Raw genomic sequence first — 57,017 nt, 5'->3', positions numbered from 1 at the left:
TCCGAAGCGGTCCGCGAGCCAGCCGGAGACCGGGACCATGGCCGCGAAGAGAAGCACCGCGAGCAGCTGCAGGATCAGGAACGTGCGGTACTGCACGCCCAGCCCCCCGGCGGCGGGCTTGCCGATGCCGTAGGAGAGGATCCACGCGGTCATCAGGTAGAAGAGCACGTAGGTGGCCAGCATGATGAACGTGCCCTGGACGATCTGCACCCACGAGGTCTTGAAGACGTCGATGACCGGGGCCTTCACCTTCTCACCCTGCTGCTCCGCCCGCTGGAACACGGGGGTCTCCTCGAGCTTGACGCGCACCCACAGACCCAGAAGGACCATGACCACGGAGGCCAGGAACGGGATGCGCCAGCCCCACACCAGGAACGGGTGGTTCGCGCCGAGCTCGTGACCGGCGGTGCCGAACTGCATGGCCACGGTCAGCAGCAGGAAGAAGCCGTTGGCCAGGATGAACCCGAACGGGGCCCCGAGCTGCGGCCACATGGCGGCCCGCGCGCGCTTGCCCTCCTCCGCGTACTCGGTGGCCAGCAGGGATGCGCCGGACCACTCGCCACCCAGGCCCAGACCCTGGCAGAAGCGCAGGATCGTGAGGATCAGAGGCGCCCAGATGCCGATCTGGTAGAAGGTGGGCAGCATGCCGATCAGGAACGTGGCCACACCCATGGTCAGCAGCGCGCCGATCAGGGTGGCCTTGCGTCCGATGCGATCACCGTAGTGCCCGAAGATCACAGAACCGATGGGGCGGCCGAAGAACGCGGCGGCGAACGTGGCCATGGAGGCCAGCAGCTTGGCGGTGTCGTTCTCGCCCGTGAAGAACAGGGCGGGGAAGACGGCCACGGCGGCGGTGGCGTAGACGTAGAAGTCGTAGAACTCGATCGTGGTCCCCACGAGGGAGGCCAGGATCACGCGGCTGCGCGGAACGGCGGGGCGTTGCGCTGCAGAACCGGGGTCCACGGTGGACACGGGCGAAGACATGGTGAACCTCACAGGACAGGTGGTCTGAATGTCTTCAAGATAGAGCGCCGGATACCACATCGTGAACTGGGGAGTTCACATTCTGAGACGCCGTCTTGACCGCGGCGGCGTCGTCGCGCTGCCCCTATCCGCTCAGCCCGTGATGGAGGCGAGCACGGTCCCGGCGGAGACGGTGTCCCCCTGCGAGACGTCCAGGTCCTTGACGACCCCGGACTTGTGCGCCGTGAGGGGCTGCTCCATCTTCATGGCCTCGAGCACCACGATCAGATCGCCCTCGGAGACCTCATCCCCGTTGGACACGGCGATCTTCACGATGGTGCCCTGCATGGGTGAGGTCAGTGAGTCCCCGGATGCACCGCGGGCCGCGGCCGAACCACGCGTGGCCCGCTGCTTGCGCTGCTTGCTCTGCGCGGTGGGGGCGGCCGAGCGGGGGCCCGCGAGCTGCTGCGGGACGGTCACCTCCAGGCGCTTGCCGCCCACCTCCACCACGATGCTCTGCCGCTCCGGCTCCTCCTCCGAGGGCTCGGGGGCAGCGCTGAAGGGTTCGATCTGGTTGTCGAACTCGGTCTCGATCCAGCGGGTGTGCACGGTGAACGGGGTGCCTTCAGGGGTGGCGAAGGCCGGATCGGAGACGACGGCACGGTGGAACGGGACCACCGTGGGCATGCCCTCGATGCTCAGCTCCTGCAGGGCACGGCGGGAGCGCTCCAGGGCCTGGGTGCGGTTCGCGCCCGTGACGATGAGCTTGGCGAGCATGGAGTCGAAGCTGCCGCCCACCGTCTCTCCGGCCTCCACACCAGAGTCCACGCGCACCCCGGGCCCGGAGGGCATGGTGAACGTGGTGAGCGTGCCGGGGGAGGGCATGAAGTTGCGCCCGGCGTCCTCGCCGTTGATGCGGAACTCGAAGCTGTGGCCGCGGATCTCGGGGTCCTCGTAGCCGAGCGCCTCGCCGCGGGCGATGCGGAACTGCTCGCGCACCAAGTCCAGTCCGGAGACCTCCTCCGAGACGGGGTGCTCCACCTGCAGGCGCGTGTTGACCTCCAGGAAGGAGATGGTGCCGTCCTGGCCCACGAGGAACTCGCACGTGCCCGCGCCCTGGTACCCGGCCTCGCGCAGGATGGCCTTGGAGGACTCGTAGAGACGCTGGTTCTGCTCGTCCGTGAGGAACGGTGCCGGAGCCTCTTCCACGAGCTTCTGATTGCGGCGCTGCAGCGAGCAGTCGCGGGTTGAGACGACGACGACGTTGCCGAACTGGTCCGCGAGGCACTGGGTCTCCACGTGGCGGGGTGCGTCCAGGAAGCGTTCGACGAAGCACTCACCGCGGCCGAACGCCGCGGTCGCTTCGCGCACGGCGGACTCGTACAGCTCCGGGATGGCCTCGCGTTCGCGCACGACCTTGATGCCGCGTCCGCCGCCGCCGAAGGCCGCCTTGATGGCGATGGGCAGGCCGTGCTCGTCCGCGAAGTCCAGGACCTCCTGGGCGCTCGTCACGGGGTCCGCGGTGCCGGGCACCTGCGGGGCGTTGACCTTCTCCGCGATGTGGCGGGCGGCCACCTTGTCCCCCAGCTGGCGGATGGCCGCCGGGGGAGGGCCGATCCACGTGAGACCGGCGTTGAGCACGGCCGCCGCGAAGTCCGCGTTCTCGGAGAGGAACCCGTAGCCGGGATGGACGGCGTCCGCGCCGGAGCGGGCGGCGGCGTCGAGGATCTTGTCGATCTGCAGGTAGGAGTCCGCGGCGGTGGTGCCACCGAGGGCGTAGGCCTCGTCCGCCATGCGCACATGCAGGGCGTCCCGGTCCGGGTCCGCGTACACGGCCACCGAGGCGATGCCCTCGTCACGCGCGGCGCGGATGACACGGACCGCGATCTCCCCACGGTTGGCCACCAGGACCTTGGTGAGCGGACGGGGTGCGGTGGCGGCCTCTTCGTGCTGCCGCGAGGTGGTGGTCACGTGATAACTCCTTGTCGACATCTCTCCGAAAGATTAGTGCCCCGCCGGGGGGAACGCCTAAGTGTCGGCGCCGAGAACCGCGTGAACTGTAGAAGTTCTACAAATCATTGCGCGCTGTGCTGTGCGCCCTCCGGCTGGGCGTCCCACCACGTGGTGACGCACACGCCCGCGTCGCGCAGCAGTGCCCGCAGCGTGGACAGGCTCAGTCCGACCACCGCGTTCGGGTCCCCCTCCACGCGTTCCACGAACACGGATCCGCGCCCGTCCAGCGTGAAGGAGCCGGCCACCTGCAGTGGTTCTCCGGTGCCCACGTAGTCCCGGATCTCCTCGGGGGACATCTGCGCGAAGTGAACGGTCGCCGAGCTCAGGGCCCCGTGTCCGGCCGGGTGGGCCGCGTCGTCGTGGGCGTCCACCAGCCAGTGGCCGGTGTGCAGCGTGCCCGCCCGCCCGCTCATGGCGGTGATGCGCTTGAGCGCGACGTCCGGTTCGTACGGCTTCCCGTACGACTCCCCGTCCAGCTCGAACACGGAGTCGCAGCCGAGCACCAGGCGGCCCTGCGCCTGCGGCAGCTGGGCGACGGCCTCCGCCTTGGCGCGGGCCAGGCGCAGCGCGGTCTCCGCCGGCGTGAACGGCCCCTCGGCGCGAACCAGGGCGTCCTCGTCCACGTGGGAGACGACTGCGTCGAACGGGATGGCGGCCCTGCGCAACAGGCCCGCGCGGGCCGGGGACTGGGAGGCGAGGATCAGGGAAGGTTCCACGCTGCAACTGTACGGCGGCAGGATCGGTTGCGCCCGCGCATGTTCCATCCACTCCGGTCAGCGCCATCCGTTGCCCGCTCGCATCGGTTCGGTCCGTCCCTGATTGCGCCGCGCGGTCCTCGTCCGAGCGCAGGACACCCAGCTGCACCAGGCTGCGGATGCTGCGACGTGTGAACTCCTCCGCCCGGGGGTCCTCGCCGTGCTCCTCCCTCAGTGCAGCGGCCAGTTCGTGGACGGAGCGGGGGCAGCTGGTCCGGCAGGGTGCGGATCAGGGTTCCGTGTCTGTGGACTGCAAGCACGGAGGACTCCTGATTCTCAGTCCGGGAGGGCGCGTCCTCGACCGAGGGGCCGGGGAGCGGGCGGGGCGGCAGCGGTGCGGTGGCGGGGCCCGTGAGGAGGGCGGCAACGTCGTCGACCTACCGGTAGCGTGCGGCCCGCACCCCGCGCACCCGGCGACCGTCCGCACGAGGGTGCTCAGCGGTGCGGGCACCGAGGGCAGCGCGGAGATGCTGGGCGCGAGGCTCGACAGCGCGACCACCAGGGGCAGGGTTTCGCTGAGTCCGGCGGGGGGCAGGATCTGCGGCATCCGTCGTCTGCCGCTCCACCAGGACGAACGAGCCCAGCCGCACCTGCCTGGTGACCGGCCGCAGGCCGAGGTCCCCGGGGGCGACCTGCCGTTGGGAGCCGCCCTTGCGCGTGACGACCGACAGCGGCTTCGGACAGGGGCGCGCAGGTCACTCGGGTCCACGCGCACCGTGTCGTTGGCCAGGTACTCCAGAGCGCGCCCGAGGGTCGCGGCGACGGTGGTCTTTCCCGTGCCTGCGCTCGGCCCAGAAGGGTCCGAGGGCCCCGGCCAGCGTCACGTCCATGCCCGTGCCCCTGACGCTCAGTCGCACGGCCTGTGACGCGTCGCACATGGATGCATCGGTCGCCTTTCCATGGAGCCGCTCAGCCGGATCGCGGCCGGTCGGGGGTGGGATCTGCCCGCGCGAGTCAGTCCGCGACGAGTCCCGCATGCGCCTCTGACTTGGGGACGAATCCACGCAGACGCATGCATCTTGCTACGATGACGCGAGAAATTCCGGGGCAGGAGGTGATCGCTGGTGCACGTACGCGGTGGAACGCATCAGGCGTCTCCCCAGGCATCAGTGTCGCCCGAGACGGAGGCGCGTTCGGCTCCCGAGGCGCTTGCCCGGGCGGCATCCGGGGCGTCTTCTCAGCTGGCACCCGGTGCCGCGCACACGCTGGTCCCGGGAACGGCGCGCCAGGAGCCTGCCGGGGCAGGGCCGCCCGCGGGCGACGTCGCCCCCGCCCACCGCCCCGGGCTGGTGCGCGACATCGCAGAACCGGCACCCGTACACGGTCCGCTCGGCACCCCGTGGTGGGTGCCCTACCGGGCCGCGGCGCTGCTGTGCGACCTGCTCGCGGTGGGCGCGGCGATGGGCGTGGCCACCGGGCTGCGCTTCGGGCGCGCGAACACCGCCACGGTGGTGGGTGCGCCGTGGCTGAGCTGCCCCGCGATCTCCGCGTTCATTGGGCTCGCGTGGATCGCGGCGCTCGCCGTGCGCAGAGCGTACTCGCGCCACCACCTGGGCTTCGGCGACGTCGAGTACCGGGTGGTGGCGAATGCCACATTCGTGCTGTTGGGCGGGCTGTCCCTGGCCGCCGTGGTCTTCCAGCTGGATGTGGCCCGCGGCTTCCTGGCGCTCGCGCTGCCGCTGGGGTTCGGGCTGCTCATCCTGGGGCGCTGGCTGCTGCGGCAGGTGCTCGTGAGCCGGAGGGCCGCCGGAACCATGATGGAGCACGCGCTGCTGATCGGCTCCACACCGACGGTCACGTGGACGGCCGGGCACATCGCCCGGATCCCCGCGGCGGGCTACCGGGTGGCCGCCGTGCTCTGCGCGGAGCCGGACGCTCCCGATCAGATCCAGCTGATGGACGGCACGGTGCTGCGCAACCTGGGCTCGTGGGAAGGCACCCAGGAGGTGCTCGACGAGACCGGGTTGCGCACCGTGATCGTGGCCGACGACGCCGACACCGACCGCCAGTTCCTGCGCTCCCTCTCCTTGCAGCTCGAGGGCTCGGACGTGCGCCTCGTGCTGACCAGCCGCCTGACCGACGTGGTGGGTCCCCGCATCCACTGGCGCCCCGTGGCGGGCCTGCCGCTGACAACCGTGGACGCCCCTCGGCTCACGGGTGCCAAGTACGTGCTCAAACGCGGCTTCGACCTGGTGGTCGCGGTGCTCGGGGGGCTGCTCTGCTCCCCTCTGCTCGTGCTCGCGGCGCTCGCGGTCAAGCTGCAGGACGGCGGGCCCGTGCTCTACCGGCAGCAGCGCGTGGGGATCGACGGCGCGGCGTTCACGATGTACAAGTTCCGCTCCATGCGCGTGGGCGCGGAGGTCGAGGTCACGGGGCTGCGTGCGGACAACCAGGGCCACGGGTCTCTCCTCACGCTGCACAACGACCCGCGCGTGACGCCCGTGGGCCGTGTGCTGCGCAGCTGGTCCGTGGACGAGCTGCCCCAGCTGCTCAACGTGCTGCGCGGGGACATGGCCGTGGTGGGTCCGCGCCCCCAGCTCGCGAGCGGGGTGGCGCAACTGCCGGAGAACCACCAGCCCCGGCTGACTGTGAAGCCGGGGATCACCGGGCCGTGGCAGGTGAGTGAACGCTCCTCCTTCTCCGCGGACGAGAGCGTGTGCCCAGACCTGGCCTACGTGGAGAACTGGTCCCTTGCGGGGGACGCCATCATCGTGCTGAAGACCGTCAGGGCCGTGCTCACCCGTGACGCGGCGTACTGAGCCGTGAGACCACCGAACCAGGCGGCCGCCTCGTCGGGCCGCGCCGTGGCGCATCTTCTTCCCCGGCTTCACGGGGGCGGTCTTCGGGCTACTCACGGTGCCAGCAGCGGGAGGATGGTGGCGACGTCGCGCTCCAGGCGCTGCACCGTGGCCCGTGCGGCGTGGATGCCGCGCAGGTGGGGGTCTCGGACGCCCTCGTCCGGCACGGCGGGGGAGCGGGCCACGGTGCCGTGGCAGTCGAAGAGCAGGTGGGGCATGGCTGAGAGTGCAGGGCGCAGGATGTGGGGGAGCCCTCCGGGATCTCCGCCCCGCATCGACCCAGGCACCCCGGCCCATGAAAACCCGCATCGTTGTGATGCTTCTCGTGGCCGGGGGCGACATCCCTTCTGGACCTGCTGGCCGTGGCCTCTCGCCTGCTGCTCACACAGTTGCTCACGTCGGGGGCCGAGGTTCCAGGGGCCGTGCAGCGCATCGTGGTTCCTCTGGCCCGTACGGAGGACCGTCAGCCGCGCCACGAGCCGGGGACCCACGAGAACGTCAACGTCTGTGCTGTGCCCGCATGGGTGGAGCAGTCGGGGGTCCGTGGCGTAGCCCTTGACCCGCAGGGCGTCCGCGTGCGTGTTACGCGCAAGGAACTGAACCTCGGCGTGTGCCAGCTCCACGCGTGCCGAGAAAGGGATCTCCGAACGCCGGATGGTCCCAGGTCACCGCCATGTGTGTCCTAGACGGAGCACAGTTCGCTGCGCGTGAGGAAGCGCTTGCCCGTGGGGGTCTCCAGGGAAAATCCGGAGCCCCGGCCCGGGACCGCGTCAATCACCAGACGGGTGCGGCGCCACGCCTCGAACTGCTCGGCGGAGATCCAGAACTCCACCGGGCCCAGCGCGGATCCGTCCTGTGCCGTGAGATCGGCAACGCCGAGCAGGACGTCCGAATCCCCGGTGCGGAACTCGCCCGCCGGGAAGCACATGGGAGCGGACCCGTCGCAACACCCACCGGACTGGTGGAACATGAGCGCCCCGTGGCTCTCCCACAGCTGTCGCATCAGCTCCACGGCGGCCGGGGTGAACCCCACCCGCGACTCCGTCTCCCCGGCCACGGTGGCGGTGGCGGTGAGGGCCACGTCGATCCCGGGCGGGAACTCGACCGCGGACTCCTGCTCGCCATGGGGCCCGTTTTCGGGTCCGGCGGGAACCGACGCGGTGGTCTGTGCTCCGATGCTCATGTGCGGCCTCTGTTCGTGGTCGGGGACGCCCCATGGGGCGCATCGCGTGTGCCCCCAGCATGGTCGTGGAGGTGCGGCCGGGGGAAGAGATGGCTGGCAATTGTTCCGCCTGCGGCGGACGGGCTCGCCGCTACGTGGCGCTGGTCGGCAATCTCCTCGTCGCCTCGGGCCTCATGCTGGCGTTGCTGACCTTCTCGCCCTGACCCGGACCGTCCAGGGACGCCGGGACGACGACCCGGGGCGGGCACTGTGTGGACACCGCCCCGGGTCTAACCGCTGTCTCAGTGGGGTTTAGAAGAAGCCCTGCGGCGACTCGGTGTAGCTCACGAGCATGTTCTTCGTCTGCTGGTAGTGGTCCAGCATCATCAGGTGGTTCTCGCGGCCGATGCCGGATGACTTGTACCCGCCGAATGCCGAGTGCGCCGGGTAGCTGTGGTACTGGTTCACCCACACGCGGCCGGACTGGATGGCCCTGCCTGCGCGGTAGGCGGTGTTGCCGCTACGAGCCCACACACCGGCGCCCAGACCGTAGAGGGTGTCGTTGGCGATCGAGATGGCGTCGTCGTACGAGCCGAACTTCGCCACCGAGAGCACCGGCCCGAAGATCTCCTCCTGGAAGATGCGCATGTTGTTGGTGCCCTCGAACACGGTGGGCTGCACGTAGTAGCCGCCGGCGAGGTCGCCCTCGAGCTCCGCGCGCTCGCCGCCGATGAGCACCTTCGCCCCCTCCTTCTTGCCGATGTCGAGGTAGGACAGGATCTTCTCCAGCTGGTCGGTGGAGGCCTGCGCGCCGATCATGGTGTCGGTGTCCAGGGGGTTGCCCGCCACGATCTTGGACACGCGGTCGATGCCGTCCGCGAGGAACTGGTCGTAGATGGACTCCTGAATCAGGGCGCGGGACGGGCACGTGCAGACCTCGCCGGAGTTCAGAGCGAAGAACGCGAAGCCTTCCAGCGCCTTGTCGTAGAAGCCGTCCTTCTGCTGGGCGACGTCCTCGAAGAAGATGTTGGGCGACTTGCCGCCGAGTTCCAGGGTGACCGGGATGATGTTCTCGGACGCGTACTGCATGATGAGTCGGCCCGTGGTGGTCTCACCGGTGAACGCGATCTTGCGGATGCGCTTGTTGGACGCGAGCGGCTTGCCGCACTCGACGCCGAAGCCGTTGACGATGTTGACCACGCCGTCCGGGACGAGGTCCTGGATCAGCTCCATCAGCACGAGGATCGAGGCGGGAGTCTGCTCGGCGGGCTTGAGCACCACGCAGTTGCCGGCGGCCAGCGCCGGGGCGAGCTTCCACACGGCCATGAGGATGGGGAAGTTCCAGGGGATGATCTGGCCGACGACACCGAGGGGCTCATGGAAGTGGTACGCCACGGTGTCCTCGTCCAGCTGCGAGAGATGGCCCTCCTGCGCGCGGATCGCACCGGCGAAGTACCGGAAGTGGTCGATGGCCAGGGGGATGTCCGCGTTGAGGGTCTCGCGGACCGGCTTGCCGTTGTCCCAGGTCTCGGCGACGGCGATCAGCTCGAGGTTCTCCTCCATGCGGTCCGCGATCTTGTTGAGCATGAGCGCGCGCTGCGTGGGCGTGGAGGCGTTCCACGACGGTGCGGCGGCCCAGGCCGCGTCCAGCGCGGCCTCGATGTCCTCCGCGGTTCCGCGCCCGACCTCTGTGAACGCCTGGCCCGTGACCGGGGTGACGTCCTCGAAGTACTGACCCTTGACCGGCGCCACCCACTGGCCTCCGATGAAGTGCTCGTAGCGGGGCTTGAAGGTGACGACCGAGCCGTCCTTGCCGGGCTGTGTGTACACGCTCATGAAACCGACCGTCCTGTCTGCGGAAGTGATGTGCACCACATCCTAACGGTCATCGGTGCCCGCGTACACGCCCCCCTTTGTGGGACGCGGAAGGGCGGCCCAGGAGACTCCGGACCGCCCTTCCGCACCGTCGCCGTACCGACAGTCGCGGGTTGGGGAACCTACTCGGTGCGCTGGCCGTCGGACGGGCCCGCGGGGGCGTAGGCCGAGGCTCCGGACGCCGAGGCGGTGGCGAGCTCGGGATCCGACGACGCGGCGTCGTCGTCGTTGCCGAAGTCGCCGTGGCGCGGGGCGTTGTAGAGGTCCATGTCGAGGATGCCCTCGCGCTTGGAGACGATGGCCGCCACGAGCGCCTGGCCGGTCACGTTGAGGGCGGTGCGGCCCATGTCGATGATCGGGTCCACGGCGAGCAGCAGGCCCACGCCGTCCAGGGGCAGGCCCAGGGTGGACAGCGTCAGGGTCAGCATCACGGTGGCGCCGGTGGTCCCGGCCGTGGCGGCGGAGCCGAGCACGGAGACCAGGGCGATCAGCACGAAGTGCATGGGCGTGAGGTCAACTCCGTAGAACTGCGCCACGAAGATGGCCGCGACCGCGGGGTAGACGGCCGCGCAACCGTCCATCTTGGTGGTGGCGCCCAGCGGGATGGCGAAGGACGCGTAGTGCGTGGGCACGCCCAGGTTGCGCTCGCTGACGTGCTGGGTCACGGGCATGGTGCCCAGCGAGGAGCGGGAGACGAAGCCCATCTGCATGGCCGGCCACACACCGGTGAAGAACTGCTTCACGGACAGGCCGTTGAGCTTCACGAGCACCGGGTAGACGACGAACGCCACGAGCAGCAGGCCCACGTAGATGGTCAGCACGAACTTCACGAGCGAGCCCATGGAGGTCCAGCCGTACTCGAACACGGCGGTGCCGATCAGGCCGAGCGTGCCGAGGGGAGCGAGGCGGATGATCCACCACACGACCTTCTGCATGATCGCGAGGCCGGACTGCATGAAGGTGAGGAACGGGGCGGCGGCCTTGCCGGTCTTCAGCGCGGCGATGCCGACCACCAGGGAGACCACCAGGATCTGCAGGATGTTGAAGTTCACGGAGGTCTTCACGGTCTCCGGGTCCAGGACCTTGGAGGTGGTCTCCAGGCCCAGGACGTTCACGGGGATCAGGCCCTTGAGGAACGCGAGCCAGGAGCCCTCGGTGCCGGAGTAGGCACCGGGCTGCGCCTGGCCCGTGCCCACGCCGGGCTGGGCGAGGACGCCGAGCACCATGCCGATCACCACGGCGATCAGGGACGTGATGGCGAACCACATGAGGGTCTTCCACGCGAGGCGGGCCGCGTTGGAGACGTCACGCAGGTTGGCGATCGATGAGATGACGGCGGTCACGACCAGCGGCACCACGGCGGCCTTGAGGATCGTGACGTAGCTGGAACCGATGGTGTCCAGGGTGGTCATCAGCCAGTTGGGGCTCTCCTCGGCGTCCCCGCCCATGGCTGCTGCCACGGACCCGAGGAGGACACCCAGCACGAGGGCGATGAGGATCTGCCACCCGAAGGACGTCATCCAGCGCGGGAGACGGCGGGTACTTTCTGCGGAATTCATACCGGAAACAATAGGGTGACGAATCATAAACTGCACGCGGCCCGTGACGAAATATTACGCAGAGACCCGGGAATAAACCCCGTGTTCCCGGGGGAATCCCCGGGAACACGGGGCCTCACAGGGCGAGGGCGTAGGTGAGTGTGTCCAAGCCCACGGAGCCCATCCGCAGAGCGCGGCTGTGGAAGCGCTTGAGGTCGAAGTCCTCGCCCTCCCGCGACATGGCCGCCTCGCGGGCGTCCAGCCACATCTGCAGCCCGATCCTGTAGGAGGGGGCCTGCCCGGGCCAGCCCATGTAGCGCAGCCACTCGAAGCGCAGCGTGCCCTCGGCCATGGCGACGTTGTGGCGCAGGAACTTCCAGCCGTCCCCGGGGGTCCAGGTCTCACCCGCGCGCGCCCCGCCGAGCAGGTCCCCGAGGTCCGAGGGGATCTCGAAGCCGCAGTGGAATCCCACGTCGAAGATCACCCGCACGGTGCGCAGCCGCTGCGAGTCGAGCATGCCCATGCGGTCCCCGGGGTCGTCGAGGAAGCCGAGCTCGTCCATGAGACGCTCTGCGTACAGGGCCCAGCCCTCGCCGTGACCGGACACCCAGATGCCCATGCGGCGCCACTCGTTGAGCTCGCCCGCGTTGGCCAGGGCGGTGGCGCACTGCAGATGGTGGCCCGGAATGCCCTCGTGGTAGACGGTGGTGGTCTCCTCCCACGTGTTGTGCTGGGACACGCCCTCCGGCACGGACCACCACATGCGTCCGGGGCGGGAGAAGTCGGCACTCGGCGGGGTGTAGTAGATGATGCCGTCGTGTGTGGGGGCAATGCGGCACTCCAGCGTGCGCATGGGTTCGGTGATCTCGAAGTGCGTTCCGGACATTTCCGCCAGGGCGGTGTCCGAGAGCTGCTGCATCCACGCCTGAAGCTCCTCGGGGGAGTGCAGCTGGCGCGCGGGGTCCTCGTTCAGCGCGGCCATGGCCTGCTGCACGGTGGCCCCGGACAAGATCTGGTCCGCGACGGCGCGCTGCTCGGCGTCCAGCTCCAGCAACTTCTGCACGGCCCAGTCGTAGACCTCACGGGGGTCCCGGCGGGCGCCGAGGAAGGAGGCGAGGTGCAGTCGGTAGTCCTCGAGTCCGCACGCGCTGCTCTCCCGGGCGCCAGGGGCGAACTCTTCGCGCAGGGACCGGGCGATCTCCCGGTAGGCCGCGCGGGCGGCGTCGGCGGCACGGGCGAGGTCCTCCCGCACGTGCTCAGGTGCGGAGGGATCGTAGGCGAGCGTGGCGAAGGAGCCCTCGTCGGAGGCGTACTGCTCCGCCTGCGTGGCGGCCTCCACGATCTGCGGCGCGGCCGGTGGCCGGTTCAGTGAGACGGCCTCGCGCAGGCCCTCGCGGTACTGCTCCAGCGCGGCGGGGATGTTGGCCATGCGCCCCGCGAGGTGGCGCCAGTCCTGCTCGGTCTCGCGTGGCATTGCGTCCAGGATCTGGCGGATGCCCTGCACGGGGGACTCGATGTTATTGACCACGGCGACATCCAGGTTGGCCGCGTGGCGGTCCCGTTCCAGCTCGAGCTCGTTGCGCATGGCGTGCAGGGTCACCCGGTCCACGTCGTCCTCGGGGGTCACGTCGTCCAGGCGTGCGAGGGTGGAGCGGACGAGCTCGGCACGGGCCGCACGGCCGGCGGGACCGAAGTCAGGGTACTCGGTCTCGTGCCCCGGGAGGCCCAGGAAGGTGGCGCCGCTCGGATCCAGGGCGAGGGTCTCGTGGAAGTAGGCCTCGGCGAGCCGGTCGGCGGCCGTGGCCGTGCGCTGCGTGGAACCCAGGGGTGCGAGGGATTCGTGGGAATGGGGTGCGGTGTCGGAGTGAGTCACGGAATGTCACCCTAGTCACACTGCCGACACGGACAAGCATCGCCGCGCTGGTCGGCACCACCGGCCAGCGGCGGATCACCGTGCCGGCAGGACCGGTCCGAGCTCACGCGTGGCGTCGATAAGTGGGGGAACGTGCTCCTCGAGCTGGGTCGCCGTGCTGCGGAACAGGGGAGCCGCAAGTGCCACGGCACCCAGCAGCCGCCCGGACGGGGCCAGGACGGGGGCCGTGATCGCCACCATGCCGAGGTCGTTCTCCTCGCTCTGGGACGTCCAGACTCCCTCGCGGGCGGTGACGACCTGGCGGGCGAGCTCGTCCCGGTCCGTGAGCGAGTGCGCCGTGCGCGGTTCGAACTCGATGTCCCGCAGCAGCTGCTCGCGAGCGGCGGGCTCGGAGAGGGCGAGCAGGATCTTGCCTGATGCCGTGCTGTGCAGTGCCGCGCGGTCACCCGGATCCGTGGTGGCGCGGAACTGCGGACCGTCCTCCGTGCGCACGGTGAGGGCCCTGTCGCCGTCCGGCACATGGAGCACGGAGCTTTCCCGGGTGCGTTCGGTGAGCCGCTGCAGCACGGGGACGGCGGAGCTCTCGAAACCCTGGGGGGCCGCCACGGTGTGCGCCAGCTGGAACACGCGCAGTCCCAGGTGGTAGCGCTTGTCCTGCGCGTCGTATCGGGCGAAGCCGGTGGACACGAGCGTGTTCAGCAGCCGGTAGCACGTGCTGAAGGGGTGGGACGTCTTGCGCGCCATCTGGGCCGCAGTAACGCCGTCCGGGTGCTCTCCGAGCAGGGCGAGGGCGTCGAGGGCCTTGACCACGGTGCCGGCCTGGTGGCCGGTTCCGCCCCTGCCCCTGGTGGTTGTGGGTCCGCCCGACGTCGCCGCGTTCCTGGGCGGGGTGCTCGAGTACCACGACTTCTTCGGCTGCGCGACGGCTGCCTCCGTGGTCTTCAGCCAAATCTTCTTCCTGGCCTGCGATGCCACGATCGCGCTGATCCCAGTCCTTCGCGATCTTCGGCGTGGGCGACCTTTTCCGTCCCCCGGGCGCATTCGTCTTCGGACACCTGGGCGAGAAGATCGGGCGCAAGAACATCTGGTCATCACGCTCGTGCTGATGGGCGCGGCCATCTTCCTGATCGGCATGCTCCCGGACTTCCACAGCCTGGCCACTGGGCGCCCGCGCTCTTCGTGCGGCTGCGCGTGATTCCGGGTCTCTCCGCCGGGGGTGAGACAGCCGGAGCGTCGTCGTTGGCCATGGAGGAGTCCCCGGTGGGGCACCGTGCGTTCTTCCCGAGCTTCGCGAGGAGCGGCATCTCCGACGGCCTCGTGATGTTCCGGACCCACTTCGCGCCGTTCGCGCAGGTCGCCCTGATGTCCTTCCAGACAGTCACCAACACTTTCATGCAGGCGTTCGGCCTGGCATGCGCCACGCAGGTCGTGGGGATCCCCACCGCGGCCATGCTGTGGGTCAGCAGCGTGGGCAACGTGTGCGCGATCGCCACGCAGCCGCTGTTCGCCAGGTTTTCCGACAGGTTCGATCGCAAACCCGTGTTCCTTGCGGGTGTCACCGGCTCCGCCGTGCTGATCTTCGGGTCCTTCACCGTGCTCTCTCCAGGCAACATCCCCGTGGTGTTCCTGGCAAGCACGCTGATCACGGCGGGCAACTACGTGCTGTCCAACTCCGTGTACCCCGGCTAATTTCCAGAGCTTTTTAGCGTGCGCGTGCGGTATTCGGGCATGGCGATCGGCCTGCAGATCGGCATTCTGTGTGCGGGCTTCACGCCCTCCCCTGGCACGGCTCTGGTGGGCGGGGATCCCGCCAACTGGGTCCCTGCGGCATGGATCGTGGCGGGCTCTTCGACCATCGCGATCGTGGGCGCGCTGTGGGCGCGGGAGACCTACCGCACGCCCCTGGACCGGCTGGGCCGCGGCGTCCACCACCCGCAGGCCGGGGAGGCGCTCACCCGGTAGTCCGCGTCCGCTGACTCAAGCGGTGAACCGGTCCTGCAGCTCCTGCAGCAGCTCCAGGACAACGCCTCCACCCACCACGGGCCCGCCCGCGAGCAGGCCGTCCGCGCCGAGCACCACGGCCCATATGGTTGCGGTCTGCTCGAAGACGACGGCGGCGGAGGAATCCGCGTCCACGAGCCCCGCCGCCCGCAGTGGGGCGGGGAGCAGGTCGAGGCTCTCCTCGCGGGAGACCACCGTGTGCAGGGCCACAGGGCCCAGATGGTCGCCGAGGGTTGCCAGTCGCTCGATCACGGGCACGCATTCGCCGCACGTGGGGTTCACGAAGAACAGGGCACGCGCCTCGATGGCCGCCAGTGCGCGCAGGGTCACGGAGCCACTTTCGCGGTTTCGCAGCACTGTGTGGGGGATTGGGGCGCGCTCGTAGTCCGCTTCGAGATCTGCTTCGTTGTCCGTGCTGTCCGTGCTGTCCGTGCCGACGACGCCGTTGCCCGCCGCCGCGGCCTCCTCCGGCCCCGCACCGTGGCCCGTCGCCGTGAGCGGCGCCGTACGCAGGGAGGTTGTTTCGGCGTCGTCGTACCCGCGTCGAGGCGGCAGCGGAGGCAGCTGTGAGACGTCGGGCGCGGAGCGGTCGCGGCCGTCGCGCTCGGCCCAGAGGCAGAGCAGGAGCAGCAGGACCGGGACGAGCAGGGCGAGTCGGGTCCCCCACGGCAGCGGGACCACCGGGCCGCGGGGCTCGGTCACCGTCACGGCGAGCAGGGCGAGTGCGGCGACCATCGTGAAGGCCGTGTTGCGCACGACCGTGCGTGCGGAGACCGGCGCCCGGGACAGCGCGCCGAAGCAGCCGCACGGGGCGGGATCGGGCCGGCGGGACTCGGGCACCACCGCCGCAGTGAACAGGACAAACAGTGTCAGAGCCGCGGCGCTCGCGAGCCACAGTAGAGCGCCAGCGGTGAGCACCAGTGCGAGGGCCACGAAGATCTCCACCCACGGCAGCACTTCACGGAGCCATCGGCCACGCAGGAACCGGGGGAGGGGAAGTCCCGCCACGAGCTGCAGGCTCGCACCGGGGGACACGAGTTTGGCTGTCCCGCTCACGAGCAGGACTGCGGCGAGGGAGACGAGGAGGGAGAGGGGGAGGGCGGTCACGCGCCCATTGTCCCAGGCAGGTGTCCCGGGCGGGTCCGGCACCGCCACCAACGCTGTGTGTTCCATGACATGTCATGCAGCGTGGCGCGCAGCAGAAACGGAGTCCCCGAGAAGGTGCCCCTCGACGCGTCCGATCCGTCGGGGGTTCGGGCGCCGGACCCTCGCCAAGGACGCGGTGTGGGCGGTGCCAACGATAGCCCTGGCGGTAGCGGCGCCCGCCGACGCCGCCTCGCGGGCGTCTGTGGCGGCTACGAGCGTAGCCTCGAACAGGGGTCAGGAACGGTCAACTACCAGATGCTGGTGGTCTCGCTCGGCATCCGGGCATCCAGTCCCAGTTCCCCGAGATCCTGGACAGCGTGCTGAGCGCGATGGAGGTTGCCCGTTGTGGAGACAACAACGGCAACGACTCCTCCACCATCTCTGTGGACAAGTCGAGTGCGTACCAGCTTCCTGCGGGCCAGAACCCGGTCGCCGTGGTTGTTCCTGCCCACGCGTGAACGGCTTCCACGGTCACCGCTCCGGCTGTGCCCTCCGCCACGCACCCCGGCCGGGGCGCAGCCGCAGACCCAGCCGCAGCCGGCGGGACTGCGCCTTGGGGGTTTTGCGGGGCGTGGCCCCGCCGCTCTTCTCCTCCGCGGCCGGCTGGGCGCTGAACAGTGCCACGAGCACTGCGAGCTCCTCTGGCGTGGGGTTGCCGCGGGTGACAGTGAACAGCGGCTCCTGCTGGCTCGTGGCCTCGGGCAGTGAGGCCACGGCCGCGGTGCGGGGATCGACGCCCGGGAGCGCCGGCGCGTTGGGGACGCTCACAGCGGGATGTTCCCGTGCTTCTTGGCTGGCTGGGACGCACGCTTGTCCGCGAGGCCGCGCAGCGCCTTGATGATCTGCTCGCGGGTCTCCGACGGGCAGATGACGGCGTCCACGTAGCCGAGCTCAGCGGCCTGGTAGGGGTTGAGGAGGTCCTCCTCGAACTTCTGGGCCAGCTCCGAGCGCAGAGCGTCGTCGTCCTCGCCGTTCTCCTTCGCGGCCTTGAGATCCCGGCGGTAGAGGATCTCCACCGCCCCCTGCGAGCCCATCACGCCGATCTGCGCGGTGGGCCATGCGAGGTTGATGTCCGCACCGAGCTTCTTGGAGCCCATCACGATGTACGCACCGCCGTAGGCCTTGCGGGTGATCACGGTGACCAGCGGCACCGTGGCCTCCGCGTAGGCGTACAGCAGCTTGGCGCCGCGTCGGATGATGCCGTTGAACTCCTGGTCCGTGCCGGGGAGGAACCCGGGGACGTCCACGAACGTGAGGATGGGAATGTTGAACGCGTCGCAGTGGCGCACGAAACGGGCAGCCTTCTCGGAGGCGGCGATGTCCAGGGTGCCGGCGAACTGCATGGGCTGGTTCGCCACGATCCCCACGGTGTGGCCTTCCACCCGGGCGTAGCCGACCATCACGTTGGGCGCGTAGAGCTCCTGGACCTGCATGAAGTGGCCGTCGTCCACGACCGTCTCGATCACGGTGCGCATGTCGTAGGGCTGGTTCGCGGAGTCCGGGATGAGCTCGTCCAGGGCGAGGTCCTCGTCCGTGGTCTCCTCCACCTGGTCGTGCTCCAGCACGGGGCTGTCCTGCAGGTTGTTGCCGGGCAGGAACTCGAGCAGCTCGTGCACGAAGTCGAAGGCGTCCTGCTCGTCCGAGGCCAGGTACGCCGCCGTGCCCGTGCGCTCGTTGTGCGAGCGGGCGCCGCCCAGGGTCTCCATGTCCACGGTCTCGCCCGTGACGGTCTTGATGACGTCCGGGCCGGTGATGAACATGTGGGAGGTCTTGTCCACCATCACCACGAAATCGGTCAGGGCGGGGGAGTAGGCGGCACCGCCGGCGCACGGGCCCATGATGAGCGAGATCTGCGGGACCACGCCGGAGGATCGCACGTTCATGCGGAAGATGTCCGCGAACATCGCCAGGGAGGCCACACCCTCCTGGATGCGTGCGCCGCCGCCGTCGTTGATCCCGATCACGGGGCAGCCGTTGCGCAGCGCGAACTTCTGGACCTTGACGATCTTCTCTCCGTTGACCTGGGAGAGGGAGCCGCCGAACACGCCGAAGTCCTGCGAGTAGACCGCCACGAGGCGCCCGTCCACGGTGCCGTAGCCGCTGACCACACCGTCCCCGAGCAGCTTCTTCTTCTCCATGCCGAACATCGTGCTGTGGTGCACGGCCAGCGCGTCGAACTCCACGAAGGACTCGGGGTCCAGCAGCATCTCGATGCGCTCGCGCGCGGTGTTCTTCCCGCGCGAGTGCTGCTTCTCCACCGCGCTCTGTCCTGCAGGCACGGCGGCCTCCTCGCGGCGCTGCCGGAAATCGGCGATCTTGCCTGCGGTGGTGGACAGGTCGTGGCTCATGGGACCTCGCGTTGTCGAGACGGATGACGGGGCGGGCAGCCGCGCGGGTGCCCAGGATCGGGTTCCAGTGTAGTTGCAGCACTCCCGGGCATGTTTGTAGAGGTCCCACAATCTGTGCGGCTTTTCTTGCCCGTGGGCACGCTGTTCCCGTCCGGGCCTCCGGTGGATTCCTCCGGACGACGACGCCGCAGCGCCGGCCTCCGCGCGCACCACTCCACCCCTGCGCGTCTCAGGAGCCCTGCGGCGCCCCGCCCACGGAGCCGATGGTCACGTTCCACGGCTGGATCTCGTGCTCGGTGACGGCGCCGTGCACCACCAGGGGGTCCTTCGCCACGATCTCCTCGACCTCCCGCTGGGAATCCGCTGAGAAGATGATCAGGGCCGCGTCGTCCCCCAACGGCCCCGAGGCGAGATTGCGTCCCTGCTCGTTCAGCTCACGGAGGTAGGCGCGGTGCGCGGGGCGGTGCTCGGCGAGGACCTCCTGTGGGCCGCCGTAGATGTAGGTGAGGGCAAAGATGCTCATGGGGTTCCTCTCGTGGACTCTCGTGGTGCGCCCTAGCATAGGTGGGTCCCTCGTGCGCGGACCGGGGACGCGAACAGGGAGCCGAACCGGGGCTCGGGCCGGGACCGGTTCGGTTCGCCCGCGGTGCCGGGCGAACTCGCAGGTGGTGGCCGCTGTGGAGGTCGGGGACCCCACCTAAAATGTCACGGGTGCGGGCATGCCCCCGTGCCCAGGACCGCAGCAGAAGAGCAGAAATAGAGGACCCATGGACGCCACCACCGACCAGCCCGCCGCGGACTACCGTGCCGAGGACGCGGCGCGCGCTCTGCGGGGTGCCGGGTGGGGCGAGGTCGAGGTGCTGGACACGGTGGCCTCCACGAACGCGTGGCTCGCGGAGCGGATCGCGGCGGCGGCCTGGGACCAGACTGGTGGGGGAGCGTCCCACGGGGCCACCCTCGCAGAGTCCTCGCCCCGACGGGCAGCGCCCCGAGATTCCGCGCCCTGCGCGCCAGCGCCCGGAGACGCCGCGCCCGCAGGGTCCGCGCCCCGTGCGGTGGTGGCCGGGTTCCAGGCCGGCGGGAGGGGCAGGCTGAACCGCCAGTGGGTGACACCGCCCGGCACCGCGGTGACCTTCTCCGTGGCGTGCGTGCCGGTGGACCACGCCGGACGCGCCTGGAGTCCTGAACTCGTCCCGTGGCTCACCCTGCTCATGGCGCACGCCGTCACCGGTGCGGTGCGGGACCTCACCGGCGCACCTGCCACCATCAAGTGGCCCAACGACGTCCTGGTCCACGACCGCAAGCTCTGCGGCATCCTGGCCACCATGGTCCCAGCCGCGGCAACCGGCGGTGCAGGAGCAAGCAGCGCCCCCACGGTGGTTGTGGGCGCGGGCATAAATGTCGCGCAGACCGAGCTGCCGGTGCCCACCGCCACGTCCCTGCGCCTGGAAACCGCCGCCGACACCTCCAGCGGCGACGCCGCCGTCCCCAACCGGCCCGCCGTTCTCACCGCCGTGCTGGAGCGCCTCGCGGACCTCGTGTCGCGCGTGGGCGAGGACCCCGCCCGCGAGCTCGGCCCCCACGGAAGCGTGCGGACGGAGATCGAGGCGCGGCTGGACACCATCGGCCGCCGCGTCGCGGTGCAGCTGCCGGGCACGGACCAGCCCGCCGTGGGAACCGCCGTGGGCCTCGGCGCCGCCGGTCAGCTGGTGGTGCGGGGACAGGACGGCGCCCTGCGAGAGTTCTCCGCCGGCGACGTCGTCCACGTACGTCCCGCGGTCGGGCAGGCGGCCCGCGCGTGAGCCGTGCCGGCGCGCTGGCCCTGGCGCCCGGGGAGGAGACGGTGGTGTACACCCGCGCGCACCCCCTGAAACTCCTAGGCCCTGCGCTCGCCGCGTGGTTGATCGTGCTGTGCTACTCCGCGCTGAGCCGCGTCCTGGACCTGACCTGGCGGCCCACGGACACCCCCTGGACCACCGTGCACACCGTCGTGGGATGGGTGCTCGCGCTCGCCGCGCTGCTGGCCGCGTGGCACTTCGTGGTGGCGCCGGTCTGGCGGTGGCTGCGAACGCGCTTCGTGCTGACCACCCGGCGGCTCGCACTCGTTGGCCCGCCCGTGCGCAACGGTGAGGTCGCCCTGCCCCTGGAGGCCCTGCGCTCCGTGCGGGTGACCCGCGGAGCCGCGACGCCGGGCGAGGCACGGGAGAGCCTGGACCGGGGCACGGTGCTCGCGGACTTCGGCCACCTGGGAGGTCTCAAGCTCTCGGGCTGCCCCCAGCCGGCCCGGTTCGCGCAGCTGGTGCGCGAGTCCGCGGCGGGCGCGTCCAACTCGTGGGCCTAGAGTGGTGCAGACAACACCGTCGTGCCGGTACCGCCGGTAGTACAACAGCCAGCAAGGAGGACCGGGTGGCCGATGCCCCCTCTGACGACCCGCAACGGTACGCGACGGGTCCCCAGACAGAGCAGCTGAACCTGAACCTGAACAACCCTGTGCAGTCCAACCTGTACGGCTCGGATGAGTCCCAGGCGGCCGTGCGCCACCTCGATTCCCTGCTGCTGGGCTCCCAGCGCAACCTGCGCCGTCGTGAAGCCGCGCGCGAAGCCGGTCTGTCCACGGCGTCGGCCCAGAAGATCTGGCGCGCCCTGGGCTTCCCCAACCTCAGCGACGACGACGTCTACTTCACGGGCGAGGACGTCCGCGCCCTGCGCGTGGTTTCCAACCTCGTCCAGGAGGAAAAGCTCAGCGAGGAGGCGGCCCTGTCCCTGGCCCGCTCCGTGGCCCAGCTGACGGACCGCATGGTCGTGTGGCAGATCGAGGCACTCGTGGAGGACATGGTCGCCCACCGGGACATGACGGACGCCGCTGCCCGCCGCGAGCTGCTGCGGCTGCTGCCCGAGCTGCTGGAGCCCCTCGAGCAACTGCTTGGCTACGCGTGGCGCCGTCAGCTCTCGGCGGCCGTGCAGCGGCTGGCCATGAGGGGCGAGCGCGCAGACGGCTCCACCGTGAGCCTCAACGACGTCGATCCCGGCGGCGGCGCGCTGCCCCTGGCCCGCGGTGTCGGCTTCGCGGACCTCGTCTCCTACACCTCCCTGTCCCGGCAGATGAACGAGCGCACGCTCGCGAACCTCGTCCAGCGCTTCGAGAAGCGCTGCGCGGAGGTCATCTCGATCGGAGGCGGGCGCGTGATCAAGACCATCGGGGACGAGGTCATGTTCCTCGCGGAGACCCCGGATGGTGGCGCGCAGATCTCCCTGGCGCTCGCGCGGATCATTCGTGAAGACCCCCTGCTCCCGCAGGCGCGCGTGGCCTTCGTGTGGGGGCGCGTACTGCCGCGCCTCGGTGACCTCTACGGGCCCACGGTGAACCTGGCCTCCCGGCTGGTGGCCCTCACCGAACCGGGCGGCGTGATGGTGGACGCCTCCACCGCCAAGGTCCTGGAGGGGGACGAGCGCTTCGTCCTCACCCCCCAACCCACTCGTAACGTGCGCGGTTTCGGGGACGTGCGCCCGGTGTCGATCAGCCAGGGCCGTGGGCCCCTCCTCGAGGAAGAGGTCGAATGAGCGAAGCACTCACGATCCGGTCGGGCGGAGTCACGGACCGTGGCCTGCGCCGCGAGACGAACGAGGACGCCCTGATCGTGACCGACACGATGTGCGCCGTCGCGGACGGCATGGGCGGCCACGAGGCCGGCGAGGTGGCCAGTGCACTGTGCGTCGCGACCCTCGGCGCCTCGGACCTGTTCTCCCTGGACGACTTCCGCGACTACCGGATCACGGAGCCCGAGCCGGGTTCCGACGTCGCCCGCTTCCGCGCGACCATCGACCGCCAGCTCAAGCTGGACCCGGACGTCCCCAACGGGGCGCTGGACGCCGTGCACCGCGTGCGTTCGGTGCTGTGGGAGGCGGACCAGGCCATCCAGGCGCAGTGCGGCACCCGGGCCGGGACCACGGTCACCGGTGCGTGGCTCGTGGAGATCGAGGGCGCGTGGCTGTGGATCATCTTCAACGTGGGGGACTCCCGCACCTACCAGCTCACGGGTCCGCTCGTGGGCGAGGAGGTCACGGAGGCCTCCGGCCCGGTGGGGGTCACCCAGCTGACTGTGGACCACTCGGAGGTGCAGTACCTGGTCTCGATCGGGCAGCTGACTCCCGCGCAGGCGCTCGTGCACCCGCGCCGCAACGTGATCACCCGGGCACTGGGCACGGGACAGATCTGGGAACCGGACGTGGTCGTGGTGCCCGCGGTGCCGGGCCAGCGGCTGCTGATGTGCTCGGACGGTCTCACCGGCGAGCTCTCCCCGGCGCACATCGCGCGCGTCCTGCACTCGGTGCGCCACCCCAAGGAGGCGGCGGACGTGCTCGTCCAGGCGGCCCTGCGCACCGGCGGCCGGGACAACGTGACGCTGGTGGTCGCGGACGCCCTCGACGCCGAGGATCCAGCGGCCCACACCAGCACCATCCCGCGCGTCCGCTGAGACCCGCGCGCTGAAGCGGCCCCGCGGCGTCGTCGTCCGACGATGCCCCGGGGCCGCGTGCGTCAAGCGCGCCGGTCAGGCGTGGTGGCCGCGCGTCTGGGCTCCCGGGTCCTTGGCGGGCTTGGGCTCCTTGACGGGGGCGTCACCGCTGGCACGCAGCCGGCGGTAGTAGTCCTCCGCCTCCTGCTGACGCTCGGCCTCCACCGTGCCACCGATCTCCGCGCGCAGCAGCTCGGGGGAGAGCCCAAAGGCGTCCACGAGCTCCAGCGAGTACGGCCGCAGCCGCGCGATCAGGCGGTTGATGTAGGACTCCAGTGCACGGCCGCGGCGCATGGACAGGCGGCCGTAGGAGAGGTACCAGGCGAGGTCCTGCTCGATCAGGTGCAGGCCGAAGAGGTCCCGCAGCCACGTGAGCACGCGCTTGGTGTCCGGGTCCTCGATCTTCTCCAGACCGGAGGTGAACGCCTCCCACTGCAGCAGCTGCGCGTGGGAACGCGCTGCCTCCAGCAGCCGGTTCTGGTTGCGGTTGAAAGCCTCGGCCTGCTCGGTGCGGGACTTGCGGGCCACGGCGCGAAGCTCCTCCGCGACGTCCCCGACCATCGTCTGCACGCGGTCCGTGAGCAGCGCGCGCTGGGCGGCGGGATCGCGCAGGGCGTTGACGGACTTGCGGGAGTCCCCGGTGTCCGAGAACGCCTGGGTGAGCTTGCGCAGCCCCGAGCGGTTGAACCCCGCCTCGGTCGCACGGTCCGCCACGTAGCGGGCCATGACTCCCACGTCCGCGTTCTTGAACTCGGCCGAGTAGTCGTTGAGCAGGCGCTTGGCCACGAGCTGCAGCAGGATGGTGTTGTCGCCTTCGAAGGTCACATACACGTCCAGGTCCGCACGCAGCTCCACGAAGCGGTTCTTGGCCATGAAGCCTGCGCCGCCGCACGCCTCGCGGCACTCCTGCAGGGTGTCCAGGGCGCTCCAGGTGGACATGGGCTTGAACGCCGCCGCGAGGGTCTCGAGCTCCTGGCGGTTGCCGTCGGACTCGTCCTGCCCGGAGAAGACCTCGTGGAACTTGTCCAGCAGCTGCTGGTGGGCGAACGCCATCGCGTACGTCTCCGCGATGCGGGGAATCAGCCGGCGCTGGTGGCGCTGGTAGTCCAGCAGTGTCTGCTCGCGGATGTCCGAGTCCGAGGTGAACTGGCGGCGCTGCTCCGCGTAGCGCACGGCGATGCTCAGTGCGGCCTGGTTGGCGATCGTCGCCGCGCCGTCCAGGGACACGCGGCCCTGCACCAGGGTGCCGATCATCGTGAAGAAGCGGCGGCCCGGGGACGGGATGGGGGAGGAGTAGACGCCGTTCTCGTCCACGTCCCCGTACTTGTTGAGCAGGTTGGTGCGGGGCACGCGCACGTGGTCGAAGTGAAGGCGGCCATTGTCGATGCCGTTGAGCCCGCCTTTGCGGCCGTCGTCCTCGCCGCCCACACCGGGCAGGAACTCGCCGTTCTCGTCGCGCAGCGGCACGTAGAGGCAGTGCACGCCGTGGTTCATGCCGTCCACGATCAGCTGCGCGAACACGGTGGCGGCTCGGCCGTGCAGGGCGGCATTGCCCAGGTAGTCCTTCCACGCCGCCTTGAAGGGGGTGTGGATCTCGAACTCGTCCGTCTCGGGGATGTACGTGGCGGTGGTGCCGATCGAGGCGACGTCCGAGCCGTGGCCGATCTCCGTCATGGCGAACGCGCCGGGCATGCTGAGGTCCAGGATGGCAGGCAGCCACTTCTTGTGGTGCTCCTCGGTGCCCAGGTTCAGCACCGCGGAGCCGAACAGACCCCACTGCACGCCGGACTTGATCTGCAGAGAGGGGTCCGCCAGCACGAGCTCCTCGAACGCGGAGAGGTTCGCCCCGGGGCTCATGGCGCCGCCCACGCTCTCGGGCATGCCCAGGTACTGCGGCCCGGCCTCGGTGAGCAGCTTGAGCTGCTCCAGCGTGGTGGCGCGCTGGTCCGCGACCGTCTGGTCGTACTTGGACTGGAAGCGGGGATCCTCGGCGCGCTTGCGGGCAGCCAGGCGGGCCTCGGGCCAGCGCCCGAGCAGGATGGCGCCGAGCTCGGCGGTGTCGATGCCCGACGGCGCGGTGGCACCCTCCTCGGGCAGGTCCTCGATGCGATCGGTGTCCGGAATGGTTCCGCTGACCGAAGTGGTGGACATGGTGACTCCTGAATTTTCTCGTGGACGGTTGGTCCGTCCGGGGTGAGGGTCATGGTTGCGGGAAGAGGAAAAGGGTGAGGGGATGCAGAACTAGGGGTGGGTCGACGAGAGGGGCGATGCGACGTCGGGCCTTCCCGGCGGGCCGCCGCTGCCCAGGGGGCGCAGACCCTCCACGGCCCATGCGGTGATGGTGCTGCTCATGTCGTGACGGTCCGGAAGTCCCGGGGCGTCGCCCTGCGCGAGCCACGCCTCCCCGGCGCCGCGAACCATGCCCACGGTCGAGGCGGCCCAGCACCGCAGCACCGCGGTGTTCATGGCCTCGTCGCCGTGGAGCCGCAGGTGCTGCTCCACGAGCAGGTCCCGCACTGAGTCGACGAAACGCTCGATGGTGGAATCTTGCTCATCCGGGGCGGTCACGACGAAGCGGTAGACCTCGGCCGAGCCCGCAACGGAGCGAAGGTACTCCGAGACCAGCGCGTGGATCATGGCGGCGAAGGTGTCCGCCTCGCTCGCCGCGGCCACCATGCGGCGGCGCATCCGTGTCACGAAGTACTCGCCCACGGCCGCCTGCACGCCGGCCTTGTCCTTGAAGTACCGGTAGAACACGGACTTCGAGGTGCCGCACGCGGTGGCGATCTCCTCCATGGAGATGGCGGCGCCGTGCGCGGCCACGGCGTCGCGCGCGGCCGTGATCAGCTCTATGCGCCGCCTGGCGCGGTGTCGCTGCCAGCGGCTGTTTCTGCCATCGACGGGGTTCGTGACCTGTTTCACGATACCGAGAGTATCAGCTACTGTGGGCTTCAAGTGATCCACATCGCACAAACCCTCAGGAGCAACCCCCATGTCCGAGAACACACAGAAGCCGAACTCCACGTCCACGCACGCCGCGGGCAAGCACGCCTCGAACGCCGCCGGTCCCCGCCCCGTGGTGGTCGCTGGCAACCGCATTCCCTTCTCCCGGGCCGGCGGTGCGTACGCGAACGCGTCCAACCAGGACATGCTGACCGCCGCGCTCGACGGCCTCGTGGCACGCACCGGGATCGCCGGTGAGCGCCTGGGTGCCGTGGCCGCCGGCGCCGTCATCAAGCACTCGCGGGACTTCAACCTGACCCGCGAGTCCGTGCTGGGCTCCGCCCTGGACGCGGCCACCCCGGCCTACGATGTTCAGATGGCGTGCGCCACGGGCATGGAGACCGTCAGCTCGATCTCCAACAAGATCCGCCTGGGTCAGATCGAGGCCGGCATCGCCGGTGGTGTCGACTCCTCCTCGGACGCGCCCATCGCCGTGAGCGAGCGGCTGCGCCACGCGCTGCTGCGCCTGCAGCGCGCCAAGACCACCGCCGAGAAGATCAAGGCGTTCAAGGGCCTGCGCCCCGGTGACCTGGCCCCCTCGGTCCCCACCTCGGGAGAGCCCCGCACGGGTCTGAGCATGGGTGAGCACCAGGCGATCACCGCACTGAAGTGGGAGATCACCCGCCTCGCGCAGGACGAGCTGGCCGCCGCGTCCCACAACAACCTCGCCGCAGCGTACGACCGCGGGTTCTTCGACGACCTCGTCACCCCGTTCAAGGGCCTGTCCAAGGACAACAACATGCGTCCGGGCTCCACCGTGGAGAAGCTCGGCGCCCTGAACCCCGTCTTCGGCAAGAAGCTTGCGGGGGAGGCAACCATGACCGCCGGTAACTCCACTCCGCTCACGGACGGTGCCTCCGCAGTGCTCATCACCACGGACGAGTGGGCCTCGGACCACGGCCTGACCCCGCTCGCGGAGGTCGTGGACAGCGAGGCCGCCGCGGTGGACTTCGTGACCGGCAACGAAGGCCTGCTGATGGCTCCGGCCTACGCCGTGCCGCGGCTGCTCGCCCGCCAGGGCCTCACGCTGCAGGACCTGGACCTCGTGGAGATCCACGAGGCATTCGCCTCCACCGTGCTGTCCATCATGAAGGCGTGGGAGTCCCCCGAGTTCTGCAAGGAGCGCCTGGGCCTGGACAAGCCGCTGGGCTCGATCGACCGCAGCAAGCTCAACGTCAACGGCTCGTCGCTGGCCACCGGCCACCCGTTCGCCGCCACCGGTGGTCGCATCGTGGCCTCCACAGCCAAGGAGCTCGCGGCGCGCGCCAAGGCGGAGGGCAAGCCGCAGACCGCACTGATCTCGGTGTGCGCCGCCGGCGGCCAGGGCGTGGCCATGCTGCTGCGCTCGGCCTGAGCACCGCACGGCAACCGCGAGACAACACGAGATCTGGGAGAGACGAACAGTGACTGACACATACCTGGACATGGTCAACTCGGGGCTGGGGAAGCAGGTCGCGGGCAAGCTCGGGCTGCCGCGCCCGGTGACCCTGCGCCGCTTCAAGGCCGGTGCGGACTTCCCCGAGGGCTCCGTGCTGGTGCTCGGCAAGGGCCGGGCCGCCGACGCCGCCGCGAAGGACCTGCTCGCGTGGGACCTCGACGTCCGGCGCACCGCGCAGGACGTGGACCGCGTGGGGGCCGTGGTCATCGACTACACCGAGGCGGAGACCCCCTCCCAGCTGGGTGGGCCCGCGCTGGAGCTGGCCTCCGCGCTGCGCAAGCTGCGTCGTGGCGGCCGCGTGATCACGCTGTCCCGTCCGGCGCTCGGGATCGGGACCGGCGCGGCGTCGGGCACTGCGGCGAACGCGGAGCCCCTGAGCCCCGCCGTCTCCGCGGCCCGCCAGGGCGTCGTCGGCATCCTGCGCTCCGTGGCCCAGGAGATGCGCGGCGGCGTGACCGCCAACGGCGTGCTGATCGCTGACGGGGTCTCCCCGGACGTGGCCAGCGTGACCGGGGCCATCCGCTTCTTCCTCTCCGGGCGCAGCGCGTACGTGGACGGCCAGTTCCTGACCGTCAGCGACGACCGCGGCGACGCCGGAGTGGACTGGGATCACCCGGTCGCCGGCAAGATCGCCGTGGTCACCGGTGCCGCCCGCGGCATCGGCGAGCAGGTCACCCGCACGCTGGCAGCCTCCGGCGCCACGGTGATCCCTGTGGACGTCCCCATGGCCGGTGACGCGCTCAGCACGCTCGCCAACGAGCTGCGCGTTCCCGCCCTGCAGCTGGACGTGACCGATCCCGAGGCCGGGCAGAAGATCCTGGACCTCGTCACCGCGCGCTACGGTCGTCTGGATCTCGTGGTCCACAACGCCGGGATCACGCGGGACAAGATGCTCGCCAACATGGACGCCGCCAAGTGGGACTCCGTGCTCGCGGTGAACATCGAGTCGCAGCTGCGGATCAACGAGACGCTGCTCGCCTCGAAGGACCTCGGACCGGCCCCGCGAATCGTGTGCCTCGCGTCTACGAGCGGCGTTGCGGGCAATCGCGGCCAGACCAACTATGCCGCCTCCAAGGCGGGCGTGATCGGTCTCGTCGCGGCCACGGCCCCGCTGATCGCGGCCAAGGGCGGCACCATCAACGCGGTGGCGCCCGGGTTCATCGAGTCGGACATGACGGCCAAGATCCCCGCGGCCCGCCGCCAGATCTCTCGCCGCCTGAACTCGCTGCAGCAGGGCGGGCTGCCCGTGGACGTTGCACAGGCCATCACGTTCCTGCTCTCGGACGCCGCCGGCGGCATCAACGGCCAGACGCTGCGCGTGTGCGGCCAGAGCCTGGTGGGGGCGTGATCGCATGAGCGAGGAACTGCCGGGGCTGCCCGGCGACTACGAGGTCGAGCTGCTCCGCGGACCCGTGAAGCTCCCGGGGCTCTACGCCTCGGCGGGCGCCCACGCGGCGGCGTCGGCACTGGGCGGCGCGGCGGCGTCGGCCACCCGCAGGTTGCTGCCCGCCCTGCGCAACTCGCCCGCGAAAAAGGTGCTGCCGGCGTCGCTGCGCGGGGAGGCACCGGAGCGCGTGGACGCGTCCCTGGAACTGCCGCGGGTGGCACACCAGGTGCGCGGGCTGAGCGCGGATCCCGAGTGGCACGGGAAGTTCTGCCGCGTGGTGCATGCAAGTCCGCATCCGGTGGCACCCGGTTCGGAGCTCAGCGCCGTGTACTCGGGCGCGCTGCACGCCCTCGCGTTCCCCGTGGCCATGTCCGTGCTGACACGCCCGGACTTCCCGCTGCCCGTGCTCGGCATGGTGCACCTGAGCAACACAGTCCACCACATCACGGACGTGGCGGTCGGCGAGCCCGTCACCGCCACGGCGTGGGTGGACAACCTGCAAGCGCACCGCTCCGGAACCCTGGTGGATGCGATGGTCACGCTGGGCCGCGAGGACGGCGACGTCGTGTGGGCCGGGCGCTCCACGTATCTCGCCAAGGGGGTTCACACCGCGATCGCCGGGCAGTCACCGAGCAGCGGTGACTCCGGGGAGACCGACAAGCGCGAGGAGTTCACGCCTCCGCACCCCACAGGCGAGTGGCGCCTCGGGGCCGGTACGGGACGCGAGTACGCGGCGGTCAGCGGCGACTACAACCCCATCCACCTCTCGGACCCGTCCGCGCGGGCCCTGGGCATGAAGTCCGCGATCGCGCACGGCATGTACACGGCGTCGCGCGCCCTCGCGATGACCGGTGTGCCCGCCGAGGTCCCGTTCGTGTGGTCGGTGGACTTCGCCACCCCCGTGCGGCTTCCTGCCACGGTGGCCGTGGCGGTGGACGACGACGGTCGCGGCCACTCCTGGCGCGGCTCCACCGTGGACGTGTGGGACCCCAAGCGCAACCGCCCCCATGCGCAGTTGCGGGTGACCGCCCTGTAGCGGGACCCAGCGCACAGCTGCGACGAGCGTCGCCCCCGGACCACTGCACGAGGTCCGGGGGCGGCGCTCGTCGTCGTTCGGCTCGGGCAGCGTGGGCCCGCAGGCGCGGGCCTCTGGGCGCGGGCTCGACGGCTCGGCGTCGTCCCCGGTGCGGCACGGGGCCCACTGTGGGACCGTGCCGGGACCGCGGACTCAGCGTGTCGGCGTCGTGGGTCACAATGGTGCGGTGAGCACAGAGACAGCCAAGACCGCCCAGCGGGCCACGGACGTGAACGGCCAGGACCTCAACCCGGAGGAGCCCAGCGAGGCACTGCGGGAGCAGTACGCCGAGCTCTCTGACCGGGTGCGCGAGGCGCGCGCCGCCTACTACGTGCACGACCAGCCCGTGATCTCGGACGCGGAGTACGACGCCCTGTACCGCGAACTCGAGGAGTTCGAGGCGTTGCACCCGGAGCTGAAGGCCAACGACTCACCCACGCAGGAGGTCGGCGGCGAGGTCGGTGTGGCGTTCAGCCCGGTCACGCACCTGGAGAAGATGTACTCGCTCGAGGACGTCTTCTCCACGGACGAGCTCGTGGCGTGGCTCGAGCGCGCGCAGCAGCAGGTCGAGCAGCTGCCGGGGGCACCGGAGGTCGCGTGGCTCAGCGAGGTCAAGATCGACGGTCTCGCGGTCAACCTCCTCTACCGCGACGGCGTACTCGTGCGCGCGGCCACGCGCGGGGATGGCACCACGGGCGAGGACATCACGCACAACGTGGCCACCATCAAAACCATCCCGCAGCGGCTCACCGGTGAGGACTTCCCGGAGGAGGTGGAGGTGCGTGGCGAGGTGTTCATCTCCTCCAAGGACTTCCGCGCGCTCAACGAGACGATGGTGGAGGAGGGGCGCGCGCCGTTCGCCAACCCCCGAAACGCGGCCGCGGGTTCGCTGCGCCAGAAGGATCCGGAGGTCACCGCGCGGCGACCGCTGTCCATGTTCGTGCACGGCATCGGCTACGTGCGCGGCGTCGAGCTGACCACGCAGTCCGAGGCCTACGACGTCCTCAAGGGCTGGGGGCTGCCCGTGAGCCCATATTCCCGAGTGCTGGCCTCGGTGCCCGAGGTCCTCGAGTTCATCGCCGAGTTCGGGGACAAGCGGCACAGCCTGCTGCACGAGATCGACGGCATCGTGGTCAAGGTGGACGACCGCCGCACGCAGTTCCGCCTCGGTTACACCTCCCGCGTGCCCCGCTGGGCGGTGGCATACAAGTACCCGCCGGAGGAGGTCAACACCAAGCTCCTGGACATCCTCGTGAACGTGGGGCGCACCGGGCGGGTCACTCCTTTCGGGCTCATGGACCCCGTGCGGGTGGCCGGTTCCACGGTGGAGATGGCCACACTGCACAACCAGGACGTGGTGAAGGCGAAGGGTGTGCTGATCGGGGACACCGTGGTGCTGCGCAAGGCCGGGGACGTGATCCCGGAGATCGTGGGACCCGTCGTTGCCCTGCGGGACGGTTCCGAGCGCGAGTTCGTGATGCCCACCGAGTGCCCGTCCTGCGGCACCCCGTTGCGCCCCGCCAAGGAGGGGGACGTGGACATTCGCTGCCCCAACGCGCAGACCTGCCCGTCCCAGCTGAAGGAGCGCGTGAACCACGCGGCCGGGCGCGGTGCGTTCGACATCGAGGCGCTCGGGGAGGAGGCCGCGAAGGCCCTGACCCAGCCCGTCCCGCTGGACGCCCCGGACGGCACCGACTTCTCGGCCCCGCCGCTGCGCAACGAGGCCGGGCTGTTCGACCTCAGCCCGCAGGACCTGCGGGACGTCATGGTGTGGCGTGACTCCCGGCGCACCGTCAAGGACCCCGAGACGGGCGAGAAGGTGCAGCGGGTCACGCCCGAGCTCGTCCCCTATTTCTGGACCAAGCCCACGAAGGCCAGGCCGAGCGCCCCGTCCAAGACCACGGAGCAGATGTTCGCGCAGCTGGAGAAAGCTAAGGACACAGACTTGTGGCGCGTGCTGGTGGCCCTGTCCATCCGGCACGTGGGACCCACGGCGGCTCGCTCACTGGCGGTCGCTTTCCGCAGCATGGATGCGATCCGCGCGGCGGACCAGGAGACCCTCGCCGGCACCGACGGCGTGGGGCCCGTGATCGCCCAGGCGGTGATCGAGTTCTTCGAGGAGCCGTGGCGGCGCAACGTGGTGCAGACCTGGGCCGAGGCCGGGGTCCGCATGGAGGAAGAGGTGGACGAGTCCACGCCCCGCACCCTGGAGGGGGTCACCGTGGTGGTCACAGGCTCGCTGGAGGGCTACAGCCGCGACTCCGCCAAGGAGGCCATCCTGGCGCGCGGCGGCAAGGCGGCCGGATCGGTCTCCAAGAAGACGGACTTCGTGGTGGCCGGCGAGAACGCGGGCAGCAAGCTGGACAAGGCCGAGTCCCTGGGTCTGACCGTCCTGGACGAGGCGGGCTTTGACCTGCTGCTCGCGCGGGGCCCGGCGGCGTTCGAGGACGCCGCGGCCGCGGCAGATGAGGAGTAGACCGGACATGGCTGACGCACTGGAGGGGCTGGGCCCCGGGACGGACGAGCTGGAGGACCTTTTGGCGGTTGCGCTGGAGGCGGCCGAGGCAGGGGCACAGGTGCTTCGCGGCAGGGACACTGCGCAGCTGCATGCCGTGAACAAGTCCTCGGAGGGGGACTGGGTGACGGCCTTCGACGTCGCCGCTGAGGACGCCGTCAGCGAGGTGCTGCGCGGGGCCAGGCCGTACGACGCGATCACCGGGGAGGAGTCCGGGACCTATGTGCCGGGCCAGCGTTCCGGCGTGCGCTGGTCCGTGGATCCCCTGGACGGCACCACCAACTTCATCCGGGACATCGTCTACTATTCCACCTCGGTGGCTGCGTGCGACGAGCACGGCAACTGGCTCGTGGGGGTTGTGAACGCTCCCGCCCTGGGGCGGATCTACTACGCCGTGGCGGGGCTTGGCGCCTGGGTGCGCCGCAACGGCAGGGACACCCGGTTGACGGGCCCGGTGCCTTTGCGACGGGGAGCGCTCTACGGGACGGGGTTCTCGTACGACCCCGCGGTGCGCCGCGAGCAGTTCGGCGCTTTCCTCGAGACCATGGAGAACTTCTCGGACATGCGCAGACTGGGAGCCGCATCACTGGACCTCTGCATGGTGGCGGAGGGGACCCTGGACGGGTACTCGGAACGGGGGCTGCACGAGCACGACTGGGCGGCCGGTGCGCTGATCGCCCACGAGGCCGGAGCGGTGGTGGAACGCCCCGATCTGCCCCCGCCGCCGGCGCTGTGTGAGGAAGAGCACACGGATCCTAGTGCGATTGTGAACGTCTACGAAAAGGCCCGTGTGGCCAGCGTCATCGCGGCGTGGGCGGCCAACTGAGCGGGAGATATCAGACCGTTATGCACTGGCTATCAGTCCGTTACCGTGGCGTGGCCGATGTGCGAGGTTGACCTCTGCGACGGGGGTGCCCTAGCGTGTCACGAGTTGAAGGGCCCTGCGGGCCGTGATATGCGCCCAAGACTGGGGTTGTCCCCAGAATTGGTATAACGAAAACGTAACGCTGCACTTGGCTGAACGCGGAATGTTACGCTATCGTTATCAACAACTTCCTCAGCGGACTTTCGTGAGCGGAAGTTCGCTACCGGACCACTGATCCGTGGTCTGGACTGTGCTGGATGCTGCTGCAACACCGTACGTCGTCTGTATGGCAGCATTCCGTAGTTTCTACCCCTAACACCAACTGTCAAGGGTAGACGACGGCGCGAAGACCCCCGGGGACGGGAGCGAGCGTAGGTGGCCTTACGGAGCATGATGAAGACTTCAACCGCTATTCGCCGTGGTGCCGCTGCTGTCGTGATGGGTGGTGTGGCCGTCGGTGCCTTCGCCGTTCCCGCCAACGCCGCTCCGAGCCTCGACGCAATCAAGCAGTGCGAGTCCGGCGGAAACTACCAGGCCGTCAACGCCTCCTCCGGTGCCTCCGGCGCCTACCAGTTCCTCGACAGCACCTGGGCCGGCATGTCCCAGTCCGCGGGCTACGCCCACGCCGCGGATGCGCCTGCCGCCGTCCAGGACGCTGCTGCCGCCGAGCTCATGGCCCGCTCCGGTGCCAGCCAGTGGGAGTGCTCCTCCATGATCTCCTCGGGTTCCTACTCGGCCCCCGCCGCCGCCGCGTCGGTGTCCACGCAGTCCTCCTCCGTGCAGGAGGCCGCCCCGGTCGAGCAGGCTGCCCCCGCCGCGCAGCAGGCCGCGCCGGTGAAGGAGACCGCACCCGTGCAGGAGACCGCGCCCGCTCAGGAGTCCGCTCCCGTGGCCCAGGCACCGGCTGTGGAGTACTCCGCCCCCGCTGCCCCCGTGCAGCAGGCTGCTCCGGCCGCCGGCACCTACACCGTGCAGGCCGGCGACACGCTGGGCACGATCGCCAACAAGCTGGGCGTCAACGGCGGCTGGGAGGCCCTGTACGCGGCCAACTCCGGCTCCGTGGCCGATGCCAACCTGATCTTCCCGGGCCAGGTTCTCAACATCCCCGCCTGATTTCAGGCACTCGTCCCCCGGGACGAGCCGGTCGTGACGCTGAACTGATCAGCAGAATGCCCACTCGGAACCCCGTTCCCGCCCTCGTGGCGGGGACGGGGTTTCTGCGTTGCCGTTCAGTTGCAGGCAGGGGTGCGAGAATGGGTCCATGTGCCAGGAGATTGTGATCATCGGTGGCGGGATCGCCGGACTGTCCGCGGCGTCCGAACTCGCCCGGTTGCGGGGGGCAGGACACGGCATCCTGGTCCTGGAGGCCGAGGAGGACGTCGCACTGCACAGCTCCTCCCGGTCGGCGCAGCAACTGATCCCCGGCTACGGCCCGGGACCGGTGCTTGAGCTGACGCGCTGGAGCATCGACCAGATCCTGCGGGCGGGTGAGGAACTGGCGGCGCCGCTCGCCTGGCCTAGTGCGTTTGTGGTCGCCGGTCGCCCGGAGGACGTCGCAGCCATGGCGGCCCCGGGGATGCGGTCACTCAGCCGGGAAGACCTCGTTCTGCTCTGCCCCGAGCTTGCGGCGAACCCGGAGCGGTACCCCTCGGCGGCCGTGGACGACTCCGCCGTTCGGACGGATGCCTCGGCCCTCGTGGCGTGGCACCGTGCTCGGGCCGAGGCCGCCGGGGTGGAGATTCGCACGGACGCGCGCGTGGTGGGACTTTCTCCGCAAGAAGGAGAGACCTGGGTGGTCGACGTCGTCGGTTCCGGCAAGACGGCAGCGAGGTCGGAGACGGCGGTGCGGGCCCGTACGGTCGTCAATGCCGCGGGCTCGTGGGCCGAGCACGTCGGCGCGCTGGCGGGCGCCACCCCGCAGGGGCTCCAGCCCTACCGCCGCACGGCCGCGCTGGTGAGCCTCGCCGAGCCGTTCGTGCCCGAGCACCCGATGGTCGACGACGCCGCCCAGGACTGGTACTACCGCCCCGACCCGGTGGGGGCCATGATCTCCTGGGGTGAGGCGGAACCGAGCGAGCCCTGCGATGCCACTCCCCACGACGGCGCTGTTGCCGCTCTGATCGAGACCCTTGAACGGGAGACTGCCCTGCGGATCACCGGCACGGTCAAGGAGTGGACCGGTTTGCGCACCTCCCGCCCGAGCGACGTGCCGGTGTGCGGCTGGGATACCGCCGCTCCCGGGTTCTTCTGGCTGGCCGGCCAGGGCGGCTACGGCTTCCAGACCAGCTCTGCGCTCACACGGGCCACCGCGGAACTCGTCGTTCAGGGGCGGGTGGGTTGGTGGCTGAGCGCGGACACGGTCGAGGCGCTTCGCCCGGCGGCCAGGGACGCGGACGTCGTCCTGCGGTGCCCCACCGGCACTGACGGGAACCCCGCTACCGGGGGAGCGGCGTTGTAGACCGCCCCGATCTCCTGCTGCCTGCCCGCAAGCTCAAGCACGCCGCGTTCGTGACGGGCAAGCGTGCCCTGCGGCTGTGGAGCACCATCGTGTTCGCCACGGTGAGGCGGGTGGGACCGCGCCACGCCGCGATGAGCCCGCACACGTTCGACCCGTCGCGGTACCACCGCTCGTTCCTGCCGCCGGACGCACCCGACCGGGGCCACGGGGGAGAGCAAGCTGCCTCGCAGTGTGTTCGTGCCGTGGCTCGGGGATAGCCCGTTGACACCGCGTCGACGGGAGAAACTGGTGGTTCTGCGGGAATGGATCGGGCTCCCGGTGGAGCTGGTGACCCCGGAGAACCTGAGCGACTGGGTGCTGCCCCAGCACCCGCTCCACCGGGCCTACGAGAACCTCTCCCTGGTCTGCCGTTCCAACTACCTGCGCGCGTCCCTGACGCACCACCACGGGGGCGGCCACTGCGACCTTAAGGCGTCGGCGGCGGGTTGACAGGACGCATTTGTCCGCGCGGAACGGAACCCGGAGGCGTGGTTGACGGGTTGTGCCGAGGCAGCAGCAGGGGGCGTGACTCGCTTGCCGGAAGACCTCGAACTTGTGGGCTGCCCGGTCTCCTGGACCCGGCTCCTCGGCGGGGTCCTGCACCCGCGGCAGCTCAAGCACCTGGAGTGCGCGAGGCAGGACCCGGACCTGCTGCTCGAGTTCGAGAACTACCAGTAGACACGACGGCGCCGCCGCGGCGGGGGCGCCCGCTTCACCGTCGACGTCGGTCGGGACGTGGCCCTGTCGGGGACGCGCCGGGTGCGCCCGGTCCAGCCCACCAGGACGGACGAGTTCGGTCCAGGCCACGGCGCCTGTCACTCCCGGCCCGACCTGCGGCGACGCCGCCCGGCCCCGGGGTGCTCAGTCCGCGACGCCCAGGCAGCGCATGAGCCACGCGTACTCCCACGCGGTGTCCCTCCACTGGGCGTACCTGCCGGAGGCACCACCGTGACCGCCGGCCATCTCGCAGCGCAGCAGCACGGTCTCCGGGTGCGCAACCTTGGTGCGCAGCTCCGCAACCCACTTCGCGGGCTCAACGTACAGCACGCGGGTGTCGTTGAGGCTCGTCACCGCGAGGATCGGCGGGTAGTTGGCATCGCGCACATTTTCGTAGGGGGAGTAGGAACGCATGTACTCGTAGACCTCTGCGGACTCCACGGGGTTGCCCCACTCCTCCCACTCGAGGGCGGTCAGTGGCAGCTCGGGCATGAGCATGGAGGTCAGCGCGTCCACGAACGGCACCGCGGCCAGCCCGCCGCAGTACAGCTCGGGGGCGAGGTTCAGCACCGCGCCCGCGAGCAGACCGCCCGCCGAACCGCCCATCAGCGCGATCCGCCGCGCATCCACGTCCTGGCGTGCGGCCAGGTGCCGGGTCACGGCCACGAAATCGGTGAAGGTGTTGGTTTTGGTGTTCTTCTTGCCGTCCTCGTACCACGCGCGTCCCAGCTCACCGCCGCCGCGCACGTGGGCCACGGCCCAGATCACACCGCGGTCCAGCAGGGACAGCCGCGAGATGGAGAACGCCGGGTCCGTGCTGATCTCGTAGGAGCCGTACGCGTACTGCAGCACGGGCGCGGGCACCGCGGGGTCCAGGTCTGCGCGGCGGATCATGCTCACGGGAATCCGCGTGCCGTCCTCCGCGACCGCCCAGTCCCGCTCCACGGTGTAGTCCTCGCTGCGGTACCCGCCCAGCACAGTGGCCTCGCGCCGCAGCGCGGGCTCACCCACGCCGAACGCGTCCAGCGCACCGGCCCCGGGCTCGCCCGTGGGGATGTCGTACACGCGCGGCGGCGTCACGAAGGATGTGTAGGACACGCGCACCACCGAGTTCTCGTACTCGGCGGAGAGCACGCCGGTGCTGCTGAGGTCCTCGTCGAACGCGGCCTGTGTCCCGGTCAGCAGCCCGGCGTTCGCCGCCGTGCCGGTGCCCGCAGACGACGGCGCCGCACCGCCCGCCCGTGCGTCCGTTCCGTCGTGCGCCATCCCGGTTACCAGTGGTTCCAGGGCCGTGCGGGGGATCAGGCGCACCCGGGGCGTGGTGTCCTCACGCAGGGCCACCACCAGGTGGGTGGCCGTGGGGATTGCGGACTCCACGCGCACGGTGTCCGAGGCGGGGACCACGTCCACCAGCTCCACCTCCGTGAGGCCCCGCCCAGCGTGCTCCATCGGCATGAGGCTGACGCGCCCGTTCGGGGCGTGCGCGTCGTGGGAGAGCAGCAGCACATCGGTGCCGGCCACGGTGAGCGGCTCCACCTCGTAGAGCACCCGCTCCTCGCGGGAGAGCACAACCCGCCACGGCAGGTCCACAGGGGCCTCGGGGTGTGCCTCCTCCGTGCCGTCACTACGACCGGGGTCCGCCCCCATGCGCTCGTCGGGCGCGTCCTGGTGCGCGGGGGAGGGCGCCGCTCCGGAGGACGGGCCACGGGAACCCGGCGCGGCGGCGTCGTGCTCCGGGGTGTGTGAACCGCGCGCGGCAGCGTCGGCGGCGGAAAGCTCGCTCAGGCGCAGGACGCTGTACTCGCTGTACTCCGAGCACGAGGAGGAGAGCATGAGCCACTGCTTGTCCGCGGAGAGCTCCGCACCGAGCCACAGGCCGGGATCGTCCTCCTGGAACAGCAGCTGGTCTGCGGAGACGTCCGTGCCGATCACGTGGCGGTACACGCGGTACGGGCGCCAGGACTCATCCACCACGGTGTAGACCACCTGCGAGGCGTCCGGGGTGAGGAACGCACCGTAGGAGGTCTGGGGGATCCGGTCCGCGAGCAGCGCCCCGGTGGTGAGGTCCTTGACGTGGACGGTGAACCGCTCGTCCCCGGCGGTGTCCTCGGACCACGCGAGCCGGGAGCCGTCCTCGGCCACGCTGAACGCGCCGAGCGCGTAGAAGTCGTGCTCCTGCGCCGCGGCGTTCGCGTCCAGGAGGGTCTGCTCACCGTCCAGGGGCGTCCCGGGCTCCACGGCGGGCGGGGTCCAGTCCGCAGGGTCCGCCGCGGGTACCCGGCAGAACACCTGGTGGGCGCCGCCCTCCACGGTGCGCGCGAAGTACCACCAGTCCCCGTGGCGGCTGGGGACCGAGAGGTCCGTCTCCTGGGTGCGGTCCTTGATCTCCGTGTAGATGCGCTCCCGCAGCGGGGCGAGGTCTGCAGTGACCGCCTCCGCGTAGGCGTTCTCACCGTCCAGGTGTGCCCGGACCTCGGGGGAGTCCTTCTCCCGCAGCCACTCGTAGGGGTCGCAGAACGTGTGGCCGTGGAACGTGCGCTTTACGGGACTGCGGGGGGCCACGGGGAAGGTCTGCTGCTCGGAAGTCATGCGCCCCAGTCTAGGGACGTGCCGGCGGGCCGTGCGGGTGCCCGACCGCACGGCCCGCCGGGGTGGTGTTGCCTTCCAGCTTCGGCTCGTCGCGCCGGGTGCTGCGCCCCGTCCCCGCGTGCCCCAGGACCGGCGGACGCCGGCCCGCGCGCTCCGGGACCGGGGTCCGCGACCGGTGGCGCGGCCCTCAGCCCCGCAGGGCCTCCCGCCACTTGAGCGCTCTGCCGGTGCGCAGGATGGAGCGTTCGTAGATCACCGCGGCGAGCCAGATGGCCAGGGCGGTTGTCACGACCAGCAGCACCAGCGAACCGACGTGCTCCCACCCCTGCCCCTGCCCCAGGAAGATGCGCAGCGGCACGGCCACCGGGGCGGAGAACGGGATCCAGCTCATGATGCGCAGCGCCTCCGGGTTGTCGTTGAAGAAGATGACCCCGAAGTAGGGGAGCATGATCAGCATCATCACGGGCATGGATGTGGAGCCGATGTCCTCCTGCCGGGACACCATGGACGCAGCGGCGGCATAGAGGGCCGCGATCATCACGAACCCGGTGGAGAACAGCACCACGAACCACAGGATGGGTACGCCCATCCCGTCCAGAGGCAGCACGTCCCCGTTGATCTGCAGGCCCAGCAGCAGCGCACCAGCCAGCAGGGCCACCTGCAGGATGGCCATGGCCGCGTTGCCCAGCACCTTGCCGGCCATCATGGCCCGCGCCGGGACCGCGGCGAGCAGGATCTCCACGACCCGCGACTGCTTCTCCTCGATCACGGACACCGCGATCTGCTGGCCGAACGTCACGGAGGCCATGAAGAACACGAGCCCAAAGCCGAAAGACATGAGGTATCGCAGCGCGGGGTTCGGCGCGGTGGGATCCAGCAGCTCCACTCCCGGGCGCGTGGACAGCGCCTGCACCAGATCCGAGGGGGCGTCCGTCATGGCCAGGACACTCACACCGGCCGGACTGTCCGGATCCGGCACCACGGCGGCGTCGGCCGCACCCGAGAGCACCGCCTCCCGGGCCGCATCCTCGGAACCGACGGTCTGCGGGGCGTAGTCCTCGCCGAGGGCCTGGACGGACGGCACGGTCTGCTCCACCACGGCCACGCGGGTAGCGCCCCCGGCGAAGAGGTCGCCCAGGCGTGGCACGAGCAGCGTGGCGGCCAGTGCGGCGGCCAGCAGGATCAGCGTGGTGATAATGAACGGCTTGGAGGCGGCCTTCACCTTCATCTCGCGCGCGGCCACGGTGCCCACCGCGGTCCAGAAGGATGTGCGCCGCGAGCTGCGCGGCTGCGTGGTGCGATCAGGGGTGCTGGTGACGGTGCTCATCGGGTGACCTCCGTGAAGATCTCGTGCAGGGTGCGGGTGACAGGTCCGAAGCGGTGGACGGTACCCCGGGCCACGGCGTGGGCAAGGACGGCGTGGGCGGCGGCCTCGGAGTCGGCCAGGAAGTGCACGCGCCCGCCGTCGAAGGAGAGCACCTCCACGCCGGGTGCCTCGCGCACCCAGCCGGTGTCCGCGGCGGCGTCGAGCTCCCACTCGGGCTGCGTGTGCGCAGCCAGCAGCTCGGAGCGCGAGCCCGCGGCGCGCACCCGCCCGTCCGCGAGGATGACGAGCTCGTCGCACAGCCGCTCCACGACGTCCAGCTGGTGGGAGGAGAACAGGACAGGAACCCCGGTGTCCGCGGTCTCGCGCAGCACCTGCACCGTGGTCTCCACGGCGTGGGGGTCCAGCCCGGAGAAGGGCTCGTCCAGCACGAGGGCCACGGGATCGTGCACCAGGGCGGCGGCGATCTGGGCCCGCTGCTGGTTGCCCAGGGACAGCTCCTCGAGCCTGCTGCCCGCGCGGTCGCGGAGCCCCAGGCGCTCGAGCAGCGCCATGGCCCGGGCCTTCGCGTCCGCGCCGGTCATGCTGTGCAACCGGCCCAGGTAGACCAGCTGGTCCAGCACGGTCATCTTGGGGTAGAGCCCACGCTCCTCGGGCATGTACCCGATGCCAGCACGGTAGTCCGCGGTGATGGGGGAGCCGTCCACCTCGATCTGCCCCGATTCCACCGACAGCACGCCCAGGAGGATGCGCATGGTGGTGGTCTTGCCCGCGCCGTTGCCGCCCACGAACCCCGTCATGAGGCCAGGGCGGATGCTGAAGGTCAGATCCTTGAGCACGTGCGCCGACCCAAAGGACTTGTTCACCCCGTTCACTGTGATCATGGTCCGAGCCTAGGAAGGCCCGGGCGCGTCCACCTCCCCCTCGGGGTGGATCTTCCGCGCCGTGACCACCTCCGCCGGCGGGCGGAGCCGGGCACGGGTCCCGTCCGCGGCGGGCCGTGCGCTCAGTTGCCGGAGAGCCCGTGCTCGAAGGCCCAGATCACCGCGTGGACCCGGTCCCGGGCGCCCGTCTTCTGCAGCACGTTGGACACGTGGGTCTTCACCGTGGCCCTGCCCACCACGAGCTCCCGGGCGATCTCCGCGTTGGACAGCCCCCGGGCCATCGCGGTCAGCACCTCGGTCTCCCGGGCGGTCAGTCCCGCGGGGGAGGCGTCCTCGTCGGGTCGCGCCGCCGTCCCGCCCACCGCACCGGGGCACGACGCCGCCGCGCCGCCCGCCGTGCCCCGCGTCCCGGGGGAGGCCGCCGCACCGTTCTCCGTCCCGTGGGCGTCAGGCGACGTCGCGGTCTCGTCCTCCGCGCCGGGGGCACCGGGTGCCGACGACGCCGCGCCGCGCTCCCGGGCGGGCGCACCGGGGGCTGGTGCCGCGGCTTCGTCCGCGGGGGAGTCGGGGGAAGGCTGCGTCGTGTCCCCGGTCGGCGCGGACGGTCCCGTGGTGCGGGCCAGCACCCTGCGCGTGACGAGCGGATCCAGCAGGGCGTCCCCGCGGCCCAGCACCCGGACGGCCTGGATCAGCTCCTCCGGTCCGGCGGACTTGAGCAGGAAGCCGGAGGCCCCGGCGGAGAGCGCGGCGAACAGGGCCTCGTCGGTGTCGAACGTGGTGAGCACGAGCACCGCCGCCCGGGAGCCTGCCGCGAGCAGCCGACGGGTGGCCTCGATGCCGTCCAGCCGCGGCATCTGCACGTCCATGCACACGACGTCCGGGTCGAGGGCGGAGGCGAGGTCGAGGGCCTCGTGGCCGTCACCGGCCTGGCCCACCACCTCGATGTCTTCCTGGGAGGTGAGGATCGCCGAGAACCCCACGCGGATCAGGGGCTGGTCGTCCACCAGCAGCACACGCAGGCTCATGGCCGCTCCTCAGGGTCGTGGCGGGTGGGGACGGTGGCGCGCACGAGCCAGCCGCCGCCGGGTTTCGGGCCCGCCTCCAGGGTGCCGCCCACCGAGGTGATCCGTTCCCTCGTGCCGGGCACTCCCATGCCCGCGCCGTCGGAGGCGGGAGCGCCCACGCGGCCGCCGCGCCCGTCGTCGCTGACCTCCAGCTCCACCCGGTCGGCGCCGGTGCGCAGCCGCACCGCCACCGACGCCCGCGGGCCGGCGTGCTTGCGGGCGTTGGTGAGCCCCTCCTGTGCCGTGCGGTACAGCGCGAGCTGCGCCGGGGGCGGCAGCTGCGGCTCCGGGCCGATGCGGTGCAGCTCCGCGCGCTGCCCGATGGTCCGTGCCTCCTCCACGAGCGCGTTGAGGTCCGCGAGGCGGGGCAGGGAATCGGGGGCCTCCTCGCCGTCGCGCAGCGTGTGGACCATGGTCTTCAGTTCGGACACGGCGTCACGCGCCGAGGACTCGACGCCGCGCAGGTGTGCGGCGGCGGCGTCCGGATCCCGCGCCATGCTCAGCCGTGCCGCCCCGGCCTGGACGCCCATGGCCGTGACGTGGTGGGCCACCACGTCGTGCAGCTCCCGGGCGATCCTGAGCCGTTCGAGGCTCACGGCCTGCTCCGCGAGCCGGTCCTGCTGCTGCCGGATCTCGGCGTGGGCGGCCTCGAGCTCCTGGCGCTCGATGGCCGCGTTCCACGCCCGGTCGCCGAAGACCCACGCCCCGGCAAAGTAGGCGATGTTCACGAGGAACTGGATCGCCGCGATCGCCATGTAGGCGTTGACGCCGTGCTCACCCACCTTCGGATCCGTGAACTGGTCCACGGTGCTCCAGCCCAGCCACACCGCCATCCCCACGGCCACGGCTGCGCGGGACCACGTGGCGCGGGAGCGGTCCGGGCACCAGGCCCCCACGGAGTAGAAGCCCAGGAACAGCACCACCTGGGAGGCGTACATCTCGATCCCGGCCCACGTGCCGAGCGCGAAGTACACGAAGGACACCGCCACCATCACGGCCACAGGGAAGCGACGCCGCCAGGCGAGCGGGGCGGCCAGCACCACGGCGCCCATGGCAACCCACCCGACGTCCGCCTTCCACGGGACCGACTGCACGAAGTCGGAGAGGTAGACCAGTTCAACGCCGGCCAGTGCCAGCACGCCGGCACCCAGGGCATCCCGCCGACGCCACCCCGGCTGCAGGGCTCGGTGGGGCGGGGAGGTGTCCGTGGCGACGGGGCTCGGGCGCATGGCTTCACACTACCGACGGAGCGACCCGAAGGGCGGGGCGCGCCGTCTCGCGGGTGGACCCGACGACGGCCACCTTCACGATGGGTCCGCCCGACAACGGATCCACCGACGGGGCGGCGGCAGGGAGGGCGCGTGCTCGGCGCGGGGCGCAGCGTACCCGCACGGTTGCGGCGGGACGCTCCCGGGAACTGCCGACGCGCGCACCGGTCCCGCCGCGCGCACAATGGTGGGGTGACCGACTCCCTCGAGCCATCGCCCCGTGTGCCCCGCGCCGACCTGCGGATGCAGATCCTCCTGGTGCTCGGGGTCTCCCTGGGCGCCTCCGCCGTGTACTCCGTGCTGGACCTCGCGGAGATGGCGCTGCGCTCGTCGATCGCGGAGAGCTCCACGACGCTCAACCAGCCTCTGAGCCCGCTGCCCGTGCTGGATGCCCTGCGCCGGCTCACCGGGATCTGCTTTGCCCTGGTGCCCGTGGCGCTCGCGCTGCACCTGCTCGCGGGCACCACCTCCCGGATCCCGGCCGTGCTGCACTGCATCGGCGTGGACACCCGGCGCCCGGGGCACGACGCCGCGTGGGGCCTCGTGCTGTTCGTCCTGATGGGCGGTGGGACGCTCGCCCTCTACCAGGCCGGTCGCGCGCTTGGGATCACGGCGGAGATCACCACGTCCACGCTGGAGACCACGTGGTGGACCGTCCCCCTGCTGCTGCTCACCGCCCTGCGGCACGCGCTGGTGGAGGAGATCATCGTGGTGGCGTTCCTCGGGGACCGGATGCGGCGGCTGGGGCGTTCGTGGTGGACGGTGGCAGTGGTGTCCTCGATGCTGCGCGCGAGCTACCACCTGTATCAGGGCATCGGTCCGGCACTCGGCAATCTGGTGATGGGGCTCGTGTTCGTGTGGTGCTACCGCCGCGGTGGGCGGCTCGCCCCGCTGCTGCTCTGCCACTTCCTGCTGGACGCCGTGGGGTTCCTGGTGCCCCAGCTCCTGGGCGGCTGAGCGCCACCGCGAGCACCAGCCCGGGGGCGAGGCTGATGGGGTCCGCAATCATGGTGCCCCCCGTGGCTCGCCCCGACGACGAACCGAGTCGCGGGGCCGTGCGAGCGGCGTCGTCGAACCCGGAGGGCTCGGTGCCCCGGATCAGATGGTGACGGGCCCGTCCGGCGTGCCGAAGGTGACCGCCAGAAGACCGGGCGTGCCGTGGGGAGCGGACCACGTGACGTCCACCGAGCGCAGGACGTCCTCCACGGGGCCGCCGAGCCAGTCCGTCACCCGCTCGGGGGAACCGGCGATCTCCATGCCCGTCAGGCTGACGTCCGTGAGGCGCGCCTGCGAGGGGTGCATCTCGTCCGCGGAGTCGAAGTGGATCATGAACGGCAGCTGCGGATCCGCGATCAGGCCCTTGACGCCGATCTGGTGCCAGTCCAGGCGGCGGCCGTCCGGGAAGATCCGGCCGCCTGGCGCGGAGGGTCGGCCCAGCTTCTGCTCGAACGGGGCAAGGTCCGGGACCTCCACGACCCACCCGAGCCAGCCGCCGCCGGCCTCCGAACGTGCACGCACGGCCTGCCCGAACGGCGCCTTGTCCGCGGCGGGGTGCTCCAGCACGGTCACGACCTCCACGTACTGGTGGTCTGTCAGCGGCAGGATCATGTTCCGGGTGCCGAAGCGGGGATGGACCCCGCCCTTCACCGGCTCGATCCCCAACCGGTCCGCGATGCGTTCGGTGGTGGCCTCCAGGCCGTCCGGCTGTGCTGCGAAGGAAACGTGGTCCAGCTTCATGCAGTCATCGTGGCACCCGTCACACGGGCCTCCAAATCCTCGGGTGCAACACTGCGGACACCGGACTTGACGTGGCAGCGGCCGGGTTCCCAAACTGGAGGTCTAGGTCACGAGAGTCAGCGTCAAGCCCCAGCTTGCTGACCGGCAACCCTCCCACCGCGGCGGGGTGCCCTGGGTGAAGACCTGGCCGGGACGTCGTCCGACGCCCACGGCAAGCGCGGGCCACCGGTCGCCCGTTCGTGCGGGCACCGTGCGGACGGGCGCCTGGCCCCTGATCCTTCCGAGAAGGCGAATGGCCATGAGCACAGCACCCACCCCCGACAACCCCCAGGACTGGGCGTTCGAGACACGGCAGATCCACGCGGGGCAGAACCCGGACCCCGTGACGGGTTCACGGGCCCTGCCCATCCACCAGACCTCGTCCTTCGTGTTCCCTGACGCGCACACCGCCGCGGCCCGGTTCGCGCTGCAGGACATGGGCCCCATCTACTCCCGCCTGACCAACCCCACCACCGAGGTGGTGGAGAACCGCCTCGCCTCCCTGGAAGGGGGAGTGGGGGCGCTGATGGTCTCCTCCGGGCAGGCCGCCGCAACCCTGGCCGTGCTCAACCTGGGCGGGGCGGGCACGCACGTGGTGGCCAGCCCGTCCCTCTACGGCGGCTCGTACAACCTGCTGCGCCACACGCTGCCGCGGTTGGGAGTGGAGACCACGTTCGTGGCGGACCCGGACGATCCGCAGCAGTGGCGGGATGCCGTGCGGCCCTCCACCGTGGCGTTCTTCGGAGAGATGATCCCCAATCCCCGCAACGACGTCCTGGACGTGGAGACCGTTGCCGGGATCGCCCACGAGGCCGGGGTGCCGCTGATCGTGGACAATACCGTGGCCACCCCGTACCTGGTGCGGCCCATCGAGTGGGGCGCGGACATCGTGCTGCACTCGGGCACCAAGTTCCTGGGCGGTCATGGCACGGCGATCGGCGGATTCATCGTGGACGCGGGGCGCTTCGACTACGGCGCGGACCCGGAGCGGTTCCCGGGCTTCAGTCAACCGGACCCTACGTACAACGGCCTGGTGTACGCGCGGGATCTGGGGGAGGGCGGAGCCTTCGGCGTCAACCTGTCCTACGTGCTCAAGGCCCGTGTGCAGCTGCTGCGTGACCTGGGCGCGTCCATCTCCCCGTTCAACGCCTTCCTCATCGAGCAGGGGATCGAGACGCTGTCACTGCGCGTGGAACGCCACGTTGACAACGCCCAGCGGGTGGCGGAGTGGCTCGAGGCCCGCCCCGAAGTGCGCTCGGTGTCCTACGCGGGGCTGTCGTCCTCGCCGTGGCACGGGCGGGCTCGCAAGTACGCCCCCCGAGGAGCCGGTTCCGTCCTCGGTTTCGTGCTGGAGGGCGGCAAGGAGGCGGGAATCTCGTTCGTGGACGCGCTGAGCCTGCACTCCAACGTGGCGAACATCGGGGACGTGCGGTCCCTGGTGATACACCCGGCGTCGACGACGCACGCGCAGCTCTCCGAGGACGAGCAGCGCGCGGCGGGCGTGGAGCCCGGCTTCGTGCGGCTCTCGGTGGGCACCGAGGGGATCGAGGACATCCTCGCGGACCTCGAGGCGGGCTTCTCGGCGCTGGCCGCCACGGAGTCGAGCGCGCCCACCCGCACCGGGCCAGGCGCGGACCCCGCCGCTGGCACGGACGGTGGCTCGACGGCGCGTGCGGGCGCGGACGCCGAGCCCTCGGCATGACCGTGAGGCAGACGGACCCGGCGGTGCGCCGGGACGGTGTGGTGCGGGCCGCGGAAATCGGGGAGCTCACCCTGGAGTCCGGGTTCCGGCTGCCTGACGTGCGCCTGGCGTACGAGACGTGGGGCGAGTTGGCCCCGGACGGTTCCAACGCGGTGCTTGTCGAGCACGCGCTCACGGGTGACTCGCACGCGGCGCGCGGCACCACCGTGGGCTATGGGGACACAGCGCCCTTCGACATGGACGGCCGCCGTGCCGCCGCGGACGCCGGTGGCTGGTGGGACGGTCTCATTGGACCGGGCGCGGCCATCGACACCAACCGCTGGTTCGTCGTGTGTGCGAACATCCTGGGCGGCTGCCACGGCAGCACGGGCCCCGCGAGCCTCGCCCCGGACGCCACGCCGTGGGGCTCGCGCTTCCCGCGCATCACCGTGCGGGACACCGTGGCTGCGGAGGCGCGGCTCGCGGACCGGCTCGGGATCCGGCGATGGAGGCTTGTTGTGGGCGGCTCGATGGGCGGTGCCCGCGCGCTGGAGTGGGCCGTGTGCCACCCCGAGCGGGTGGCGGCGTGCGCGGTGATCGCCGCCAACGCCCGCGTGAGTGCGGAGCAGCTCGCGTGGGGTCACGCGCAGGCGCTCGCCATCCGGCAGGACCCTCGGTTCTGCCACGGCAACTACTACGCGGGCCCGCACCCCGTCGAGGGGCTTGGGCTGGCACGCCGGATCGCGCACATCACCTACCGCAGCGCCCACGAGCTCGCCGCCCGCTTCGACCGGGAGGCCCAGCCGCGGGAGGACCCTGCGGGCACGCACCCGGGCACCCGGGGCCGCTACCGGGTGGAGGGCTACCTGGACCACCAGGCGGGGAAGCTTGCCGCGCGCTTCGACGCGAACGCGTACCTCAGCGTCAACGAGACGCTGATGTCCCACGACGTCGCCCGCGGCCGTGGCAGCCTCCGGCAGGCCCTCGCGCGAACCCGGTGCGAGTGGCTCGTGGCCGCGGTGGACTCCGACCGGCTGTTCCTGCCCGAGGAGTCCGCCGAGCTCGCGGCCTCACTGCCCGGTGAGCACGAGGCGCGCACCATCACGTCACCGAGCGGGCACGACGGCTTCCTGCTGGAGACCCCGCAGGTGGGTCGGCTGCTGCGGACGGTGCTGCCGGACTGAGGCCCGGATGACGTGAGATCGGCGCGGGACGGGCGGCGCAGCATCCGTCCCATCCCGCCGTGTGGCCTGGATGCGCAGGGGTGGGGAGGCCTTGCCACGCGGGGTGGTCGGTGTCACACTCTCCCGCATGCGGACCCGAACACTGCTCGACGCCTACGACACGCAGCTGCGAGGTGATGCCGAGATGCTCGACGCACCCGACGTGCTGCGTCTCGGACCCCTGCTCGCCGGGGTGTTCCCGGCGCGGCGGCGGGCCTTCGTCTCCTCCGCGCCCTTCTCGATGGGCGGGGCAGAACTGGACGACCTGATCGCCCACGTGATCACAACATGTGAGGCGGACCCCCGCGTGGACCACATCTCGTGGAAGACCCGGTCGCACGACCCGCTGCCCCACCTGCTGAGCCGACTCCAGCACCACGGTTTCGCTCTCGGGGAGCCCGAGACGGTCATGGTGGGTGAGGCGGATGCAGTCCTCGCCGCCCTCGCCGGGCAGGAGCCCCTCCGGGGGTACGCCGTGGAGTGGGCAGCCAGGGAGGCGCAGCTGCGGGAGGCGGAGCACCTGGCAGGACGGGTTTTCGAGGACTCGCCAGAACGCATCCGGCTCCAGCAGGACGAACTGGTCGAGCGGTGGCGCAGTGCCCCCGAGTCGTTCGAGATGTGGGCGGTACGCGACGGGGACGGCCAGGTGGTCTGTTCCGGGCGCATCGAGTTCCTCGAGCACACTAACTTCGCCGGGCTCTGGGGCGGCGCGTGCCTGGAGGAGCGCCGTGGACGCGGGCTGTACCGGGCCCTGGTGGACCGGAGAGCCCGCTCGGCCCGGGACCGGGGGCGGACACTGCTCCACGTCGACTGCAGCGAGTACTCGCGGCCCATCCTGCAGCGGGTGGGACTCGTGCCCGTCACCACGGTGAGATCGGCCACGCGCACGTGCGCCTCACCGTGACGGGGACGAGTCCTCGCCTCCGTGCTGGTGGCCCTCCCACGCGGGCGGCTCGGCGGCGGTCCGTGCAGGACGGCGCCCGCACTTCGGAAAGGGGCGGGCGCCGTCGTCGTGCGGTTGAGCGGAGCGGGGGTGCTCAGGCCCCCTCGGTCTGCTCTGGAATCTGCTCGCCCGCTCCGGGGATCGTTGCCTGGCCGAACGCGGGACGCTTGGCGGTGATGTAGTCGCCGGAGCTGCGGCGGCGGATGCGGCGGCCCACCCACGGCACGAAGTACTTGCGGGCCCACACCATGTCGTCCCGGCGGGCCTCGCGCCACGTGCGCTCGGGGCGCTCCTCGGGGTGGCCCGGGGTGAGGCCGTGGTCCACGCCCAGGCAGTCCAGGGTCTCGCACGCGATGAGCTGGTGGCCCAGCGGGGAGAAGTGCAGCCGGTCCGGCGCCCACATGCGCGGATCGCCCAGCTGGTGCAGACCCCACAGGTCCACCATCACGGCGTCGTGGCGGGCGGCCACGGTGCGCACGTTCTCGTTCCAGATGGCCACACGCCCGCGGATGCTGCGTAGCACGGGGGTGTTGCCGATGTCCGGACCGTCGAACATGGCCACGGTGGCACCGGTGGCCCTGATCTGCTCGATCACCGCGTCCAGGCGGGAGGCGATGTCGTCGGGATCCGCAGCGGGGCGCAGCATGTCGTTGCCACCCGCGCTGATGGTCACGAGGTCCGGTCGCAGCTCCAGGGCCGGCTCCAGCTGCTCGTCCACAATGGGCTGGAACAACCGGCCGCGGATGGCCAGGTTCGCGTAGGCGAAGTCGTCCGTGTTGCGCGCAAGCTCCTCGGCCACGCGGTCGGCCCAGCCCCGGAACCCGCCCGGGACGGAGTCGTCGGGGTCGCCCACACCCTCCGTGAAGGAGTCGCCGATGGACACCATCCGGTGCCAGGGGTGCGGCGGCTGCGCGGTGCTGTCCGCGGCGGGAACGGGGGGCGTCGTCAGGGGCGGAGTGCTCTCATCCATACCAAAATTACTAACACGTATTGCAGAGCTGTGTCGTCACTGTCCGTCACAGCCGCGTGTGAGGATGGAGCCATGGAACCAGCACCCCACGTCATCTGGAACAACGAGGCCGAGGAGCGCGCCGGGACACCCCTGGTGGTCATGTTCCACGGCTACGGCTCCCACGAGGGCGACCTCATGGCCCTCAGCGCGTCCCTCCCCGGTGGACTCAGCATCGCCTCCGTGCGCGCGCCGCAGCGGGCTGGCGCGGGCTTCCAGTGGTTCCCGCTGTCCTCAGAGCTCGGCTTCACCACGGACGCCGTGGTGGCCGCCGCCGAGCCCGTGGTGCCGTGGCTGCGGGACGAGGCACTGCAGCACACTCACGTGATCCTGCTGGGCTTCTCCCAGGGGATGGCGATCGCCACCACGGTGGCCCGCCACGCCCCGGATCTGGTGGACGCCGTGGTGGGGCTGTCCGGTTTCGTGGTCCCGGTGGCCGACGACGACGCCCAGGCGGACTTCTTCCACGACGCAGCCCTGCGCCAGGATCCCCTGCGGATGTTCTGGGGCCGCGACCCCGAGGACCCGGTGATACCGCCCGCACTGGTGGACCTCACCGCCGAGTGGGCCCAGCAGCACGCGGAGGCCACCAAGGTGCAGTACCGGGGCATCGGTCACGGGGTTTCGCCCCAGGAGCTGTCACACGTCTCGGAATACCTGCGGGCACTCACGGACTGAGCGCACCGCCCACCCGCACCGTCCTCCGCTCCGGCGCGTCCACTGCGGCGGGGGAGTGGAACGCACTACGCGCTGACGATGCGCACGGGCGGCATGCCGGAGGCCGGGACCTCCAGCACGTCACCGGGGTGCAGCTGCGCGCCCCGGCGGGTCTCCGCCTCTCCGTTGACCTGCACCGCGCCCTCGGACACCAGGGTCTTCGCGTGGTGGCCGTCCTCGGCCAGGTTGGCCAGCTTCAACGCCTGTCCCAGGCGGATCATCTGGTCCCGGATGGGCATCTCTTCGTACGCAGTGTCGCTCATGCGTCCATTGTCTCAGGTGCGCCCGGGCGGATCACTGGGAACGCTGCTCGGTGCCCGGACGTGCCTGGCCGGGGTGGGGTGCGGAGGGACGGAAACGCATCCGGGCGGCGTCGTGACCCCAAGTAGTTGCACGTCCAACGAAGTGGGGATACGTTCGGGGGAGACGTGCATCACACCCGAGCCCCACCCCAGGAGCAGCCATGACCCTCGTTCCCCACTTCGTCGCAGGCCGGAGGACCCCGGGCGACTCCGGTCGCACGCAGGACGTCTTCAACCCCGTGGAGGGGGAGGTCAGCGCGCAGGTGCCGCTGGCATCGGCGGAGGAGGTCGCGCAGGCCGTGACCGCCGCCGAGGAGGCGTTCCCGCAGTGGTCGGGGCTCAACGCCCAGCGCCGCGCGCGGATCCTGCTCACGTGGGTGGACCTGATCACCGAGAACATGGACGAGCTGGCCACCCTGCTCTCCAACGAGCACGGCAAGACCTTCCCGGACGCCAAGGGCGACATCCAGCGCGGCGTGGAGGTCGTGGAGTTTGCGGCCGGAGCACCGCACCTGCTCAAGGGCGAGTTCTCCAGCGGCGCGGGCACCGGGATCGACGTCCACTCGCTGCGCCAGCCGCTCGGCGTGGTCGCGGGTATCACCCCATTCAACTTCCCCGCGATGATTCCGCTGTGGAAGGCGGGCATCGCGCTCGCCGCCGGCAACACCTTCGTTCTCAAGCCCTCCGAGCGGGACCCCTCCGTGCCCGTGCGGCTCGCGGAGCTGGCCGTGGAAGCCGGCATGCCCGCCGGTGCGCTGAATGTGGTCCACGGTGACAAGACGGCCGTGGACGCCCTGGTCGAGGACCCGCGCGTGCGGGCGATCGGGTTCGTGGGCTCCTCGCCCATCGCCCAGGCCATCTACAGTGCGGCCGCCGCGCAGAACAAGCGCGCCCAGTGCTTCGGTGGCGCCAAGAACCACATGGTGATCATGCCGGACGCGGACCTCGAGCAGGCCGCTGACGCCCTGATCGGGGCGGCCTTCGGCTCCGCCGGCGAGCGTTGCATGGCCATCTCCGTGGCCGTGCCCGTGGGGGAGGCCACCGCTGACAGGCTGCGCGCGCTGCTCGAGGAGCGGATCGCCATGCTCACGCTCGGCCCGTCCCTGGAGGAGTCCTCGGACTTCGGTCCCGTGGTCAGTGCCCAGGCCAAGCAGCGCATCGAGTCCTGCATCACCGCCGGTGAGAAGGAGGGTGCGGAACTGGTGGTGGACGGCCGCGGCGCCACCGTGGACGGCCACCCCAACGGGTTCTGGGTGGGTGCCACCCTGTTCGACCACGTCACCACGGACATGAGTATCTACCGCGAGGAGATCTTCGGCCCGGTGCTGTGCATTGCCCGCGCCGCGGACTACGAGGAGGCCCTGCGCCTGCCCAGCGAGCACGAGTTCGGCAACGGCGTGGCCATCTTCACCCGGGACGGGGACACGGCCCGGGACTTCACCACCCGCGTGGAGGTGGGCATGGTGGGCGTCAACGTCCCCATCCCCGTGCCGATCGCGTACTACACCTTCGGTGGCTGGAAGGCCTCGGGCTTCGGGGACCTCAACCAGCACGGCACGGACGGGCTGAAGTTCTACACCAAGACCAAGACGGTCACCACGCGCTGGCCCTCCGGCACCAAGGAGGGCGCGAGCTTCGTGATGCCCGCCGGTAGCTGAGCCGCACGACGACGACCGGCGGGGTCCCAGCGCCCCGGCACTACCGCAGCTCCGCGACCCGTGGAGCCGCCGCCCACCCCTGGAACAAGGAACGTCATGACCGAGACCCCCAGCCAGCAGCTCCCCGCCGTCGCCTTCTTGGGCCTGGGCCACATGGGCGGCCCGATGGCCGCGAACCTCGCGGCGGCGGGGGTGCAGGTCACCGGCTACGACATCGTCCCTGAGGCGTGTTCTGCGGCCCGCGAGCAGGGAATCGAGGTGGTCGAGACCCCGCAGGAGGCGGCGCGGTCCGCAGACGTGGTGATCACCATGTTCCCGTCCGGCAAGCACGTGGTGGACGCCTACGTGGGGATCGACGGCGCCGTGGGCCTGCTCGCCGCAGCTCCCGCGGGTACCACGTTCCTGGACTGCTCCACAATCAACATCTCGGAGGCGCAGGAGGCCACGGAGCTGGCACGGGCGGCGGGGTTCACCGCCGCGGACGCCCCGGTCTCCGGGGGTGTGGTGGGCGCCACCGCCGGGACGCTGGCCTTCATGGTGGGTGCGGAACCCGAGGTCTTCGAGCGCGTGCGACCCCTGCTGGAGATCATGGGCGGGCGCGTGGTGCACTGCGGCGGCAGCGGCATGGGTCAGGCCGCCAAGATCTGCAACAACATGATCCTGGGTGTGTCCATGGTGGCGGTCAGCGAGGCGTTCGTGCTGGCCGAGAGGCTGGGGCTGGAGCACCAGGCGATGTACGACGTCGTCTCCAACGCCTCCGGGCAGTGCTGGGCGCTGACCACCAACTGCCCGGTTCCCGGCCCCGTGCCCACCAGTCCCGCCAACAAGGACTTCGAACCCGGCTTCGCCGGGGCCCTGATGGCCAAGGACCTCAACCTCGCCACCACCGCACTGGACGAGACCGGGGCCGCGGCACCGATGGGGCGCCTGGCGGCGGAGCTCTACAACCAGTTCGTCGCGGACGGCCACGCGGGCAAGGACTTCTCCGGGATCATCACGACCCTGCGCGACGGGGGTCGGAAGAGCTCTCGGGAGGAGTGAAGTCCCCGCAGCGCGCGCGAAAACCGTTCAGCGCACCGACGACCGCTTCCACCTCGTGGTCCTCGAAGCCCGTGGTGAGGAACAGGTCCTTGTTCAGCGCCCGGGTGGCCTGGGCCACGACCTCCAGCCCCTCGGGAGTGAGGGTCACGTTCACGGCGCGGCGGTCCGTGCTGACAGGCTCGCGGCGCACCAGGCCTGCGCCCTCCAGGCGGTCCACGGCGTTGGTGATGGAGGTGGGGTGGACCTGCAGCAGTGCGCTCGCCTTCTTCATGAGCATCCTGTGCTCCCGGGTGAAGCTCAGCAGGGCCAGCACCTCGTAGCGGGAGAACGTGAGTCGGAACGGCTTGAGGATCCGGTCCGCCCGGGCCAGCAGCAGCTGTTGCGCCCGCATGATCGACGTCACCGCGGCCATGGGTCCGGCGGCCTGCGTCCAGCCCTCGCGCTCCCAGTTGCGCCGTGCCTCGGCAACGGGGTCGCGGGGGAGGGGCTCGTGCTGGGGCATGCCCGCATTCTACGTGCCCGGCGCAGGCACTCCGTGGCGGACGGCGTCGTCGACCCTGCCCCGGGCGGGTTTCCGTCCGCCGGGTCTGCCGCGACTGCCGCGCACCCGACCGGGGAGTGTGATCCGCACCACCAGCAGGTGCATTCCTCGGATATAGTCGGACGTACTACTTTCGACCTGCCCACTACCCCGAGGATCAGGATCATGAGCCCAGCCGCATCACCCCAGCGCGCCACCGCCCACCTTCCCAGCACTGACCTCCTCCACCTGGAGCACCTGCTCAGCGCGCAGGAGCGCGAACGGTTGCGGGGCATCACGGATCATCTCCAGACCCAGGTGCGTTACCAGAGCGTGGGCTACTGGAACCGCGAGGAACTGGCCAGAGAGCTGCTGCCCGGGCTGGCAGACCTGAGCCTGGGGCGGCTGGCCGAGAGCGGCGGGTCCCGGCTGTTCCAGAACCTCGTGCACGTGCAGGTCGCCCGGGCGGACCTCTCCCTCTCCGCGCTGCTGGGCATCCACAACGAGCTGATTGTGGGCACCCTGGAGGCGTTCGGCTCCGAGGAGCAGAAGCAGACGTGGCTGCCCGGACTCAAGGAGCTGCGGCAGCTCGGCGCGTTCTGCCTCACCGAGCCGGAGCACGGCTCGGACATCGCCGGTGGGCTGGCCACCACCGCCACCCGGGACGGGGACGGCTGGGTGCTCAACGGCTCCAAGCGGTGGATCGGGCTCGGCACCGTGGCGGATCTCGCGCTCGTGTGGGCCAGGGACACCGCCGACGGACTCGTCAAGTGCTTTGCCGTGGACACCGCTCTGCCGGGGTACTCGGCCACCAAGATCGAGCACAAGATCGGGCTGCGGATCATGCAGAACGCTGACGTGGAGCTAACCGACCTGCGTCTGCCCGCGGATGCGCTGCTGCCGGGTGCCGCGGACTTCGCGGCCACCAACGACCTGCTCAAGGACTCGCGCGCGTGGGTGGGCTGGCAGGCGGTGGGCGCGCAGCAGGCGCTGCTCGACATCCTGCGCGACTACACCCTTGAGCGCGTCCAGTTCGGCAGGCCCATCGCGAGCTTCCAGCTGATCCAGCAGGTGATTGCTGAGGTCGCCGGCAACCTCGCGGCCAGCTCCGGGCTGATGGCACAGGTGACGCGTGTGCAGGACGACGGCGAGCTGGAGATGATGCACGCCGCACTCGCCAAGTCCACGGCCACGCGACTATCCCGCCAGTCTGCCGCGCAGGCCAGGGACGCGTTGGGTGGAAACGGGCTGCTGAGCGACCACGGGATCGCCAAGATCATGGCGGACGTCGAGGCCATCCACACCTACGAGGGCAGCTACCACATCAACTCGCTCATCGTGGCCCGCGCGCTGACGGGGATCTCCGCGTTCGTCTCGTAGCGGGCTGGTAGCAGTCCCGCAGCGGGCGAGGAACGGGACCCGCGGCGAGCAGGGGAACGGGCGACGTCGCCGTGGCCGGACGTGTGCGCGGCGGCAGGGACAGAGCGTGTTTAGGCGAGCGTCGCGGCACCTCGCTACGCTTGTCCCTGAACCGCGCGCCCGCGCCCACGGGCAGCGCACCCCAGACCGATTCCCCACGCGCGAGCCCTCGCGAGGTCCGCGCGAGAAACGGAAGTGAGACCGCATGGCCCCGAAATCCACCCTGGACAATGTCATCTCCCTGGCCAAGCGCCGGGGCTTCGTGTTCCAGGCGGGTGAGATCTACGGGGGTTCGCGCTCCGCGTGGGACTACGGGCCCCTGGGCGCGGAGCTGAAGGAGAACATCAAGCGCGAGTGGTGGCAGACCTTTGTGCGCGGCCGCGCGGACATGGTGGGCCTGGACTCCTCGATCATCCTGCCGTCCGCGGTGTGGCAGGCCTCCGGGCACGTGGAGACGTTCACGGATCCGCTGGTCGAGTCCCTGCACACCCACAAGCGCTACCGCGCGGACCACCTGCTGGAGGCCTATGAGGCCAAGCACGGCCACCCCCCGGTCAACGGCCTGGCGGACGTCAAGGACCCGGAGACGGGCCAGGACGGCAAGTGGACCGAGCCGCAGCAGTTCTCCGGTCTGATGAAGACCTTCCTGGGCCCCGTGGACAACGAGGAGGGCAAGCACTTCCTGCGCCCGGAGACCGCCCAGGGCATCTTCGTGAACTTCCTCAACGTGGTGACCGCCGCGCGCAAGAAGCCGCCGTTCGGCATCGGGCAGATCGGCAAGGCGTTCCGCAACGAGATCACCCCGGGCAACTTCATCTTCCGCACGCGCGAGTTCGAGCAGATGGAGATCGAGTACTTCATCCACCCGGACGAGGCCAAGCGCTACTTCGACGAGTGGGTCGAGGCGTGCTGGGACTGGTTCGTGGACCTGGGCGTGAACCCGGACAACATGCGCCGCTACGACGTCCCGGCGGACGACCGCGCGCACTACTCGGACGGCACGATCGACATCGAGTACCGCTTCGGCTTCCAGGGCTCCGAGTGGGGTGAGCTGATGGGCGTGGCGAACCGCACGGACTTCGACCTCACCAACCACACCGAGGCCTCCGGCACCAA

General features: G+C 70.6%; 52 protein-coding genes and 1 riboswitch (2 of these 53 cut by a window edge). Of the genes, 28 read left to right on the top strand and 24 right to left on the bottom strand.

Annotated elements, in window-relative coordinates:
• The 3 genes from FS770_RS05585 to FS770_RS05575 form a co-directional block, all read right to left on the bottom strand.
• Nucleotides 1-984 carry the 5' portion of an MFS transporter gene (locus tag FS770_RS05585; RefSeq protein WP_144942336.1) on the bottom strand. 420 nt of this gene lie to the left of the window's left edge, so the window shows 984 of its 1,404 coding nt (coding positions 1-984); its start codon is at nt 982-984; its stop codon lies beyond the left edge, outside the window.
• A 132-nt stretch (nt 985-1,116) separates the two neighbouring features.
• The gene (locus FS770_RS05580) at nt 1,117-2,934 is read right to left on the bottom strand and encodes an ATP-binding protein (RefSeq protein WP_144942335.1); all 1,818 of its coding nucleotides are present in this window, start codon (nt 2,932-2,934) and stop codon (nt 1,117-1,119) included.
• 104 nt (nt 2,935-3,038) lie between these two features.
• The gene (locus FS770_RS05575; RefSeq protein WP_144942334.1) at nt 3,039-3,692 is read right to left on the bottom strand and encodes a Maf family protein; all 654 of its coding nucleotides are present in this window, start codon (nt 3,690-3,692) and stop codon (nt 3,039-3,041) included.
• A gap of 1,148 nt (nt 3,693-4,840) precedes the next feature.
• Here FS770_RS05575 and FS770_RS05570 point away from each other — a divergent pair.
• Nucleotides 4,841-6,490 carry a sugar transferase gene (locus FS770_RS05570; protein WP_144942333.1) on the top strand — a complete coding sequence of 550 codons (1,650 nt, stop codon included), beginning with the start codon at nt 4,841-4,843 and terminating at the stop codon, nt 6,488-6,490.
• 92 nt (nt 6,491-6,582) lie between these two features.
• On the opposite strand, the gene FS770_RS13720 is transcribed toward FS770_RS05570, so the two are convergent.
• Nucleotides 6,583-6,747 carry a hypothetical protein gene (locus FS770_RS13720; RefSeq protein ID WP_186366708.1) on the bottom strand — a complete coding sequence of 55 codons (165 nt, stop codon included), beginning with the start codon at nt 6,745-6,747 and terminating at the stop codon, nt 6,583-6,585.
• Nucleotides 6,748-7,211: 464 nt separating this feature from the next.
• On the bottom strand, nt 7,212-7,712 hold the full coding sequence (locus FS770_RS05565) for a DUF779 domain-containing protein (RefSeq protein WP_144942332.1): 501 nt from the start codon (nt 7,710-7,712) through the stop codon (nt 7,212-7,214).
• Between the two features lie 32 nt (nt 7,713-7,744).
• Between FS770_RS05565 and FS770_RS13715 the strand changes: the two genes are divergently transcribed.
• Nucleotides 7,745-7,915 carry a hypothetical protein gene (locus tag FS770_RS13715; RefSeq protein ID WP_153245902.1) on the top strand — a complete coding sequence of 57 codons (171 nt, stop codon included), beginning with the start codon at nt 7,745-7,747 and terminating at the stop codon, nt 7,913-7,915.
• Nucleotides 7,916-8,003: 88 nt separating this feature from the next.
• Here the strand turns inward: FS770_RS13715 and exaC are convergent, their stop codons facing one another.
• The 4 genes from exaC to FS770_RS05545 all read right to left on the bottom strand — a co-directional run bounded on the left by exaC (nt 8,004) and on the right by FS770_RS05545 (nt 13,787).
• Complete coding sequence (gene exaC, locus FS770_RS05560) at nt 8,004-9,527, bottom strand: acetaldehyde dehydrogenase ExaC (RefSeq protein WP_144942331.1); 1,524 nt, start codon at nt 9,525-9,527, stop codon at nt 8,004-8,006.
• 161 nt (nt 9,528-9,688) lie between these two features.
• Entirely contained in the window at nt 9,689-11,125 is a 1,437-nt protein-coding gene (locus tag FS770_RS05555) for a dicarboxylate/amino acid:cation symporter (RefSeq protein WP_144942330.1), read from the bottom strand.
• A 115-nt stretch (nt 11,126-11,240) separates the two neighbouring features.
• Nucleotides 11,241-12,977, bottom strand: a complete 1,737-nt coding sequence (locus FS770_RS05550; protein ID WP_144942329.1) for a DUF885 domain-containing protein — start codon at nt 12,975-12,977, stop codon at nt 11,241-11,243.
• A gap of 75 nt (nt 12,978-13,052) precedes the next feature.
• Nucleotides 13,053-13,787, bottom strand: a complete 735-nt coding sequence (locus tag FS770_RS05545) for an IclR family transcriptional regulator (RefSeq protein ID WP_244944768.1) — start codon at nt 13,785-13,787, stop codon at nt 13,053-13,055.
• Between FS770_RS05545 and FS770_RS13710 the strand changes: the two genes are divergently transcribed.
• The 3 genes from FS770_RS13710 to FS770_RS13700 are packed head-to-tail and all read left to right on the top strand — an operon-like array spanning nt 13,780 to nt 14,939.
• Entirely contained in the window at nt 13,780-14,172 is a 393-nt protein-coding gene (locus tag FS770_RS13710) for an MFS transporter (RefSeq protein WP_186366716.1), read from the top strand. The genes FS770_RS05545 and FS770_RS13710 overlap by 8 nt on opposite strands.
• Before the next feature lie 50 nt (nt 14,173-14,222).
• Nucleotides 14,223-14,666, top strand: a complete 444-nt coding sequence (locus FS770_RS13705) for an MFS transporter (RefSeq protein WP_055084550.1) — start codon at nt 14,223-14,225, stop codon at nt 14,664-14,666.
• Nucleotides 14,667-14,705: 39 nt separating this feature from the next.
• Nucleotides 14,706-14,939, top strand: coding sequence for a hypothetical protein (locus FS770_RS13700; protein ID WP_186366707.1), 234 nt, complete (start codon nt 14,706-14,708; stop codon nt 14,937-14,939).
• 15 nt (nt 14,940-14,954) lie between these two features.
• Here FS770_RS13700 and FS770_RS05535 read toward each other — a convergent pair whose 3' ends face one another.
• Nucleotides 14,955-16,085, bottom strand: coding sequence for a MauE/DoxX family redox-associated membrane protein (locus tag FS770_RS05535; RefSeq protein ID WP_144942328.1), 1,131 nt, complete (start codon nt 16,083-16,085; stop codon nt 14,955-14,957).
• A gap of 356 nt (nt 16,086-16,441) precedes the next feature.
• Between FS770_RS05535 and FS770_RS13695 the strand changes: the two genes are divergently transcribed.
• Nucleotides 16,442-16,582 (top strand): hypothetical protein, encoded by a 141-nt coding sequence (locus tag FS770_RS13695; protein WP_153245901.1) that lies wholly within the window; start codon nt 16,442-16,444, stop codon nt 16,580-16,582.
• A 13-nt stretch (nt 16,583-16,595) separates the two neighbouring features.
• On the opposite strand, the gene FS770_RS05530 is transcribed toward FS770_RS13695, so the two are convergent.
• The 3 genes from FS770_RS05530 to FS770_RS05520 all read right to left on the bottom strand — a co-directional run bounded on the left by FS770_RS05530 (nt 16,596) and on the right by FS770_RS05520 (nt 18,995).
• Nucleotides 16,596-16,892, bottom strand: coding sequence for an acyl-CoA carboxylase subunit epsilon (locus FS770_RS05530; RefSeq protein WP_144942327.1), 297 nt, complete (start codon nt 16,890-16,892; stop codon nt 16,596-16,598).
• A complete protein-coding gene (locus FS770_RS05525; RefSeq protein ID WP_055084544.1) occupies nt 16,889-18,472 on the bottom strand; it encodes an acyl-CoA carboxylase subunit beta in 1,584 nt (527 codons plus the stop codon). Before FS770_RS05525 ends, FS770_RS05530 begins: the two co-directional genes overlap by 4 nt.
• Nucleotides 18,473-18,701: 229 nt before the next feature.
• A complete protein-coding gene (locus FS770_RS05520; protein ID WP_055084542.1) occupies nt 18,702-18,995 on the bottom strand; it encodes a YciI family protein in 294 nt (97 codons plus the stop codon).
• 244 nt (nt 18,996-19,239) lie between these two features.
• Between FS770_RS05520 and FS770_RS05515 the strand changes: the two genes are divergently transcribed.
• The 4 genes from FS770_RS05515 (at nt 19,240) to FS770_RS05500 (ending at nt 22,947) form a co-directional block, all read left to right on the top strand.
• Nucleotides 19,240-20,274, top strand: coding sequence for a biotin--[acetyl-CoA-carboxylase] ligase (locus FS770_RS05515; RefSeq protein ID WP_144942326.1), 1,035 nt, complete (start codon nt 19,240-19,242; stop codon nt 20,272-20,274).
• Nucleotides 20,271-20,813 (top strand): hypothetical protein, encoded by a 543-nt coding sequence (locus FS770_RS05510; RefSeq protein WP_144942325.1) that lies wholly within the window; start codon nt 20,271-20,273, stop codon nt 20,811-20,813. The genes FS770_RS05515 and FS770_RS05510 overlap by 4 nt, the downstream gene beginning before the upstream one ends.
• Nucleotides 20,814-20,878: 65 nt before the next feature.
• Nucleotides 20,879-22,033 carry an adenylate/guanylate cyclase domain-containing protein gene (locus FS770_RS05505; RefSeq protein WP_144942324.1) on the top strand — a complete coding sequence of 385 codons (1,155 nt, stop codon included), beginning with the start codon at nt 20,879-20,881 and terminating at the stop codon, nt 22,031-22,033.
• Nucleotides 22,030-22,947, top strand: coding sequence for a PP2C family protein-serine/threonine phosphatase (locus FS770_RS05500; protein WP_144942323.1), 918 nt, complete (start codon nt 22,030-22,032; stop codon nt 22,945-22,947). The genes FS770_RS05505 and FS770_RS05500 overlap by 4 nt, the downstream gene beginning before the upstream one ends.
• Nucleotides 22,948-23,022: 75 nt before the next feature.
• Here FS770_RS05500 and FS770_RS05495 read toward each other — a convergent pair whose 3' ends face one another.
• Together FS770_RS05495 and FS770_RS05490 are read right to left on the bottom strand one after the other, a co-directional pair.
• On the bottom strand, nt 23,023-25,137 hold the full coding sequence (locus FS770_RS05495) for an acyl-CoA dehydrogenase family protein (RefSeq protein WP_145010532.1): 2,115 nt from the start codon (nt 25,135-25,137) through the stop codon (nt 23,023-23,025).
• A gap of 90 nt (nt 25,138-25,227) precedes the next feature.
• Nucleotides 25,228-25,908: a TetR/AcrR family transcriptional regulator gene (locus FS770_RS05490; RefSeq protein WP_244944767.1), complete on the bottom strand. Its 681-nt coding sequence runs from the start codon at nt 25,906-25,908 to the stop codon at nt 25,228-25,230.
• A 70-nt stretch (nt 25,909-25,978) separates the two neighbouring features.
• On the opposite strand from FS770_RS05490, the gene FS770_RS05485 reads away from it, so the two are divergent.
• The 9 genes from FS770_RS05485 to FS770_RS13690 all read left to right on the top strand — a co-directional run bounded on the left by FS770_RS05485 (nt 25,979) and on the right by FS770_RS13690 (nt 36,444).
• Nucleotides 25,979-27,343, top strand: a complete 1,365-nt coding sequence (locus tag FS770_RS05485) for an acetyl-CoA C-acetyltransferase (protein ID WP_144942320.1) — start codon at nt 25,979-25,981, stop codon at nt 27,341-27,343.
• Nucleotides 27,344-27,392: 49 nt separating this feature from the next.
• A complete protein-coding gene (locus FS770_RS05480) occupies nt 27,393-28,775 on the top strand; it encodes a 3-oxoacyl-ACP reductase (RefSeq protein ID WP_144942319.1) in 1,383 nt (460 codons plus the stop codon).
• 4 nt (nt 28,776-28,779) lie between these two features.
• Nucleotides 28,780-29,850 carry a MaoC family dehydratase gene (locus tag FS770_RS05475; RefSeq protein ID WP_144942318.1) on the top strand — a complete coding sequence of 357 codons (1,071 nt, stop codon included), beginning with the start codon at nt 28,780-28,782 and terminating at the stop codon, nt 29,848-29,850.
• A gap of 226 nt (nt 29,851-30,076) precedes the next feature.
• A complete protein-coding gene (gene ligA / locus FS770_RS05470) occupies nt 30,077-32,365 on the top strand; it encodes an NAD-dependent DNA ligase LigA (protein ID WP_144942317.1) in 2,289 nt (762 codons plus the stop codon).
• 7 nt (nt 32,366-32,372) lie between these two features.
• Nucleotides 32,373-33,230, top strand: coding sequence for an inositol monophosphatase family protein (locus FS770_RS05465; protein ID WP_144942316.1), 858 nt, complete (start codon nt 32,373-32,375; stop codon nt 33,228-33,230).
• Nucleotides 33,231-33,659: 429 nt separating this feature from the next.
• A complete protein-coding gene (locus FS770_RS05460; protein ID WP_144942315.1) occupies nt 33,660-34,382 on the top strand; it encodes a LysM peptidoglycan-binding domain-containing protein in 723 nt (240 codons plus the stop codon).
• Between the two features lie 148 nt (nt 34,383-34,530).
• Nucleotides 34,531-35,727 carry an NAD(P)/FAD-dependent oxidoreductase gene (locus tag FS770_RS05455; RefSeq protein WP_145010529.1) on the top strand — a complete coding sequence of 399 codons (1,197 nt, stop codon included), beginning with the start codon at nt 34,531-34,533 and terminating at the stop codon, nt 35,725-35,727.
• 288 nt (nt 35,728-36,015) lie between these two features.
• Nucleotides 36,016-36,216 carry a hypothetical protein gene (locus FS770_RS05450; RefSeq protein ID WP_145010526.1) on the top strand — a complete coding sequence of 67 codons (201 nt, stop codon included), beginning with the start codon at nt 36,016-36,018 and terminating at the stop codon, nt 36,214-36,216.
• 75 nt (nt 36,217-36,291) lie between these two features.
• Complete coding sequence (locus FS770_RS13690) at nt 36,292-36,444, top strand: hypothetical protein (RefSeq protein WP_186366705.1); 153 nt, start codon at nt 36,292-36,294, stop codon at nt 36,442-36,444.
• Nucleotides 36,445-36,627: 183 nt separating this feature from the next.
• Here FS770_RS13690 and FS770_RS05445 read toward each other — a convergent pair whose 3' ends face one another.
• From FS770_RS05445 to FS770_RS05425, 5 genes are all read right to left on the bottom strand, one after another.
• A complete protein-coding gene (locus FS770_RS05445; RefSeq protein ID WP_145010523.1) occupies nt 36,628-39,072 on the bottom strand; it encodes a S9 family peptidase in 2,445 nt (814 codons plus the stop codon).
• A gap of 187 nt (nt 39,073-39,259) precedes the next feature.
• Nucleotides 39,260-40,399 (bottom strand): ABC transporter permease, encoded by a 1,140-nt coding sequence (locus FS770_RS05440; RefSeq protein WP_145010519.1) that lies wholly within the window; start codon nt 40,397-40,399, stop codon nt 39,260-39,262.
• A complete protein-coding gene (locus FS770_RS05435; protein WP_144942310.1) occupies nt 40,396-41,280 on the bottom strand; it encodes an ABC transporter ATP-binding protein in 885 nt (294 codons plus the stop codon). Before FS770_RS05435 ends, FS770_RS05440 begins: the two co-directional genes overlap by 4 nt.
• A 122-nt stretch (nt 41,281-41,402) precedes the next feature.
• A complete protein-coding gene (locus tag FS770_RS05430; RefSeq protein ID WP_145010516.1) occupies nt 41,403-42,305 on the bottom strand; it encodes a response regulator transcription factor in 903 nt (300 codons plus the stop codon).
• The gene (locus FS770_RS05425) at nt 42,302-43,573 is read right to left on the bottom strand and encodes a sensor histidine kinase (RefSeq protein ID WP_145010513.1); all 1,272 of its coding nucleotides are present in this window, start codon (nt 43,571-43,573) and stop codon (nt 42,302-42,304) included. Before FS770_RS05425 ends, FS770_RS05430 begins: the two co-directional genes overlap by 4 nt.
• 231 nt (nt 43,574-43,804) lie before the next feature.
• Here FS770_RS05425 and FS770_RS05420 point away from each other — a divergent pair, with 231 nt between their 5' ends.
• Nucleotides 43,805-44,569: a CPBP family intramembrane glutamic endopeptidase gene (locus tag FS770_RS05420; protein WP_145010510.1), complete on the top strand. Its 765-nt coding sequence runs from the start codon at nt 43,805-43,807 to the stop codon at nt 44,567-44,569.
• A 141-nt stretch (nt 44,570-44,710) separates the two neighbouring features.
• Here the strand turns inward: FS770_RS05420 and FS770_RS05415 are convergent, their stop codons facing one another.
• Entirely contained in the window at nt 44,711-45,349 is a 639-nt protein-coding gene (locus tag FS770_RS05415; RefSeq protein WP_126875036.1) for a VOC family protein, read from the bottom strand.
• Nucleotides 45,350-45,454: 105 nt separating this feature from the next.
• Nucleotides 45,455-45,573: riboswitch (SAM riboswitch) on the top strand.
• Nucleotides 45,574-45,647: 74 nt separating this feature from the next.
• Here FS770_RS05415 and FS770_RS05410 point away from each other — a divergent pair.
• The 3 genes from FS770_RS05410 to FS770_RS05400 all read left to right on the top strand — a co-directional run bounded on the left by FS770_RS05410 (nt 45,648) and on the right by FS770_RS05400 (nt 49,196).
• Nucleotides 45,648-47,090, top strand: coding sequence for a bifunctional o-acetylhomoserine/o-acetylserine sulfhydrylase (locus FS770_RS05410; RefSeq protein ID WP_144942306.1), 1,443 nt, complete (start codon nt 45,648-45,650; stop codon nt 47,088-47,090).
• Nucleotides 47,087-48,253, top strand: coding sequence for a homoserine O-acetyltransferase MetX (metX, locus tag FS770_RS05405; RefSeq protein WP_144942305.1), 1,167 nt, complete (start codon nt 47,087-47,089; stop codon nt 48,251-48,253). The genes FS770_RS05410 and metX overlap by 4 nt, the downstream gene beginning before the upstream one ends.
• 127 nt (nt 48,254-48,380) lie before the next feature.
• A complete protein-coding gene (locus tag FS770_RS05400; protein ID WP_145010507.1) occupies nt 48,381-49,196 on the top strand; it encodes a GNAT family N-acetyltransferase in 816 nt (271 codons plus the stop codon).
• 133 nt (nt 49,197-49,329) lie between these two features.
• On the opposite strand, the gene FS770_RS05395 is transcribed toward FS770_RS05400, so the two are convergent.
• Nucleotides 49,330-50,205 carry an SGNH/GDSL hydrolase family protein gene (locus tag FS770_RS05395; protein ID WP_244944766.1) on the bottom strand — a complete coding sequence of 292 codons (876 nt, stop codon included), beginning with the start codon at nt 50,203-50,205 and terminating at the stop codon, nt 49,330-49,332.
• A 72-nt stretch (nt 50,206-50,277) separates the two neighbouring features.
• On the opposite strand from FS770_RS05395, the gene FS770_RS05390 reads away from it, so the two are divergent.
• Nucleotides 50,278-50,922, top strand: a complete 645-nt coding sequence (locus FS770_RS05390; RefSeq protein WP_144942303.1) for an alpha/beta hydrolase — start codon at nt 50,278-50,280, stop codon at nt 50,920-50,922.
• Nucleotides 50,923-50,987: 65 nt separating this feature from the next.
• Here the strand turns inward: FS770_RS05390 and FS770_RS05385 are convergent, their stop codons facing one another.
• Nucleotides 50,988-51,224 carry an RNA-binding S4 domain-containing protein gene (locus tag FS770_RS05385; RefSeq protein ID WP_144942302.1) on the bottom strand — a complete coding sequence of 79 codons (237 nt, stop codon included), beginning with the start codon at nt 51,222-51,224 and terminating at the stop codon, nt 50,988-50,990.
• Between the two features lie 200 nt (nt 51,225-51,424).
• On the opposite strand from FS770_RS05385, the gene FS770_RS05380 reads away from it, so the two are divergent.
• Entirely contained in the window at nt 51,425-52,921 is a 1,497-nt protein-coding gene (locus FS770_RS05380; protein WP_144942301.1) for a CoA-acylating methylmalonate-semialdehyde dehydrogenase, read from the top strand.
• A gap of 96 nt (nt 52,922-53,017) precedes the next feature.
• Complete coding sequence (gene mmsB, locus FS770_RS05375) at nt 53,018-53,962, top strand: 3-hydroxyisobutyrate dehydrogenase (RefSeq protein ID WP_145010504.1); 945 nt, start codon at nt 53,018-53,020, stop codon at nt 53,960-53,962.
• Here the strand turns inward: mmsB and FS770_RS05370 are convergent.
• The gene (locus FS770_RS05370; RefSeq protein ID WP_145010501.1) at nt 53,916-54,464 is read right to left on the bottom strand and encodes a MarR family winged helix-turn-helix transcriptional regulator; all 549 of its coding nucleotides are present in this window, start codon (nt 54,462-54,464) and stop codon (nt 53,916-53,918) included. The genes mmsB and FS770_RS05370 overlap by 47 nt on opposite strands.
• A gap of 204 nt (nt 54,465-54,668) precedes the next feature.
• Here FS770_RS05370 and FS770_RS05365 point away from each other — a divergent pair, with 204 nt between their 5' ends.
• Nucleotides 54,669-55,862 (top strand): acyl-CoA dehydrogenase family protein, encoded by a 1,194-nt coding sequence (locus FS770_RS05365; protein ID WP_145010497.1) that lies wholly within the window; start codon nt 54,669-54,671, stop codon nt 55,860-55,862.
• 244 nt (nt 55,863-56,106) lie between these two features.
• Nucleotides 56,107-57,017, top strand: partial view of a glycine--tRNA ligase gene (locus FS770_RS05360; RefSeq protein WP_145010495.1) — the 5' portion only. 472 nt of this gene lie beyond the right edge of the window; 911 of the gene's 1,383 nt are visible here — the first part of the coding sequence; its start codon is at nt 56,107-56,109; the stop codon falls past the right edge of the window.

The organism is Kocuria salsicia, from assembly GCF_007681555.1.
Taxonomy (GTDB): domain Bacteria; phylum Actinomycetota; class Actinomycetes; order Actinomycetales; family Micrococcaceae; genus Kocuria; species Kocuria salsicia.
This window is presented reverse-complemented; position numbering and strand designations above follow the sequence as displayed.

Coding starts and splice junctions, on each gene's coding strand:
- FS770_RS13720 (WP_186366708.1), bottom strand. CDS start 6,747: ATGCCCCACCTGCTCTTCGACTGCCACGGCACCGTGGCCCGCTCCCCC.
- FS770_RS05565 (WP_144942332.1), bottom strand. CDS start 7,712: ATGAGCATCGGAGCACAGACCACCGCGTCGGTTCCCGCCGGACCCGAA.
- FS770_RS13715 (WP_153245902.1), top strand. CDS start 7,745: ATGGGGCGCATCGCGTGTGCCCCCAGCATGGTCGTGGAGGTGCGGCCG.
- exaC (WP_144942331.1), bottom strand. CDS start 9,527: ATGAGCGTGTACACACAGCCCGGCAAGGACGGCTCGGTCGTCACCTTC.
- FS770_RS05555 (WP_144942330.1), bottom strand. CDS start 11,125: ATGAATTCCGCAGAAAGTACCCGCCGTCTCCCGCGCTGGATGACGTCC.
- FS770_RS13705 (WP_055084550.1), top strand. CDS start 14,223: ATGGAGGAGTCCCCGGTGGGGCACCGTGCGTTCTTCCCGAGCTTCGCG.
- FS770_RS13700 (WP_186366707.1), top strand. CDS start 14,706: ATGGCGATCGGCCTGCAGATCGGCATTCTGTGTGCGGGCTTCACGCCC.
- FS770_RS05525 (WP_055084544.1), bottom strand. CDS start 18,472: ATGAGCCACGACCTGTCCACCACCGCAGGCAAGATCGCCGATTTCCGG.
- FS770_RS05520 (WP_055084542.1), bottom strand. CDS start 18,995: ATGAGCATCTTTGCCCTCACCTACATCTACGGCGGCCCACAGGAGGTC.
- FS770_RS05515 (WP_144942326.1), top strand. CDS start 19,240: ATGGACGCCACCACCGACCAGCCCGCCGCGGACTACCGTGCCGAGGAC.
- FS770_RS05500 (WP_144942323.1), top strand. CDS start 22,030: ATGAGCGAAGCACTCACGATCCGGTCGGGCGGAGTCACGGACCGTGGC.
- FS770_RS05495 (WP_145010532.1), bottom strand. CDS start 25,137: ATGTCCACCACTTCGGTCAGCGGAACCATTCCGGACACCGATCGCATC.
- FS770_RS05485 (WP_144942320.1), top strand. CDS start 25,979: ATGTCCGAGAACACACAGAAGCCGAACTCCACGTCCACGCACGCCGCG.
- FS770_RS05475 (WP_144942318.1), top strand. CDS start 28,780: ATGAGCGAGGAACTGCCGGGGCTGCCCGGCGACTACGAGGTCGAGCTG.
- FS770_RS05465 (WP_144942316.1), top strand. CDS start 32,373: ATGGCTGACGCACTGGAGGGGCTGGGCCCCGGGACGGACGAGCTGGAG.
- FS770_RS05460 (WP_144942315.1), top strand. CDS start 33,660: ATGATGAAGACTTCAACCGCTATTCGCCGTGGTGCCGCTGCTGTCGTG.
- FS770_RS05455 (WP_145010529.1), top strand. CDS start 34,531: ATGTGCCAGGAGATTGTGATCATCGGTGGCGGGATCGCCGGACTGTCC.
- FS770_RS05445 (WP_145010523.1), bottom strand. CDS start 39,072: ATGACTTCCGAGCAGCAGACCTTCCCCGTGGCCCCCCGCAGTCCCGTA.
- FS770_RS05440 (WP_145010519.1), bottom strand. CDS start 40,399: ATGAGCACCGTCACCAGCACCCCTGATCGCACCACGCAGCCGCGCAGC.
- FS770_RS05435 (WP_144942310.1), bottom strand. CDS start 41,280: ATGATCACAGTGAACGGGGTGAACAAGTCCTTTGGGTCGGCGCACGTG.
- FS770_RS05430 (WP_145010516.1), bottom strand. CDS start 42,305: ATGAGCCTGCGTGTGCTGCTGGTGGACGACCAGCCCCTGATCCGCGTG.
- FS770_RS05425 (WP_145010513.1), bottom strand. CDS start 43,573: ATGCGCCCGAGCCCCGTCGCCACGGACACCTCCCCGCCCCACCGAGCC.
- FS770_RS05415 (WP_126875036.1), bottom strand. CDS start 45,349: ATGAAGCTGGACCACGTTTCCTTCGCAGCACAGCCGGACGGCCTGGAG.
- FS770_RS05410 (WP_144942306.1), top strand. CDS start 45,648: ATGAGCACAGCACCCACCCCCGACAACCCCCAGGACTGGGCGTTCGAG.
- metX (WP_144942305.1), top strand. CDS start 47,087: ATGACCGTGAGGCAGACGGACCCGGCGGTGCGCCGGGACGGTGTGGTG.
- FS770_RS05400 (WP_145010507.1), top strand. CDS start 48,381: ATGCGGACCCGAACACTGCTCGACGCCTACGACACGCAGCTGCGAGGT.
- FS770_RS05395 (WP_244944766.1), bottom strand. CDS start 50,205: ATGGATGAGAGCACTCCGCCCCTGACGACGCCCCCCGTTCCCGCCGCG.
- FS770_RS05390 (WP_144942303.1), top strand. CDS start 50,278: ATGGAACCAGCACCCCACGTCATCTGGAACAACGAGGCCGAGGAGCGC.
- FS770_RS05385 (WP_144942302.1), bottom strand. CDS start 51,224: ATGAGCGACACTGCGTACGAAGAGATGCCCATCCGGGACCAGATGATC.
- FS770_RS05380 (WP_144942301.1), top strand. CDS start 51,425: ATGACCCTCGTTCCCCACTTCGTCGCAGGCCGGAGGACCCCGGGCGAC.
- mmsB (WP_145010504.1), top strand. CDS start 53,018: ATGACCGAGACCCCCAGCCAGCAGCTCCCCGCCGTCGCCTTCTTGGGC.
- FS770_RS05370 (WP_145010501.1), bottom strand. CDS start 54,464: ATGCCCCAGCACGAGCCCCTCCCCCGCGACCCCGTTGCCGAGGCACGG.
- FS770_RS05365 (WP_145010497.1), top strand. CDS start 54,669: ATGAGCCCAGCCGCATCACCCCAGCGCGCCACCGCCCACCTTCCCAGC.